This is a genomic window from Shewanella aquimarina (assembly GCF_023349185.1).
Classification (GTDB): Bacteria; Pseudomonadota; Gammaproteobacteria; order Enterobacterales; family Shewanellaceae; genus Shewanella; species Shewanella aquimarina.
In genome coordinates, this window is the sequence record NZ_JAKIKY010000002.1 from 173015 (window position 1) to 230541 (window position 57527).

52 protein-coding genes and 1 riboswitch (2 of these 53 running past the window's edge) are annotated in these 57527 nt (G+C 56.0%); of the genes, 29 read left to right on the plus strand and 23 right to left on the minus strand.

What is annotated here, in order from left to right; translation table 11 throughout:
* The 3 genes in view from L2731_RS02890 to L2731_RS02900 are tightly spaced (at most 6 nt apart) and all read right to left on the minus strand, a layout consistent with a single transcriptional unit that may run on beyond the window.
* A protein-coding gene (locus tag L2731_RS02890) for an NAD(P)(+) transhydrogenase (Re/Si-specific) subunit beta (RefSeq protein WP_041508451.1) crosses the window boundary here: on the minus strand, positions 1-280 show its beginning. Its footprint begins 1103 nt before the window's first position; the window shows 280 of its 1383 coding nt (coding positions 1-280); the start codon lies at positions 278-280; the stop codon falls past the left edge of the window.
* A 6-nt stretch (positions 281-286) separates the two neighbouring features.
* On the minus strand, positions 287-562 hold the full coding sequence (locus tag L2731_RS02895) for an NAD(P) transhydrogenase subunit alpha part 2 (protein ID WP_011864469.1): 276 nt from the start codon (positions 560-562) through the stop codon (positions 287-289).
* On the minus strand, positions 562-1731 hold the full coding sequence (locus L2731_RS02900) for a Re/Si-specific NAD(P)(+) transhydrogenase subunit alpha (RefSeq protein ID WP_249251752.1): 1170 nt from the start codon (positions 1729-1731) through the stop codon (positions 562-564). Before L2731_RS02900 ends, L2731_RS02895 begins: the two co-directional genes overlap by 1 nt.
* 332 nt (positions 1732-2063) lie before the next feature.
* Between L2731_RS02900 and L2731_RS02905 the strand changes: the two genes are divergently transcribed.
* The 4 genes from L2731_RS02905 to L2731_RS02920 all read left to right on the plus strand — a co-directional run bounded on the left by L2731_RS02905 (position 2064) and on the right by L2731_RS02920 (position 8558).
* Positions 2064-3848 (plus strand): assimilatory sulfite reductase (NADPH) flavoprotein subunit, encoded by a 1785-nt coding sequence (locus tag L2731_RS02905; RefSeq protein WP_249251753.1) that lies wholly within the window; start codon positions 2064-2066, stop codon positions 3846-3848.
* Between the two features lie 78 nt (positions 3849-3926).
* On the plus strand, positions 3927-5624 hold the full coding sequence (gene cysI / locus L2731_RS02910) for an assimilatory sulfite reductase (NADPH) hemoprotein subunit (RefSeq protein ID WP_239852492.1): 1698 nt from the start codon (positions 3927-3929) through the stop codon (positions 5622-5624).
* Positions 5617-6369 carry a phosphoadenylyl-sulfate reductase gene (locus tag L2731_RS02915; protein WP_249251755.1) on the plus strand — a complete coding sequence of 251 codons (753 nt, stop codon included), beginning with the start codon at positions 5617-5619 and terminating at the stop codon, positions 6367-6369. The genes cysI and L2731_RS02915 overlap by 8 nt, the downstream gene beginning before the upstream one ends.
* Before the next feature lie 473 nt (positions 6370-6842).
* Entirely contained in the window at positions 6843-8558 is a 1716-nt protein-coding gene (locus L2731_RS02920) for a hypothetical protein (RefSeq protein WP_249251757.1), read from the plus strand.
* 73 nt (positions 8559-8631) lie between these two features.
* On the opposite strand, the gene L2731_RS02925 is transcribed toward L2731_RS02920, so the two are convergent.
* Genes L2731_RS02925 through L2731_RS02935 form a run of 3 tightly spaced genes read right to left on the minus strand, consistent with a single transcriptional unit; the run spans position 8632 to position 11616 of the window.
* A complete protein-coding gene (locus L2731_RS02925; protein WP_249251760.1) occupies positions 8632-9162 on the minus strand; it encodes a peroxiredoxin family protein in 531 nt (176 codons plus the stop codon).
* The gene (locus tag L2731_RS02930) at positions 9155-10645 is read right to left on the minus strand and encodes a S41 family peptidase (protein WP_249251761.1); all 1491 of its coding nucleotides are present in this window, start codon (positions 10643-10645) and stop codon (positions 9155-9157) included. Before L2731_RS02930 ends, L2731_RS02925 begins: the two co-directional genes overlap by 8 nt.
* Positions 10646-10689: 44 nt before the next feature.
* Complete coding sequence (locus L2731_RS02935) at positions 10690-11616, minus strand: phospholipase A (protein ID WP_249251762.1); 927 nt, start codon at positions 11614-11616, stop codon at positions 10690-10692.
* A gap of 233 nt (positions 11617-11849) precedes the next feature.
* On the opposite strand from L2731_RS02935, the gene cobA reads away from it, so the two are divergent.
* Positions 11850-12671, plus strand: a complete 822-nt coding sequence (gene cobA, locus L2731_RS02940) for a uroporphyrinogen-III C-methyltransferase (RefSeq protein WP_249251763.1) — start codon at positions 11850-11852, stop codon at positions 12669-12671.
* Positions 12672-12694: 23 nt separating this feature from the next.
* Here the strand turns inward: cobA and L2731_RS02945 are convergent, their stop codons facing one another.
* On the minus strand, positions 12695-13531 hold the full coding sequence (locus L2731_RS02945; protein WP_249251764.1) for a TIGR03899 family protein: 837 nt from the start codon (positions 13529-13531) through the stop codon (positions 12695-12697).
* A 91-nt stretch (positions 13532-13622) separates the two neighbouring features.
* Positions 13623-14789 carry an MFS transporter gene (locus tag L2731_RS02950; protein ID WP_239852473.1) on the minus strand — a complete coding sequence of 389 codons (1167 nt, stop codon included), beginning with the start codon at positions 14787-14789 and terminating at the stop codon, positions 13623-13625.
* A gap of 202 nt (positions 14790-14991) precedes the next feature.
* Between L2731_RS02950 and L2731_RS02955 the strand changes: the two genes are divergently transcribed.
* The 5 genes from L2731_RS02955 (at position 14992) to L2731_RS02975 (ending at position 20633) form a co-directional block, all read left to right on the plus strand.
* Complete coding sequence (locus L2731_RS02955; protein WP_249251765.1) at positions 14992-16401, plus strand: hypothetical protein; 1410 nt, start codon at positions 14992-14994, stop codon at positions 16399-16401.
* Between the two features lie 33 nt (positions 16402-16434).
* Positions 16435-17583, plus strand: a complete 1149-nt coding sequence (locus tag L2731_RS02960) for an imelysin family protein (protein WP_249251767.1) — start codon at positions 16435-16437, stop codon at positions 17581-17583.
* A 112-nt stretch (positions 17584-17695) separates the two neighbouring features.
* The gene (locus tag L2731_RS02965) at positions 17696-19327 is read left to right on the plus strand and encodes a di-heme oxidoredictase family protein (protein ID WP_249251768.1); all 1632 of its coding nucleotides are present in this window, start codon (positions 17696-17698) and stop codon (positions 19325-19327) included.
* 195 nt (positions 19328-19522) lie between these two features.
* Positions 19523-20044, plus strand: a complete 522-nt coding sequence (gene hemG / locus L2731_RS02970; protein WP_249251769.1) for a menaquinone-dependent protoporphyrinogen IX dehydrogenase — start codon at positions 19523-19525, stop codon at positions 20042-20044.
* Positions 20045-20108: 64 nt separating this feature from the next.
* Entirely contained in the window at positions 20109-20633 is a 525-nt protein-coding gene (locus L2731_RS02975; RefSeq protein ID WP_249251770.1) for a cytochrome b/b6 domain-containing protein, read from the plus strand.
* A 106-nt stretch (positions 20634-20739) separates the two neighbouring features.
* Here the strand turns inward: L2731_RS02975 and L2731_RS02980 are convergent, their stop codons facing one another.
* Positions 20740-21783: a DUF2955 domain-containing protein gene (locus tag L2731_RS02980; protein ID WP_249251771.1), complete on the minus strand. Its 1044-nt coding sequence runs from the start codon at positions 21781-21783 to the stop codon at positions 20740-20742.
* Positions 21773-22807 (minus strand): HlyD family secretion protein, encoded by a 1035-nt coding sequence (locus L2731_RS02985; RefSeq protein WP_239852463.1) that lies wholly within the window; start codon positions 22805-22807, stop codon positions 21773-21775. Before L2731_RS02985 ends, L2731_RS02980 begins: the two co-directional genes overlap by 11 nt.
* Positions 22808-23474: 667 nt before the next feature.
* On the opposite strand from L2731_RS02985, the gene L2731_RS02990 reads away from it, so the two are divergent.
* Positions 23475-23882: a hypothetical protein gene (locus tag L2731_RS02990; protein ID WP_249251772.1), complete on the plus strand. Its 408-nt coding sequence runs from the start codon at positions 23475-23477 to the stop codon at positions 23880-23882.
* Between the two features lie 66 nt (positions 23883-23948).
* Complete coding sequence (locus L2731_RS02995) at positions 23949-24656, plus strand: DUF4328 domain-containing protein (RefSeq protein ID WP_239852459.1); 708 nt, start codon at positions 23949-23951, stop codon at positions 24654-24656.
* A gap of 72 nt (positions 24657-24728) precedes the next feature.
* Here the strand turns inward: L2731_RS02995 and L2731_RS03000 are convergent, their stop codons facing one another.
* The 3 genes from L2731_RS03000 to nfsB form a co-directional block, all read right to left on the minus strand.
* A complete protein-coding gene (locus L2731_RS03000) occupies positions 24729-25391 on the minus strand; it encodes a thiol:disulfide interchange protein DsbA/DsbL (RefSeq protein ID WP_249251773.1) in 663 nt (220 codons plus the stop codon).
* A gap of 189 nt (positions 25392-25580) precedes the next feature.
* Positions 25581-26240: a DNA-J related domain-containing protein gene (locus L2731_RS03005; protein ID WP_249251774.1), complete on the minus strand. Its 660-nt coding sequence runs from the start codon at positions 26238-26240 to the stop codon at positions 25581-25583.
* 168 nt (positions 26241-26408) lie between these two features.
* Positions 26409-27062, minus strand: a complete 654-nt coding sequence (gene nfsB / locus L2731_RS03010) for an oxygen-insensitive NAD(P)H nitroreductase (RefSeq protein ID WP_239883501.1) — start codon at positions 27060-27062, stop codon at positions 26409-26411.
* Positions 27063-27402: 340 nt separating this feature from the next.
* Between nfsB and L2731_RS03015 the strand changes: the two genes are divergently transcribed.
* The 5 genes from L2731_RS03015 to L2731_RS03035 all read left to right on the plus strand — a co-directional run bounded on the left by L2731_RS03015 (position 27403) and on the right by L2731_RS03035 (position 32112).
* On the plus strand, positions 27403-28233 hold the full coding sequence (locus tag L2731_RS03015) for a hypothetical protein (protein ID WP_249251775.1): 831 nt from the start codon (positions 27403-27405) through the stop codon (positions 28231-28233).
* Positions 28234-28388: 155 nt separating this feature from the next.
* Positions 28389-29471 (plus strand): endonuclease/exonuclease/phosphatase family protein, encoded by a 1083-nt coding sequence (locus tag L2731_RS03020; RefSeq protein ID WP_249251777.1) that lies wholly within the window; start codon positions 28389-28391, stop codon positions 29469-29471.
* A gap of 178 nt (positions 29472-29649) precedes the next feature.
* Positions 29650-30783, plus strand: a complete 1134-nt coding sequence (locus tag L2731_RS03025) for an AI-2E family transporter (protein ID WP_249251779.1) — start codon at positions 29650-29652, stop codon at positions 30781-30783.
* 4 nt (positions 30784-30787) lie between these two features.
* On the plus strand, positions 30788-31720 hold the full coding sequence (locus tag L2731_RS03030) for a hypothetical protein (RefSeq protein WP_249251780.1): 933 nt from the start codon (positions 30788-30790) through the stop codon (positions 31718-31720).
* 182 nt (positions 31721-31902) lie between these two features.
* Positions 31903-32112 carry a hypothetical protein gene (locus L2731_RS03035; protein WP_249251781.1) on the plus strand — a complete coding sequence of 70 codons (210 nt, stop codon included), beginning with the start codon at positions 31903-31905 and terminating at the stop codon, positions 32110-32112.
* A gap of 52 nt (positions 32113-32164) precedes the next feature.
* Here L2731_RS03035 and L2731_RS03040 read toward each other — a convergent pair whose 3' ends face one another.
* The 4 genes from L2731_RS03040 to rihA form a co-directional block, all read right to left on the minus strand.
* Positions 32165-33106 carry a DMT family transporter gene (locus L2731_RS03040; RefSeq protein ID WP_249251782.1) on the minus strand — a complete coding sequence of 314 codons (942 nt, stop codon included), beginning with the start codon at positions 33104-33106 and terminating at the stop codon, positions 32165-32167.
* A 148-nt stretch (positions 33107-33254) separates the two neighbouring features.
* Positions 33255-33476 (minus strand): ribosome alternative rescue factor ArfA, encoded by a 222-nt coding sequence (locus L2731_RS03045; protein ID WP_239852439.1) that lies wholly within the window; start codon positions 33474-33476, stop codon positions 33255-33257.
* Between the two features lie 263 nt (positions 33477-33739).
* Complete coding sequence (gene rbsK / locus L2731_RS03050; protein WP_249251783.1) at positions 33740-34657, minus strand: ribokinase; 918 nt, start codon at positions 34655-34657, stop codon at positions 33740-33742.
* A gap of 45 nt (positions 34658-34702) precedes the next feature.
* On the minus strand, positions 34703-35713 hold the full coding sequence (rihA, locus tag L2731_RS03055; protein WP_239852436.1) for a pyrimidine-specific ribonucleoside hydrolase RihA: 1011 nt from the start codon (positions 35711-35713) through the stop codon (positions 34703-34705).
* Positions 35714-36266: 553 nt separating this feature from the next.
* Between rihA and L2731_RS03060 the strand changes: the two genes are divergently transcribed.
* Complete coding sequence (locus L2731_RS03060) at positions 36267-37649, plus strand: Na+/H+ antiporter NhaC family protein (protein ID WP_249251784.1); 1383 nt, start codon at positions 36267-36269, stop codon at positions 37647-37649.
* Positions 37650-37805: 156 nt separating this feature from the next.
* On the opposite strand, the gene nhaD is transcribed toward L2731_RS03060, so the two are convergent.
* Entirely contained in the window at positions 37806-39281 is a 1476-nt protein-coding gene (gene nhaD / locus L2731_RS03065) for a sodium:proton antiporter NhaD (protein WP_249251785.1), read from the minus strand.
* 305 nt (positions 39282-39586) lie between these two features.
* Positions 39587-40447, minus strand: a complete 861-nt coding sequence (locus L2731_RS03070) for a pirin family protein (RefSeq protein WP_249251786.1) — start codon at positions 40445-40447, stop codon at positions 39587-39589.
* Between the two features lie 335 nt (positions 40448-40782).
* On the opposite strand from L2731_RS03070, the gene L2731_RS03075 reads away from it, so the two are divergent.
* The 5 genes from L2731_RS03075 (at position 40783) to L2731_RS03095 (ending at position 44996) form a co-directional block, all read left to right on the plus strand.
* Positions 40783-41391 (plus strand): hypothetical protein, encoded by a 609-nt coding sequence (locus L2731_RS03075; protein ID WP_249251787.1) that lies wholly within the window; start codon positions 40783-40785, stop codon positions 41389-41391.
* Positions 41392-41405: 14 nt separating this feature from the next.
* Positions 41406-42488, plus strand: coding sequence for a rhomboid family intramembrane serine protease (locus tag L2731_RS03080; protein WP_249251789.1), 1083 nt, complete (start codon positions 41406-41408; stop codon positions 42486-42488).
* Positions 42489-42676: 188 nt separating this feature from the next.
* Positions 42677-43039: a response regulator gene (locus L2731_RS03085; protein WP_041508485.1), complete on the plus strand. Its 363-nt coding sequence runs from the start codon at positions 42677-42679 to the stop codon at positions 43037-43039.
* A gap of 295 nt (positions 43040-43334) precedes the next feature.
* Positions 43335-43928, plus strand: a complete 594-nt coding sequence (locus tag L2731_RS03090) for a hypothetical protein (RefSeq protein WP_249251791.1) — start codon at positions 43335-43337, stop codon at positions 43926-43928.
* Positions 43929-44099: 171 nt separating this feature from the next.
* Complete coding sequence (locus tag L2731_RS03095; protein WP_249251792.1) at positions 44100-44996, plus strand: hypothetical protein; 897 nt, start codon at positions 44100-44102, stop codon at positions 44994-44996.
* A gap of 113 nt (positions 44997-45109) precedes the next feature.
* On the opposite strand, the gene L2731_RS03100 is transcribed toward L2731_RS03095, so the two are convergent.
* From L2731_RS03100 to metH, 4 genes are all read right to left on the minus strand, one after another.
* The gene (locus tag L2731_RS03100) at positions 45110-45787 is read right to left on the minus strand and encodes an SDR family NAD(P)-dependent oxidoreductase (protein ID WP_249251793.1); all 678 of its coding nucleotides are present in this window, start codon (positions 45785-45787) and stop codon (positions 45110-45112) included.
* A 140-nt stretch (positions 45788-45927) separates the two neighbouring features.
* Complete coding sequence (locus L2731_RS03105) at positions 45928-46407, minus strand: YbaK/EbsC family protein (RefSeq protein ID WP_041508488.1); 480 nt, start codon at positions 46405-46407, stop codon at positions 45928-45930.
* Positions 46408-46570: 163 nt separating this feature from the next.
* Positions 46571-47398 (minus strand): SseB family protein, encoded by an 828-nt coding sequence (locus tag L2731_RS03110; RefSeq protein ID WP_249251794.1) that lies wholly within the window; start codon positions 47396-47398, stop codon positions 46571-46573.
* A 909-nt stretch (positions 47399-48307) separates the two neighbouring features.
* Positions 48308-52030: a methionine synthase gene (gene metH / locus L2731_RS03115; protein ID WP_249251795.1), complete on the minus strand. Its 3723-nt coding sequence runs from the start codon at positions 52028-52030 to the stop codon at positions 48308-48310.
* Between the two features lie 342 nt (positions 52031-52372).
* On the opposite strand from metH, the gene L2731_RS03120 reads away from it, so the two are divergent.
* From L2731_RS03120 to cobU, 6 genes are all read left to right on the plus strand, one after another.
* On the plus strand, positions 52373-52984 hold the full coding sequence (locus L2731_RS03120) for a histidine phosphatase family protein (RefSeq protein ID WP_249251796.1): 612 nt from the start codon (positions 52373-52375) through the stop codon (positions 52982-52984).
* A 51-nt stretch (positions 52985-53035) separates the two neighbouring features.
* A riboswitch (cobalamin riboswitch) is annotated at positions 53036-53216 on the plus strand.
* A 207-nt stretch (positions 53217-53423) separates the two neighbouring features.
* Positions 53424-54263 (plus strand): ABC transporter ATP-binding protein, encoded by an 840-nt coding sequence (locus tag L2731_RS03125; protein ID WP_249251985.1) that lies wholly within the window; start codon positions 53424-53426, stop codon positions 54261-54263.
* The gene (locus L2731_RS03130) at positions 54250-55293 is read left to right on the plus strand and encodes a FecCD family ABC transporter permease (RefSeq protein WP_249251797.1); all 1044 of its coding nucleotides are present in this window, start codon (positions 54250-54252) and stop codon (positions 55291-55293) included. Before L2731_RS03125 ends, L2731_RS03130 begins: the two co-directional genes overlap by 14 nt.
* Before the next feature lie 64 nt (positions 55294-55357).
* Positions 55358-56386: a nicotinate-nucleotide--dimethylbenzimidazole phosphoribosyltransferase gene (gene cobT, locus L2731_RS03135; RefSeq protein ID WP_249251798.1), complete on the plus strand. Its 1029-nt coding sequence runs from the start codon at positions 55358-55360 to the stop codon at positions 56384-56386.
* A gap of 41 nt (positions 56387-56427) precedes the next feature.
* On the plus strand, positions 56428-57195 hold the full coding sequence (locus L2731_RS03140) for an adenosylcobinamide-GDP ribazoletransferase (RefSeq protein ID WP_249251799.1): 768 nt from the start codon (positions 56428-56430) through the stop codon (positions 57193-57195).
* Positions 57192-57527, plus strand: partial view of a bifunctional adenosylcobinamide kinase/adenosylcobinamide-phosphate guanylyltransferase gene (gene cobU / locus L2731_RS03145; protein WP_249251800.1) — the 5' portion only. Its footprint extends 213 nt past the window's final position; 336 of the gene's 549 nt are visible here — the first part of the coding sequence; the start codon lies at positions 57192-57194; its stop codon lies off the right edge, out of view. Before L2731_RS03140 ends, cobU begins: the two co-directional genes overlap by 4 nt.

A 57527-nucleotide genomic window follows, 5' to 3' on the forward strand; every position in this document is an offset into this window, starting at 1 on the left:
CGAAACCGTTGAGCAGGGCCACCATCTGCGGCATGGCGGTCACCTGGATCTTGGTGGCCATCACGGCGCCTATGGCACCACCCAGCAAGATACCGGCAATGATCCACTCATAGCTTAAGATGCTCTTGTCCAGCAGGGTTACCACCACGGCGATGAACATGCCCAGGGCCGATAACTGGTTACCGCGCACCGCGGTGCGGGGCTTGGTCAGCCCCTTGATCCCTAAAATAAACAGACTCGCAGCCACAAGGTAGGCGAGATAGATAATCGTCATACTCATGTTGGCTTATTTCCTCTTAAACATGGCAAGCATACGGTTGGTGACCATGTAGCCACCCACAACGTTAATGGTGGCCAGTACCACGGCGATGAAGCCCAGTACATTGACCCAGAGTCCCGCACCTGAACCGGCCGCAAGTAGGGCGCCGACCAGAGAGATCCCCGAGATGGCGTTTGAGCCCGACATCAGGGGAGTATGCAGGGTAGGCGGCACCTTAGTGATCAGCTCAACCCCAAGGAATACTGCCACCACAAACAGGGTCAGTAGTAATAAGATCTCCATTATTGAGCCTCCTCTGTTGCCGCAAGTAACGGCAGTGATAACAGGTCGCGTAATCTGGCGTTAACCACCTCACCCTGATGGGTGACGACTGTGTCGCGCACAATCTCGTCGTCGAAGTCCAGCTGTAACTGGCCCTCATCGTCGACGATTAGCTTGAGCAGGTTTTCTATGTTGGTGCCATACATCTGGCTGGCGTGGGTCGCCGCGCTGCCAGGCACATTTGATGGCCCGAGTATGGTGACGCCGTTATGGACAACGGTCTGGTCCAGCTCTGTCAGCTCGCAGTTACCGCCGGTTTCGGCGGCGAGATCTACGATAACCGTGCCCGGCTTCATGGCATCCACCATCTCCTTGGTGATCAGTACGGGCGCCTTGCGGCCCGGGATGGCTGCTGTGGTGATGACGATATCCTGCTGCGCCAGCACATTGGCCATCGCCTGCTGCTGACGCTTGATAAAGTCGTCGCTCTGCTCGGCGGCGTAGCCCCCCTTGGTCTCGGTATTTTCGGTTTCAAGATCCAGCTCGACCGGCTTGGCGCCCACGGAGAGGATCTGCTCCCTAGCGGCGGGGCGAATATCATAGGCTTCCACCACGGCGCCCAGACGCTTGGCCGTAGCACAGGCCTGCAGACCGGCGACGCCGACACCCATGATGAAGGCGCGGGCCGGCTTGAGGGTGCCTGCGGCCGTCATCATCATAGGGAACATGCGCGGCGCCTCGTGGGCCGCCAGCAGCACGGCCTTATAGCCTGCGATGGTGGCCATTGAGGAGAGGATATCCATGCTCTGGGCACGGGTGATCCTGGGGACCAATTCCAGTGCCAGGGCGCTGGTGCCGGTTTCGGCCAGGCTAGCGGCATTTTCCGGTTGCGCCAGGGGATCCATCATGCCGATAAACAGCTGATGGGGTTTGGCCTTGGCCTTTATCTCCTCAAACTGCTCACCCTTAAGGTTGACCAGGGTGATGATATCGGCGCCGAGCACCTCGTCTCTGTCGGCAATGACGGCTCCCGCCTCTTGATAGGCTTGATCGCTAAAGCCTGCAGCGACACCCGCTCCGCTCTCCACGATAATTTGGAGGTTTTTTTTGATTAACCGAGTCACATTGGCCGGGATCAACGCGACGCGTTTTTCTTCGGCATGGCTCTCTTTAGGTAGACCTAGTTTCACTGAGAAACCTCTTAGTTGGGGACAGACGTCGTTATGAATTATTGGGTGGCTATTGTGGCGAGTCTGGACTTAGACACAAGCGCGAATTTTTCATAATCAGCACTCGTGCACTGGTCGGAGCAAAAAGTTTGCGCCAGTCCACAAAATTTCATTTCAAATTCTGTGGTTAAGGGCACAGCTTAAGCAAATATCGCTCACCACTCTCACTTTTGTAGCTCAAATTATGACCTTTGCATATTCCAAAAATGAATTAAAAATTAGATTTTATTCTTTTTTGCTTTTCTATTAAGCCACTAAGCTAGGCTAATTACACTGTTATAGGGCCGTCTTCCATGCTGTTAAAAGAGCTTTCATCACTGGCTTCTCCTCTGTCTGCGACACAGGTGGATAAGCTTAAGCAACTCACCTCTGAACTCAATGCCGTGCAACTCGCCTGGGTAGGCGGCTACCTGGCGGCTACGGCCGAACTGAGCGGCGTGGCCGGCGAGGTGCAGCAAGCGCCCCAGCAGACCATCACCATTCTCTACGGCAGCCAGACCGGCAACGGCCGTGGCATCGCCAATGAGCTGGCCGAGAAGGCGCAGGCTCAGGGCTACAGCGTCAATCTGGTCTCTATGGCCGACTACAAGACGCGTCAGCTGAAGCAGGAGACACTGCTGTTGGCCGTGGTGAGCACTCATGGTGAAGGTGAGGCGCCGGACGATGCCATCGAGCTACACAAGTTCCTGGCCTCTAAGCGCGCACCTAAGCTAGATACCCTTAACTATGCCGTACTGGCGCTGGGAGATTCCAGCTATGAGTTCTTCTGCCAGACGGGTAAAGATTTCGATCAACGCCTGAGTGCACTGGGTGCCAAGGCTATCGTGCCACTCACCGAGTGTGACGTGGATTACGAGTCGGCGGCGACTCAGTGGCAAGAGGCTGTGCTGGGCGCGGTCAAGCCATTGGTGGACACTGGCGCGAGCGTGGTCTCTATCGGCAGCGCAAGCACCACGACGACGGGTTCGAGCTTTACTAAACAGAAGCCCTACAGCGCCGAGCTCTTGGCGAGTCAGAAGCTGACCGGACGCGACTCGGATCGCGACGTGCGCCATGTGGAGATAGATCTCGGCGAGTCTGGCCTGAACTATCAGGTCGGTGATGCCCTGGGCGTCTGGTTCAGTAATAGCGATGCCTTAGTCACTGAGATCCTTGAGGGCCTCAAGTTAGACGGCGAGGCAGAGGTCACTCTAGGGGATGCGAGCCTGACCCTAAGCCAGGCGCTTAAAGAGAAGCGTGAGCTGACCCAGCTCTATCCTGGTCTGGTACAAAACTGGGCGCAGCTAAGCGGCAATAGTGAGCTGCAGGCGATCAGCGAAGACAGGGAGCAGACCCGTCAATTTATTCTCAAGCATCAGCTGGCCGACTTGGTGGCCAAGTATCCTGTGGACATCAGCGCCTTCCAGCTGGTGGAGCTGCTGCGTCCAATCACCCCAAGACTCTACTCGATCGCCTCGAGCCAGTCTGAGGTGGCGAGCGAGGTACACCTGACCGTGGCGCTGGTGGAAGACGAGCGCGAGTCGGGTACCCGCTTTGGCGGCGCGTCACACTTCCTGGCAAACGCTCAGGAAGGTGCCGAGGTCAAGGTTTATGTGGAGCCGAACAATCACTTCCGCCTGCCGGAAAATCCGGATACGCCTGTGGTCATGATTGGCCCAGGTACAGGTGTGGCACCGTTCCGCGCCTTCATGCAAGAGCGCGCGGCCCAGGGCGCTCAGGGCGACAGCTGGCTCTTCTTCGGCAATCCGCACTTCGAGCAGGATTTCCTCTATCAGACCGAGTGGCAGCAGTACCTTAAAGACGGCACCCTGACGCGCCTGGATTCGGCCTTCTCGAGAGATCAGGCTCATAAGATCTATGTGCAGCACCGTATCCTGGAGCGCGGCGAGGCGCTATGGCTGTGGATCGAGCGCGGTGCGCATCTCTATATCTGCGGCGATGCCGAGCGCATGGCCAAAGATGTGCATCAGGCATTGATCGAGGTGATCAAGCAGCATGGTGGCAAGAGCGAGGAGCAGGCTGAGGCCCTGCTGGAAAGCCTGCGCAGCGACAAGCGTTACCAGAAAGACGTTTATTAATTGAGACAGGGCGCCAGTCGCCGACAGATTAACTTGCATGGGCAGAGCCGGTGCAAAAGAGACAATAGGGCAGCAGCCATGAGCGACCAGAAATTATCAGTAAACGAGTACCTAAAGACCGACAGTAACTATCTGCGCGGCACTATCGAAGAGGGGTTAGACACCTCGCTGACCGGTGCCTTCAACGACGCGGATCAGCAGTTGATCAAGTTCCATGGTTTCTACCAGCAGGACGACCGCGATCTGCGCAACGAGCGTAAGGAACAGAAGCTAGAGCCCCTATACAGCTTCATGTTGCGTGCCCGTGTCGCCGGTGGCGTCTGTACCCCCAAGCAGTGGCTGGGGGTAGATAAGATTGCCTCGACCCTGACCAGCTCTAACAGCATTCGTCTGACGACCCGCCAGACCTTTCAGTATCACGGCATCCCTAAGCGTAACCTCAAGACGCTGATCCAGGATCTGGACAGAGAGGCGCTGGACTCCATCGCCGCCTGTGGCGACGTGAACCGTAATGTAATGTGTAACCCTAACCCGGTAGAATCCAAGCTGCATCAGCAGGCCTACTACTGGGCCAAGAAGCTGTCGGATAACTACCTGCCACGTACCAAGGCCTACGCCGAGATCTGGCTGGGCGATGACAAGGTGGCGGTGAGCGAGAGCGAAGAGGTGGAGCCAGTCTATGGCAAGACCTATCTGCCACGTAAATTTAAGATGGCCGTGGCCGTACCGCCCGATAACGACGTGGATGTCTACACCAACGACCTTGGCTTCATCGCCGTGGCCGAAGATGGTGAGCTGGTGGGCTTTAACATGGTGGCCGGTGGTGGCATGGGCTCGACCCATGGCGAGGTCGCGACCTTCCCGCGTTTGGGCGACGACTTTGGCTTCATCAAGGCCGAAGACTGCCTCAAGTTTGCCGAGGCCGTGCTCAAGGTGCAGCGCGATTGGGGTAACCGCTCAGATCGTAAGCAGTCGCGCCTTAAGTACACCATAGTCAAGCATGGTTTTGAGGCCTTCAAGGCAGAAGTGGAACAGCGCGCCGGAGTAAAATTTGAACCTAAGCGTGAGGTGGTGATCGGCGATCGCGGCGATCGTTACGGCTGGATCAAGGGGGTGGATAATAACTGGCATCTGACCCTGTTTATCGAGGGGGGCCGTATCAAGGATCTGCCGGGACAACCGCTGCAGACCGGCCTGCGTGAAATAGCCCTGGTACACAAGGGTGATTTTCGCATGACCGCCAACCAGAACATCATCATCGCCGGTGTGGCCGAAGAGGATAAGGCGCAGATCGAGGCTATCGCCCGCAGTCATGGCCTGATGGGCAAGTTGATAAGCCCGACTCGTGGCCACTCCATTGCCTGTGTGGCGCTGCCGACCTGCGCCCTGGCGATGGCCGAGGCCGAGCGTTACTTCCCGGACTTCATGACCAAGGTGGAGGCGCTGCAGGAGAAGCACGGCTTCCTAGAGCAGCCGATAGTGATCCGCATGACGGGCTGTCCTAACGGCTGTGCGCGCCCCTTCGCCGCCGAAATTGGCCTGGTGGGTAAGGCGCCTGGTCGCTACAACCTCTACCTGGGAGCGAGTTTCGAGGGGACACGCCTGAACAAACTTTATCGCGAGAACATTCAGGAAGCCGAGATTCTGGCGGCGCTGGATGAACTGTTTGCCCGCTACGTCAAAGAGCGTGAAGCTGGCGAAACCTTTGGTAACTTCACCGTGCGTGTCGGCGTGGTGAAGGCGGTTATCGATGCCGCTAAGGATTTCCATGGATAATTCAGTGATCTCTGCCCAGGCGCTAAAGGCTCTATTGAGCGCGCCAAAGGTTGAGCAAGATGCAGAGCTGGCCCGAGTCAACGCCTTCCTGGCGGGACTCACGCCCGCCGAGCGGGTGATCTGGGGCCTGGCTTACCTGCCGGGCACCCATGCGCTGTCATCGAGCTTCGGTATTCAGGGCGCCGTGATGCTGCATCTGGTCACCCAGGTACAGCAGGATATTCCGGTGATCCTCACGGACACTGGCTATCTGTTTCCCGAGACCTATCAGTTTATCGATGAGCTGACCGAGCGACTCAAGCTCAATCTTAAGGTGTACCGCGCGCCCATGACCAGCGCCTGGCAGGAGGCCCGTTTCGGTCGCCTGTGGGAGCAGGGGCTGGATGGTCTGGAGCAATACAATCGTCTCAACAAGGTGGTCCCGATGCAGACGGCGCTCAAGGAGCTAGAGGTAGGGACCTGGTTCGCGGGCCTGCGCCGCGCCCAGTCCAGTACTCGCGAGGAGCTGCCGATTCTGGCGATCCATGGCGATCGCTACAAGCTGCTGCCTATTCTGGAGTGGAGCAACAAGGATGTGCACGAGTATCTCACTAAGCACGACCTGCCTTATCATCCGCTATGGGAGCAGGGCTATGTGTCGGTGGGGGATACCCATTCCAGCCGCCCATTGGAGCTGGGGATGACCGAAGAGGAGACCCGCTTCAACGGCCTCAAGCGTGAGTGTGGCCTGCACTACGAGATCTAAGGATTGGTGAAACAGGAGGCTTTATGAGATATAAAGCCTCTAGCGCGCTGATTCATTAGTACTTTCTTCTGATTTGTGTGCTTTTTTACACTTCTTTTGCACACAGTTATGCACAGGTCAGAAATTTGAACTATAGTGGTAAGTTCCCGTAGATGGTTTTGGATTGTTGTCTGTATCGGAGCCGATTTGGATCCAGTCGCTTTTCTTCCTCTTTTAAGTGACGGGCAGAGCCGCCGACAAGGTCGAAACCCAACTCGCTTGGCGAGAGCTAGATGTTTGATTGGTCTGCTGGCGCATGCTAATTAATAGCCATAGGCCCTGGATAGTCCGCTGCGGCTATCCAGGGATCCCCCCGATAATCTTATTTCCCTTTTTATTCATCCATATAGTAATATCGACGCCATTCTTTTCTTACGTGCTGCCAGCTTGGGATAGGCCCGACTGCCCGCGCGATTTAACAGGGAGTTTATTGAATGAAGAAGGCATTAGTGGCGGTGGCAATCCTTGCCATAGGCGCAGGGGGCTACTGGGCGATGCAGCAGGCGCCTAAGTCCGTAGATAATCAGGTATTGGCCTATGTGCCAGCCGATACACCGCTGTTTTCCGCACAGATTGAGCCTTTTCCCATAAAGGATTATATCGACGCGCTTCCCGAGGCGCAGAAGCAATACCCTGCAGAGATGAAGACACTGCTGTCTGAGGACGAGGATCCCAGGGCCCAGTTTATCTTCCGTGTATTGGAGCGCTACTTCGATGCGTCCCAGGATGGGCAGCAGCTAGTCGATACCTTTGGCCTGCCCGACAAGATAACCAGTTATTTCTATACCCTGGGTGTGTTGCCGGTGATCAAGCTGGATATCGCCAATCCTCAACACTTCTGGGCGGTACTGGATAAAGCCGAGGCCGATAGCGGCCTGACGCACACGGCCAAGCAGCTGGGTGAGGTGAAGTATCGTGCCTATCGTCTTACCGACGAAGGGGAAAGCGAGCGTGTCGATCTGATCGTTGCCATCGACAAGGGCATGCTGACTCTGACCCTGGAAACCAGTTTCTTCGAGCCTGAGCTGCTTGAAACCGCGCTAGGCATCAAACCCGTTCAGGACTCACTCGCCAAGGCGGGCACGGTCGATGAGATCATCAAGAAGCACGGTTTTAGCCAGGCGGGTGTTAGCTATCTCAACCATCAAGAGTTAGTTAAGGCGATCACTACCCTGGACGGTAACCAGATGGCGCGCCAGCTGACCCAGATCTTTAAGCTTATCCATGACGATCCCTTTGTCGAGCTGCGCACCCAGAGCTGTCAGAGTGAGCTTGCCGGCATCGCTGCCAACTGGCCCCGCACAGTGATCGGTTATACGGCTCTCGAGGTGCACAACAAGCAGGCCAAGATAGGCTTTAGCACTGTTATCGAGAGCAATAATCAGGTGATTCTCGGGGCCCTGAGCCAGATGCGCGGCTTTATTCCGGCCCATACCAAGACGATCGATACGGGTGTGTTTTCTATGGCGCTGGGTATAGATGTGAATCAGTTTGTGCCTAGCATCTCTAAGATCTGGGATGATCTGCTCACCCCAAGCTATCAGTGCGAGCCGCTGGCGCAGCTACAGGGGGAGATGGAAGGTCAAAGCCCGGCCATGCTGGGTATGTTTACCGGTATAGCTAACGGTGTGAAAGGGGTTTCCTTCTCGCTGCTCGATTATGCCCTGGAGCAAGGTACCCAGCAGGTTTCTCTTAAGGAGCTCGATGCCATAGCGACCCTGTCGGCTGACGATCCGGCCACCCTGTTTAACATGGTGAAGCCTTTCGCACCTGAGCTGGCCAATGTCAGCCTGCCTAGCGACGGCAGCGCTGTCGATCTCGGCGCCGCGCTGCACCTGCCGCCATCCCTCGGGGTGAGGGCGGAGATGGCACTGAAGGGACAGCACCTCACCATATACACAGGCGAGAAGAGCAAGGCGATCGCCGATGCACTCGCGGGCGAAGCGCCGAGCGCTAACGGTCTTGTCTCCATGACGGCGGATTATGCCAAGCTATTTACCCCAGCCATGAACCTGATGGCCATGAGCGGCGAGCCTATTCCTGAGGAGTTAGAGGCGCTAAAAGATTATCGCACTCAGCTTAAGGTGGAGATGGATATCAATGCCAAGGGTATCGTCTTCGACAGCCTGGTACAGACCCAAAACGACTAGGAATCTGTTGTAAATTCATAAAAAAAGCCCCGAGGCCTGAGCGCACGGGGCTTTTTTATCGCTTACTTTTAACTTACTCGGCCTTGGCGATACCTAAGGCAGCTAGGTTGGCGGCAATATCTTCGGCGGCCGTCTTAGGATGAATGTCCTCATCGATTTTCAATATGGTGCCATCCTCGCCTATGTAGAAGGTCACCCGGCTGGCGACCCGCACCAGGTTGAGTACGTCATAGGCCTTGGCGGTCTCCTTGCTGGGATCGCTGAGCATAGGGAAATCGGCTTTCTGCTCCTTGGCAAATTTCTGGTTGTCTTCCAGATCATCGACGCTGGCCATCATGTAGACGGCCTTGAATTGGCGGATGAGATCCCCTTTCTCTACCAGTGACTTGCACTCCAAGGTGCAGCCTCGGGTGTTGGCCATGGGATACCAGGCTAAGACCAGCGTCTGTTTGCCCAGATAATCACTGAGCTGATAATAGTGGCCATCGGTAGCCTGAAGCCTGAAATCTGGGGCCTTGTCGCCCACCTTGAGATCGGTGGCATTGGCCTGCGCGGCAATGATCAGGCTCAGGCCGAGCAGGAGTCTGGTAACTAACTTATTCATGAGTGTTCCTTTCTGCGTTGCTAGGGTTATTTATAGGTTGTGTTTGCCCGCTCGCGCCGGGCGCAAACAGGCTGATAAGGTTTTCCCAGTAGACGACCTCATCCAGCGGCTGCTCGATATCGGGCTGGGTCGGCACGCCCGACAGGGCTTTTCCCGTGGCGTCATATATCTGGGTGGCGTTGAAACTTATCTTAAAGCCACTGTTTGGCAGGGTGAGCTGTTGCTGTCTGCCATATTCCCCCCGCGTCGCCTCACCCACCACTAAGGTGTCTGGCCAGGTCTTGGCGAAGTGGGCTACCCACTGGCACTGCTGACGACAATCTGGGCCAATCAGCAGCATCAACTTACCCCGTTTAGGGCGGGGAAGATACGACCAGGGTAGGCTGGCCAGGTGCCAAAACTTGGCCTGCCAGGGGCTAAAACCGGGTTCCTCTTCGGGCAGGTGTGGCCGGAGCAACTCCAGCTGTAACTGCTCCGCCTGACTCAGGCTAGCGGGCGGCAGGAAGCCTAGGGGCTTGAGGTAGTCGCTGCGCAGGTTAGGCCCCTTCTTGTAGCGTGCCACCGCCTGCAGGGAGTCTGGCCAGCCCGCCAGTAGCGGCGGTCTGATGTCCGGGCTGAATGTCTGGGCCAGCAGCCTGAGCAGCTCATCGCCCGCGCCATGAGCCTGGCGCAGATCCAATATGGTGACAGGGCTGGTCAGCGAGCGTTTGAGGCGTCGACCCAGGGGGCTGTCAGCGGAGAAGCCTGACAGGTCGTAGAGGCCGAAAACTCCCTGGAGATCGACACTTGCCTGGCCGCTCGATTCACTGTTGCTCAGGGTCTGGGGAGGCTTGCTGGTCAGCGTCAGGCTGAGCTGGCGGCCGTTGCCCTGTTCATCGCTGAGGGTGAGGCGGCACTGCTTTCTAGCGACTAGGCCTATCTCGCGTCTGAGCATGGCGATCATCGAAAGGTATCTCGCCTGTTCACTGGCGGTATCGGCCAGGCTGGGGGGGAGAAAGTGTCTGGCGGCGTCTATCCATAGCGCGATGGGCAGGCCATCGATATGGGTGATAATGGGCGCCTCACTGTCCAGCGGGCGATTGTCCTGGGTCAGCGCCAGCCATTTATCGTCTAACTTGCGCAGCTTGATCGGCAGATAGGCCTGGGCGGTGACACCCTCGAGCCGGGCGCTGGGATCGTCTATGGCCGTCAGTACCTTAAGCAGTTGCTGGGCAAATAGCTGACGCTCACCGCCCAGGGGCAGCTGGCCCCGGGCCTTGTTGATCTGGGTATCCAGGTTCACTAAGTGCTGGGGGGAGGTGGCCGCGCTGGCGGAGTATTGGCTGAGATGTTGTTGCAGGTAGTTAAGATCAGACTGCATCTCCCGCGCCGAGAGCTGCGGCTTGGGCGGCTCCTCGCGCAGGGCGATCACCGTCAGCTGGATGCAGCTCAGCAACATGATGAGGCCGAAGCCATTGATGATGCTCTGGTGTCCGAATTTCATTCTACTTCCTAATGCGAGCGGCGAGCATAGCGCGCCGCCTATGGTTAGAGAATGTCGTTGATCGCGAAACCTATGCCGATCCGTTGGGTATGGGCGTTGTAGTCGATGAGACTCTCGCCATAGCCGTTAAAATACTGCGTGTAGAGACGCAGATTGCCAATGATGGGATAGCTCCAGGTAAATTCCACCGCGCCGCGATTCGGACTCTCCAGGTTGTTGCGCAGCATCAGCGAGAATCTATGTTTATCAACCCCATAGACCCCCATGAGCTCGAAGTTGCCCATGTAATCCAAGATGTCCGGATTATCATCCCCTCTGGGTGAGTCGGGCGTCTCTTTTTCATCTTCCGGTATGCGCCACCACACCTTGCCCGCGAGGGCAAAGGGGCCGCTATCGAACACCATGGTGCCATAGATACGGTTCCAGCTACGGGAGAGATCACCTGACTTGCCGTTGGATTGGTGCACGGCGCCCACCCCCCAGAAGGAGTTGGTCAGCGGACCTATCTGCCAGTCGTTGTTGAACAGCATGAAGATCTCAGGTTCATGGTTGGTTTCGCGAAACGGCGAAGAGATATCCTTGTTGTACACCTGCCAGTAAGACTGGTTGGTGTAGGCGAAAAACAGGTGGCCGTTGTCGCCGAAGACGTTATACATCAGGGGAAACTTAAAGCTTATCTGGAACTTGGCTTCCAGATTATCGATTTCCGAATTGTGCTCGTCTAGCTTGTCGGCAAAGGGCGCCATATTTGGAGAGCTGTTGTAGGTCACGGGCAGAATATAGTTGACCTTGTGAGGCGTGATCACGAAGGGCCTCTCAGAGGTGGCCAGCTCATCCTCGACGCGCTGGTCGAGCAGCGAACCATCCGCTTTGGTTTTCTCCTCTGCCGTGGGCTCGGCGCCGAGGCAGGTCACAGGCAGTGAGCATAGGCCGAATAGGGTAAGCCATTTAAGGTATTGGGTGGTTTGCATCCTTGTTTCCTCTCGTGTCGCAAGCTTAGCGCGTCGTCTCCAAATCTAGCCTATGTTTTAACATTTGAGTCCGCCGCGTGCACCTATTTTAATTCTGTCTATTTGATTTGCTTAATTAAAAAACGGGTCAACCTTGTTAATAACCAAAAGGAATAAAACCTAATTAATTTCTATTTTTTAAGGAATAAGAATGACGCTATATTAGCCTCATCACTATTGTATGAGATGCGGATATGGAACTAATTACTCTACCCGGGCAGCAGGCACAGGGCAAAGTCTGGCTTGTGGGCGCAGGCCCAGGCGACATTGAGCTGTTAACGCTCAAGGCCTACCGCATCTTAAAGAAGGCCGACGTGGTCTTGTTCGATGCCTTGGTGAGTGAGGAGATCTTGGCGCTTGCGCCCAAGGACGCCGAGCTGATCGCCGTGGGTAAGCGCGCCGGTAAACACAGCGCCGCCCAGGAGGAGATCAACCAGCTGTTGGTGACCAAGGCCTATACCCGCAAGAATGTGGTGCGCCTCAAGGGGGGCGACCCCTTCATCTTCGGCCGTGGCGGCGAAGAGCTGGAGACGCTCGTTGAGGCGGGGGTTGAGTTCGAGGTGGTGCCAGGCATCACGGCGGCCAGCGGCACCTCTGCCTACGCAGGTATTCCCCTGACCCACAGGGATCATGCCCAGGGGGTCACCTTCATCACGGGGCACTGCAAGCTTGAGAGCTGCCCCATGGACTGGCAGGCCTATGCCAACAGCGCCAATACCCTGGTGGTGTATATGGGGATCCTCAACGCCGCCAGCATCCAAGATGGGCTGATCTCGGCCGGGCGCTCGCCCAACACGCCGGTGGCAATCGTCTCTAAGGCGACCACGGCGGCGCAGCAGCGTTTCATCGGTACCTTAGGAGAGCTGGCCGAACTGGCGGCGGACCCGGCGCTGGAGATGCCCGCCCTGATGATTATTGGTGAAGTGGTTGGCCTGGCCGATAGCCTGCACTGGTTCAATCCGGAAACCAGCCCTAAGACCCTGGATGCGACAGTAAAGCAGTCGCTGGGTCAGTAATCTACTTTTCAGTAATCAGCTTTTCAGTATTCTACTTTAAAGTCTTTCTTGAATAGTGCCTGCAGCGCGCGGGCGTACTCTTCATCAGCCTTGGGGCGCACCAGCTGCGCCAACTCGTCGCCGGTCGGCGTCAGTCGATAATAGCTAAACACCAGATGGCCGTGCTTAGGCGTCAGCGTCATCCGCTTGCCCGATAGGGTAAAGCTGATGGGATTCTTGGCGTTGAGCTGGCCCGTCTCAAACTCGCTCCTGTGTAATAGGCCCGCATCCACCAGGGTGAGTACAGAGGAGTAGGGCAGACCAAATTGCGACAGGGCGATCTGGGTGGTATCCGTCTTGCGAAACAGCTGACCTATGCCGCCGGCGTGGCGAAAGCCGATCACCAGCTTGAGCTTAGATTCGTTGTTGAAGGTCACCGCCATGCCCAGCGCCTTCTCGAACATCTGCGCCTCTTTGTGGGTCAACTGCTTAAGTGTGGCCAGACTCCTGAGGCTAAAGCTGCCGGGACTGGTGATCTCATTGGCCAGAATGCGTCCCCACAGCGCCTGCATGTTGCGGTTGTGGATCTGTTCTGCCAGCTGAAAGAACTGGTGGATCCAATCGGGGTCGAGATCCGCCCCGGTGACGTCCGACGGCGTGTGGGAGAGGGCGATGGCGTAGACGTTTTCCAGGTTGGCCTGATACTGGCTGGCGAGCTTGCGCAGGCGATGGTCGGAGCGCTCGGCCACAGAGGCCTGGGAGGGGCGATAATCCTCGTCGCTGCCCAGGCCGATCAGGTGGCCGAGTTGCAGGGCCTTGCGGCGGGCAGATACGTCGGGTTGGTTCGACCCTGAATTGGATAGCTTAACGATCTCGGCCATAATCTTTTCTTGTGAATAATCTTATCTTAGGTTGCCCTATTGTCAGATTCTATCTGAATTTCGCCCAAGGCCCTAGCCCCAACCCCTAGCTTCAGGCGTTGGCCGGCCAGTTAACGTGCTTATCCTGGGCCGGATGGCGCGGAATATTAAGGGCCAGCATCAGGGAGCAGAGGGCGAAGCCTGCCCCGATAAAGAACACCCACTTGTTGGAGTAGAGCCAGAGCATCCCCAGCAGCGCCGGGATCACCACGGCTGCGATATGATTGATGGTGAAGCTGACCGACATGGTGGCGGCGATATCCTTGGGCTCGGCGATCTTCTGGAAATAGGTCTTGATGGCGATGGCCATGGCAAACAGTAGATGATCCAGCACATAGAGCACGGCGGCCATCTCCGCCTGCTGCACGAAGGCGTAGCTGGTGAAGATTACTATCAGGCCCACATACTCTATCATCAGGGCGTTGCGCTCGCCGATGCGGCCGATAAAGCGGCCTATGGCGGGGGCGAACAACAGGTTGACCACATAGTTGATCAGAAACAGGGCGGTGATCTGACTGACGCTATAGCCAAACTTCTCCACCATCATGAAGCCGGCAAACACCATGAAGATCTGCCGCCGCGCGCCGGAGAAGAAGGTGAGCAGATAGTAGAGCCAGTAGCGTCGTCTGAGGATCACCTTCTTGTGTTGCACCTCGCCTTGGGGAAACTGGGGGAAGTAGAGGGTCAGGGCGAGCACCATCAACAGCCCGAGTCCGCCTATGATGGCGTACATCCATTGATAATCCAGCTGCAGATAGGTCATCACAATCCAGATGCTGCCGTAGCCGGTGAGGGCGGCGGCCGAGCGCCAGGCCAGCGCCTTGCCTAAGAATCCCGCGGTCTCACTCTTGTCGACCCATTGCAGGGTGAGAGACTGATTGATGGTCTCGTAGTAGTGAAAGCCCACCGACATGAGTATGGTGGTCAGGTAGAGGCCCAGCACCTGAGGGAAGAAGCCTGTGATGCCGACCCCTATGGTCAGCAGGGCGAGGGAGACTAGGGCGAAGGTCTGTTCCCTGAGCAGCAGCAAAATGAAGATGGCGGTAAAGGCCAGAAATCCAGGCACCTCCCGCAAGCTCTGTAATATGCCTATTTCGGCGCCGGTAAAGCTGGCTCGCTCGATCACGAAGTTGTTCAGCAGCACCTGCCACACAGAAAATACCAAGGACATCACGAAGGTCATGAGTAGTAAGAGGGTCTGCGGGTTCTTCTTTAACATTCCATTGAATTCCTGTCTCTGTGGGGAAACTAGTCTACCCCATCGCCTGGATGCTACAAACTGGTTTCAATTTTTGTTTCCCTAGCACGCTTTGTCATCGATTTGTTATTAACAAATGTAAATTGTAATGCAAATAATTCTCATTTGAAATATTGTGCCCGCAATTTAATGGGGGATGTTGATTAATCAACATGGAGAGAAGATGACACTGAAACTGACCACCTTAGGGATGGCTATCGCCAGCTTGCTGGCGGGCAATGCCTATGCCGACACTCAAACGAATAGCACGGCCAACACCACTAGCCTAGCCGAGTCTATCGCCAGGCAGGAGCAGGCGCTTAATCAGCTAAAACAGGAGCTGATTAAGCTCAAGGCGCAGCAGGCCGAGAAGCAGTACGACCAGCATACTTTGACCCAGGCGGTGCAGCAGCAGGTGAGCCAGGAGGCCGAAAACAGCCCTTGGCGCCGCTTCAAGTTTGAGTCCTATGGCAGCATGAACTACACCAGCGACGAGTATTTCGACAACGTACAGGACACCACGCCCGAGCGTCGCGGCCGTCTGGATCTGGAGCGGATCGTCACCGAATTTGGCTACCAGTTCAACGACGAGTGGGACATGGAGGTGGAGATCGAATATGAACATGGCGGCACTGGTAGCGCGCTGGAATATGACGGTTTCGACGAGTTCGGTGAGTTCGAGTCGGAGGTCGAAGCCGGCGGCGAGGTGATGATCGAGAAGGCCCAGCTCAGGTATCGCCCGAGTAAAGCCTTCGGCGTCAAGTTCGGTAACATACATCTGCCGGTAGGCCTCTCCAGCGTGCTGCATAAGCCTAACCAATATCTGACCGTGCTGCGTCACCGCAGCGAGGCGGCCATGTTGCCCGCCGTGTGGAACGAGACGGGCATCGGCATCTTCGGCGACCTGGGAGATTTCCACTATCAGGCTCAAGTAGTTAGCGGCCTCAACTCTGAGTATTTCCGCACCTACGACTGGATAGCATCGGGCCATCAGAAGCGTTTCGAGCACATCAACGCCGACGAGCTGGCCTATATGCTGCGTCTCGATTACGGCAGCTTCAAACTGCCAGGGCTGGTACTGGGCGCCGCCTATTACTATGGCAATACCAGCGGTAATCGCCACAAAAGCAACAAGCTGGCCGGTGATGGCAGCGTGAGCCTGCTGGCACTGTCCGGTGCCTATGTGGACGGTCCCTGGATACTGCGCGGACAGTATCTGCAGGGCACCCTGGATGATGCCGATGCGATCACTCAGGCCAACAAGACCACCCCAGGCCTCAAGCCGGGTAACTTTGCCCAGCTGGGCAGCAAGGCAGAATCCTTCTTCGTCGAGGCGGGGCTGGATCTCAACCACTTCTTCTCTGTGCCGCTGACTGTGTTTGCCAACCTGGATTACGCCAATCCGCTCAGTGAGGTGGAAACCGGTACGGCCACCAAGCGCTATGAGAACACCTGGACCAGCGTTGGCATCAACTATTCGCCGATCCCCGAGATAGTGATCAAGGCCGAGGGCGGCCTGCATCAGGTGGCGGTGGCCGCCATCCCGGATACCCATTTCTTTGCCCTGGGCGTGGGCTATCAATTCTCGCTCTAACGGCGGACAACTTTGATTCTTATGGAGAGACAGATGAAACAATTTAAATATGGCGCGATCGCATTGGCACTTATTTCGGCTCTGGCGGCCTGCGGTGGTTCGGGCAGCGACGAGGGCAAGGTAGTGGTGCCCGAGACAGGTTTTAGTTTCGATGCCGACGCACTGATCGTCAACCTGAGCGACGAGGTGATCGTCAAGGGTTACAGCACATTAGCGGATCGCGGTGAGGTTTTGTTACAGGCCACCCAGACCCTGGTTGCCACTCCTACCCAGGCAAATCTTGAGGCGGCGCAGTCGGCCTGGAAGGCGGCCCGTCAGCCCTGGGAGCAGGGCGAGTCGCACATCTTCGGCCCGGTGGATTCTCTGGGGATCGATCCGCACCTGGATAGCTGGCCGCTGAACACCACAGATCTTAAGACGGTCTTAATCAACAGCAGCGGCTTCGATGCCGAGACCATCAAGGGCTGGAACGATGACGTGCAGGGTTTCCACACCATGGAGTTTCTGCTCTTCGGTGACGGCATAGACGACAATGTCAAGCAGATCGACGAGTTGACCGCCAATGAGCGCGATTACCTCATGGGACTGGCTGAGGTGTTTCGCGACTACACCAAGCAGCTGGCCGATGCCTGGCTGGTCAGCCATGACGGCCAGGGTGGCAAGGCCTATGGCGAGTTGCTGAAATCGCCGGGCGTCGATGGCAACACCTTCTACAGCTCTCAGGTGGGCGTGTTAGAGGAGCTGATCAAGGGGATGATAGGTATCGTCGATGAGGTGGGTAACGGCAAGATCGCCGATCCCTTCGGTAGTTCTCTGGCCAATGCCGACACCTCTAAGGTGGAGTCGCAATATTCGTGGAACTCGCTGACCGACTTTAGCGACAACATCATAGGAGTGCGCAACGTCTATCAGGGTGAGTTCACCGGCGAGGCCGACAAGCAGGGGATCATCGATTTCGTGCGCGCCGCCGACGCCGAGCTGGCCAGCCGTGTCGCGGCAGAGATCGACAGTGCTATCTTGCAGATCCGCGCCATCGAGGGCACGGATAATATGCCTTTCCGTCAGGCGATAAAGGATGAGGCAGGCCGTGCGCGTGTCCAGAAGGCGGTCGACGCCCTGGCCACCCTACAGGCGAGCCTTGAAAACCAGGTGCTGCCGCTACTCAAAGAGTGGAAGGTATAGGGCCAGCATAAAAGAGAGCTAAGGCTCTCTTTTTATTGCCCGTATAACCCCATAAAAATCAAGGCTAATGGCAAGAGAGCGATTTAGCCCGACCCTAATAAAGTGTGAAAAGATGATGAATAGCTTAACGAAACCCTCCGCCCTGCTGGCGGCCTTTACCCTGGCTCAGACCCTGGCGCTAAGTGGCTGCGGTGGCTCGGGGGATGAGATAGAAGTGCCCACGCCCGAGAAAGTTTATCCCGACTATACCCAGGTGACGGCATTGGGCGGTGACACTACCACCTTCGATGCCTCGAGTTCGGGCCACGGTTACTCTACCCCGGCGGTAAACCTGAGTGAGGCCCAGCTCGCCCAGCATCTCAGTGGCGATCTGAACTTTGAGACCGCCTTTACCACTGCGCCCAACGAGGAGCATCCTGAGCTCGACGGCCTGGGACCAGTGTTCAACAACGCCGACTGTAACTCCTGCCATCAGCGCGACGGCCGTAACTCGACGCCGATAGTGCCTGCGGGGCAAGCGCGCATCAAACTGGGCTCCGAGGCGGGGATCTTCCTGCGTATCAGCAAGGCGCCGGATCAGTCCTGCCTGCAAGGTACACCTGAGAACAACTACTGCGCGCCCATCCCAGTGCCCAACTTCGGCACTCAGCTGTTTCACCGCGGGGTGCTTAAGGCCAGGGAAGACTGGCAGCAGAACCTGTTCGGCGGTCAGGCGGATGTCTACCTCTCCTATGAGCAGAAGAAGGTAACCTATCCTGACGGCACAGAGGTGACGCTGAAGAGACCGCTATTTACCGTGGAAAACCCCTTCGATGCACCGGGCGAGAGCCTCAACAGCAGCAATGTCACCTCTGAGCTTTTGCAGAGCGATGTGCTGATGGGCTGGCGCAATGGCATGCCTGTGTTTGGGCTTGGGCTGCTGGAGGCGATCCCCGAGGCGAGTATTATGGCGCTGGTGGATGAAAACGATGCCGATGGCGATGGCATCTCGGGGCGGGCAAACTATGTGTTCGACGCCGTCAAGGCCCGGCGCGGCGATAGTCATCCCGTCTCTCTGGGGCGTTTCGGCTGGAAGGCTAACACCCCCAGCGTACGGGTGCAGTCATTGGGCGCGCTGCGCGGTGACATAGGGATCACTAACCCTCTATTTCCCGAGGAGAGCATAGCGGGCACCAGCATGCATGACAGCTATCTTGCCCGCACCGGGTTTGTCGATACCGGCAGCGGCGTCGACGGTGAGCCGGAGGCGAGCGCCGAGTTCAGCGACGACGTGGTCTTCTACGCCGAGACCCTGGCGGTACCGGCCAGGCGGCAGGTGGATGATGTTAAGGTGAGGGAAGGGGCGCGCCTGTTCGAGCAGGTCAACTGCAGTGGCTGTCACCAGCCCAAGTTTGTCACCAAGAGCAGCGGCGAGATCGGCGGCCTGCCTATGATAGCGGCGCTGAAGGGGCAGACCATCTATCCCTTCAGCGACATGTTGCTCCATGACATGGGCGAAGGACTGAGCGACGGTCGCCCGGACTTTCTGGCCAGCGGCAGCGATTGGCGCACCCGGCCGTTATGGGGCATAGGCCTGACCCAGACGGTCAATCCCCAGGCGGGCTTCCTCCACGATGGCCGTGCGGCGAGTGTCGAGGAGGCGATCCTCTGGCACGGCGGCGAGGCCCAGGCGAGCACAGACAAGTTCATGGCCCTGACTCAGGCGGAGCGGGCACAACTGCTGGCGTTCGTCATGTCCCTATAAGGGAGTGTTTAGAGGATAAAAGCGCGGCCTAGGCTGCGCTTTTTTATGATGAAATGTATTCAGGGGGCAATTTGTGAAGTCGGTAAACTTAAGCCGGATTTTGCCCTTAGTCCTCGTGATCTGTTTCAATTAAATATTGCCCGATTTCCCCTATCATGATGCTATAGCAAGAGATAAGTCGACTTAGGGGCCTACGTGAGCAAAATATTAATCATCTATTCCAGTGTGCATGGGCAGACCCGTAAGCTGTGCGACTTCATGCAGCGCGAGCTCGAGGCGCTGGAACATAGCGTCACCTGTGCCAGCATAGATAACCCGCCCCCGCTCGAGGGCTTCGATAAGATAGTCCTCGGCGCTAGCATTCGCCACGGCAAGCATAACCCCAGGGTGTACGACTTCATTAGCCAGAACCTCGCACTGCTGCAGGAAAAGGCCAGCAGTTTCTTTTCGGTGAGCCTGGTGGCGCGCAAGCCAGCCAAGAACACCCCAGAGACAAACCCTTATATGCAGGCGTTTCTGGCCAAGTCGCCCTGGCAGCCTAAGCTGCTGGCGGTGTTTGGCGGCAATCTGGATTATCAGGGTTATAACGCCTTGGATCGCAATATCATACGCTTCATCATGTGGATCACTAAGGGGCCGACGGCGCCGGACACCAAGGTAGAGTATACCGATTGGGATAAGGTGAAAGACTATGCTCAGCAGGTCGCCGCGCTCTAGCGAGGCTTAGGAACAAGACAGATCATGGGGTTCATGGCGTGAGCCATCTCGAAGGGAGAGCAAGATGAAGACACTGACCAAGCTGCGCGAGGTGCTGGAGACCTATCAGCATCTGTTTGTCATCCTGTTGACCTTGTTTCTGGTGGGCACCAGCGGCTGGCTCATGATGGGGCGCACCCTGCGGGCCAACGCCTCGGTCTGGGATATCCTGCATGTCTACCTTGGGCTGCTTGCCGGGATCTTCTCGGTAACCATGTTGCTTATTAATATGATGCGTGGCCAGTGGCGGCAGTATTTTCCCTATCTGGTGGGCGACTTTACTCAGCTGAGTAACGATGTGTGTGGCCTGATGCGCGGTAAGTTACCCCAGGCCGGTGGCCGCGGTCTGTTTAGCGTGGTCGAAGGCATAGGTATGCTGCTGTTTGTGGCTGTGTCCTTGACCGGACTGATGTGGTTTCTCACTCAGGGCAGTAGTGAGGCGCTCAATTGGCGTAGTTATCATCACAGCCTGGCCCATGGTTTCATCGTCTTCATGGTGATCCACGCGCTGTTTGCTCTGTCGCACCTGCTGGACTTCATTCGCCGCTAGCATAGGCTAAGGTAAGGCTATTTCGCTAAGGCTTAACAGAGTAGCGTTAATGTGAATTTAAAATAAGAAAAGTGCGGCCATGGCCGCGCTTTTTCGTGGGCGTCATTTAGGCGTCTGGCTGGGGTGACTTGGCGTCTTCCGTCCGCGCTTTTGATGAGTCGAGGGGTACGGGCTCATGGTGCAGCAGGTTGAGTAGCAGACCACCTATGATGACGGCGATACTGATCGAGACCAGGCGCACCAACTGGGCATAGAGGGCATCAGACCCTATGTGAGTGATGATCTGATATACCAGCACCACGAAGTTGGTGAACAGCAGCTGATAGATAGAGAGGGGGCAAGATCGCCTGATGGCAAAGCAGGCCAGCTGTAGGCCGCAGAAGATCGCCATCCCCAGCACCACCCAGGTCGGCAGGCCGAAGGTGAAGGTCAGCATTACGGGGAAGGTGAAGAGAATACCTATGGCCGTGGTGATCAGTCGATTCTGCTTGAAGCTCTTGTGCTCCTTTGGATCTGCCAGTTTGATCATGCTGCCGATCGTGATGGCAATCAGCATGCTCTGAGAGCTGCCGATGCCGATCAAGGCCGCCAGCACTAAGGTCATGGCGGTGGTCTTAAATAATATGCTGCCCATATGGGTACTGCTGTCGTCTGCCTGGGTCTCATCGGGCAGTATGTCTTGCTCATCACCGGGAAACAGCAGGAAACTCAGATAGGTGAGGAGCAGTGCCAGCACCGCCGATTTCATCAACAACCAGGGCAGTACCTCGATCGGTGCTTGTAACTGCTTACTCATAATGGTCATGATGATCACCACGATCAACATCAGGGTCGAGAGCAGATCTTTGGCATCTTTGTGGCTGCGATAGAAACTCCAGAACAGCAAGGACCAGCAAAACAGCAGGTAGCCAGTGGGGGAGTCCAGCAAGAGCCCGCCGATAAACACCAGTCCCAGGCTGACAAACAAGACGATCAGCAGCAACTTAAGCATCATGCTCAGGGGCGGACGCGAGGGCATTAGGGTGAGAAAGATCACCATAAAGATGGGCGCCAGTATGGGCAGGGGCGTGGCTTGATGCCAGAGGTAAAACAGCAGCGCCAGCGGGCCAAATACCAGACGTATGATAGGGTTGGCTGGACTAAGAAACATAGGTCCAGATACTCACTATCTGCATCCAGATGCCAGCAAGAAACTCGCCTATGCTGCTCTGCTCTGTGTAGAAGGCCACAGTCGCCTGTGAGCCGTAGCGAATATTGCCGGGTGGCTTAGTGCCGGTGAAGACGATATTGACCGGATAGCGCTGAGCCTTGATGCCATTGCTGTCTGCTGTGAGAAAACCTGTATTCTGATCTATGTTGTTGCTGCCGCCTGTGCCCCAGCCTATGCTGTCTACCTTGCCTTCCAGTACCCTGCCCGGTAGGGCGTCGAGGACGATCTCGACCTTGTTGCCCACCTTAATGTGTTCCAGCGAGTTTTCTCTGACCAGGGCCGAGATCCACACGCCGCGAGGATCGATAAAGGTCAACATGGGAGAGCCGACATTGGCGCGCTGCCCCAAGGTGAGTTGCAGGTTGGTCACTACGCCCTTAGAGGGGGCCTTGACCTGAGTCCTTTGCAGATCCAGCTGGGCCTGCTCAAGGCTTGCCATGGCCGATAAGATCTGTGGGTTGTCTTGTCCCTTGGGGCCCAGCGCCTGCCTGGCCTGTACCAGAGAGGCCTCGGCCGCCTCCAGGTTAGCCTGAGTTCTGTCTTTGGCCTCGATGGCATTGTCCAGCTCCGCCTGGCTTAATACGCCCTGTCCGGCCAGCTCGCTCACGCGGGCAGCCTGCTCCTTGGCGTTGTTGCGAGCCGCGATGGCATCGACCACCTTGGCCTGAGCCACCTCGACTGCCGCCGTGCTGGCGCCGATATTCTGCCCGGCGAGTGACAGGTTCGCCTGAGCCGACTGCACGGCGAGGCGGTAGTTGCGCGGATCGATCTGAAACAGGGGCTCGCCCGCTTCGACGATCTGGTTATCTCTGACGTTTACCTCTGTGATATTACCTGCGACCTCGGAAGCCACTCTCACCAGGTAGGCATGCACCCTGGCCTCGCTGGTCATGGGCGTCACCCTGTCGGCCCACAAGCTATAGAGCCAGACGACTAAGATTAAGCCTATGATGTAAAAACTCATTTTCCGTGATGATTGTTCCGCAGCAGACATGCCTTCGCCTCGATGACTAGAGATTGTTTTATGGTAATCCTCGATTGTGTTACCAGCAAGTAACACCTCTTGTTTAAGTGGTTTTTATATGACCTAGGTAGCTAAAAAGATGAGGAAAGCGAGTTAGCCTGCTCAAGGTTAGGCCTTAGTTGCGCAGGCTTAGCAGAGGCGTCTTTGCAGCTAACTATGAGTGTGATAGCTTGGAGGGATCGCTTTGGTTTCGGGATCATTGTCTTGGCCGGCGCGAGCAGGGAATGAGGTTATTCATGGAAGGCTGCTGGGATCTCTCCTAGGGCCTGTTGACCTTTTGAGAACAATTTTTGTTCTAATTGAGCACGTTCAAATCGCGGCATGAGGCTTGAAGTATAGTTATTCTATATAAAAGCCGAGTAACAAAGAGTTGAACGTGCTCAAGACGAACCCTGCGGGCAGCGTCTGTATCATTTTTCTACTGCGTTATCGCTCATTGATGTAGCACACTACATTACAATCGCTCTGCCTTGTATAAAAGCGATACAGAATGCTGCAAAAATGAACGCGAAAGATAAACAGGCCCTAGCAATTACAAACCTTCAGCAGTCTAGAGTTACCGACATTACCTAATGTTTTTCTCTAAAAATTAAAGGATTAATTAAATATGCCTAGATTGAGCAAGGTGCATTTGCTGTTTCTCCTGGGTCTTGGCGGCTGCCAGATCTCCCTTAACGGTATCCCGCCTATGCCCGAGGTGATCGAGCTAGCCGATGGTACCTATAAGGTGTTTGTCGCACACCCCAGTAAGACACAGGTGGTGAAAACCTCTAAAGGATTTATGAATAAGATATGTAGTGACAAGGGAATGAGTTACGACATCATCTCTGAAAATATCGAGATGACGGGTGAGGCGATCGACCAAACCAAGAAATCTTCCTCTGTATCTGTCTTTGGAGTGAGCCGCACCGAATCAGAGTATGAAACTAAACATATGCAGGAAGGGGAGGTGCATTTCAAGTGCGTCCCTGAAGATGAAGCGGCCTCGAGTCTGGCACATCACACGACGCCTTGAGCACGCACCTTAAAATTAGTGCTTCAGTAAGCGGATAGTGCCAACAATAACAATAGGAAAATCAAAATGTCAGGGAATATTTTTAAATTTAAAGACGCAAGACGGTTAACGCAATGGGTGCGCTATCTGCTTTATGCCCAGATCTTAGTTGCATTGATTGCCATAAGCTCCAATTATTTGGAGTATCAGCTGTTGATGGATTATGAGTCTGGGGCTTATCTCTCAGAGGAGCAGGCGGTTGCCGATGGCGACGCTAACGATCAACGTCAGCTGGGGGTGGCAGGTCTCTACTTTGTCGTCTTTATCGTTTCGGGCATCATGATCCTCAAGTGGATCTATCGGGCCAACTTCAATGCGCGCCAACTGGGCGCCAAGGAGATGACCTTCACCCCGGGTTGGTCTGTCGGCTACTTCTTTATTCCCGTGCTCTCCTTGTGGAAACCTTATCAGGCGATGAACGAGATCTGGCAGGCGAGTCATGATCCCGAGAATTGGAGTTTGAACGGCTTCAACTCCAGCGTGAGCCTGTGGTGGCTGTTGTGGATCGTCAGCAATATACTTGGGCAGGCCGTGTATCGTTTTGCGGATAGAGCCGAGGAGCTGCAAGACTTTATCAACGCTAACTTGGTGTCTCAGATCTCTGAGGTGGTCAGTATTCTTTTGGCCTTCGCCACCCTGAAGTTAATTAATCATATCTATCGGGCGCAGACCAAGTCCTTTGCCAGGGTCGAACAGGAAACCTATCAGGACGCGCAGCAAGTGGTTATTGGCTAGGGGAAATATGAAAAGAAAAAGGCACCCAAGGGCGCCTTTTTTATGGCCTGCTTTTTATCGTCAGGCGGGGGACTATTTGTGTTCTACCGCAAGGTAGTTGATCAGGTCGATCAGCTCGCCCAGGGTGCGAATTTGGCTCAGGTTAACCGCATACTTATCGTTGACGATAAAGGTGGGCACACTCTGGATGCGGAACTCACGCTGCTGGGCACGCCACAGGTCTAGCTTATCGCTGACCGCCTTGCTGTCGGCTAACTCGTCATACTTGCTGATGTCGATCCCCTGATCGGCAAACACCTTCTTGATGTCGTCGCGGGTATTAATGCTTGGCTTCTCATGGGCACTATGGTCGTGATCATGGCTGTGTCCATGGCCGCCTTGATCGCCCTGAATGGCGCTAAACATGGCGTGGATCATCTTGTCCTGTACGCCCAGCTCCTGGATCACGCCCAGTGAACGCATCACCTCGGTGCCGATATCAGAGTTCATGAAGTCTACGTGCTTGCTGTCGAAGCTGACTCGCTTGTCCAGGTTGGCCTTGATATCGCCTAGATACTGAGTCTCCATGTTGAAGCAGTTGTGGCAGTAGAAGGAGTAAAATTCGGTCAGCTTAGGGCTGGTGCTGGGGGCCTTGTCAGACACTGTCATGAAGTGTTGCCCCTCGACAAACTGGGTGGCAAAACTGGTGAGTGGTGCCACGGCGAGCGTCAGGGCGAGTGCGATATGTTTAATCATGATGATCCTTAAATTGATAGCGTCGTTGTGCAATCAATGGCTAACGTCAATCGACAATAGGGTTAGCCTAAATGCCAAAGCTTAATTATGACTGAAGCGGCAAGGAGAAAAAGGGGGCAGAGTGTGACCTGAGCGGAAGTTCTGGGATCTGCTTACCCGAGAAGAGGCTGGGCAGGTGATGAGGTTTAGCTAGCGAGATTCCCGCAGGGTCTGCCAGGCCTCGCAGACACGCTTAAACTGAGCCGCGTCGCCGCCGTCGCGGTCGGGATGCCACTGCAGCGCCAGCTTTCGCCACTGCTTGCGTATCTCTCTGTCGGTGGCGTCTTGGTCTAGCTCAAACACCTCCAGGGCCTGGCGTTTGGGCAGGGCGTTGTGGCGGGTGCCGATATAGTCCTCATAGCGTTGCCAGAAAGATTCCAGCATCTCCTGAATGATATCCGGGCAGGTGTCATAGTGCTGCCAGTCTAGATAATAGCTTCTTAGGGCGTCGTCCTGGCTCAGCTGAGTCTCTATGTTACTGGGAGGGATGCGAAATATCTGTATCTCCATCGCCTTGACCTGCAGGTAGCTGCCGGGCAGCAGCATGGCCTGCAACTCAAACAGGGCGTTCATCAGCAGGAAGTTTTGTTTAAACAGGGCCTTCTGCGGGTCGCTGTCCAATTCGCGCATCAGGCCTTTCTCCTGCAGGGCGGCGGCCAGGTGGTGTACCTTCCAGCTACGATTGCTTCGCTTCAACAGGGTGAGTAGTGGCCAGATCAGGGGATTATCACCTTTGATAGCAAAGCATTGGGTGGACGATGAGGCGTCCTCTAGTCTGGCTGCTGTCGGGCTCGATTTGGCAAGGAGCATACTGAGAGTCTCATCCGTGACTGGCGATAATTTCTACTATGACAAGGGGGCAAATAGAAGGCAAGTCTTATCGGCTTGTCGGGCCAGGAGTCGCAGGGGAAAGAGGAAAGAGGGCAAGGCGATGCATGGGGCATGCATCGCCATCGGCCGGATAAATCGCGTAACCGGTTAGATCTCGGTGAAGAGTGTCTCGATAGGCAGGCGCGACTTAGGCAGCTTGGCGTTAAAGTCTTCCTCGCTGTGATAGCCCAGGGCCACTACCACAGAGGCGGCGTAGCCTTTAGCCGGCAGATCCAGCAGCTGATTGAGCTTAGTGGCGTTGAAGCCCTCGATAGGGGTGGCGTCGATATCCAGCAGGCTAGCGCCCAGCAGCAAGTTGCCCAGTGCCAGATAGACCTGTTTCTCCATCCAGTGCTGACTGTCTTTTAGCTCGATTCTGTGCATGTTGGCGAAGAAGGAGCGACCGTTGTGCTGACCCTGTTTGGCCTCCTCATCGGCGAAACGACCGTCGGCATCTTCCTGTTCAAGCACCTTTAGCAGGTGGGCCTCATCCATGCTGGTCTTAGTGCAGAGCACCAACACATGGGAGGCGTTGAGGATCTTATCTGTATTGAAGGCGAAGTCGCTGGTGGCCTCGGCAATCTGCGCCTTGCCTTCGTCGGTCGAGGCGAGCACGAAATGCCAAGGCTGAGAGTTGGTCGAAGAGGGGCTCATGCGGAGCAGTTGCTTGATCTCCTCGACCTTCTCCTGAGCGATCTTACGGCTAGGGTCGAATGCCTTAGTGGTGTAGCGCTTATTGGTGTAGAAACTGAGTTGTTGCATGGTAAGCATCCTGTGATTGAGTCGATTCTTTATGTCGATTCTTTATGTCGAGAGTGAGGCTGATTCTACGTCACTCTTTCACCGATAAAAACAGAGGAAAGTCACATATACTTTCAAAAAAATATTGATAATAAGCCGTCGTCAACCTGGGGATTGGCGGCTATGTTTCGGGGAATCCCAAGGGGATTCGTACAGGCGACAGCCCAGGGGATTGCTTAGATAACAGTTGTCGCAGAAGTGGCGGTAATTGACTGACAAAAAAGGTAATTTATGCTTAACTTTCAAAACTGTCATCTTGAGTCGAGGGATTAACTCGGCTTCCCTGCGCGGAGAAGAAAACATGGCTTTTAAGATAGATCCATCCATCATCGCCTGGTCCCTGGCGGGGGCCTTGCTGAGTGCACCAGCCATGGCCCTGGACTGGCGTCTTGGCATCGGCGGTCATGACTACTATGTGGATGAAGCCGACTCGCACACCTTAGGCGCAGGGGTGAGCATTGGCCTGAGTCATCTCACCCAGGGTGACATCAAACTCACGGGTGAGCTGAATATCTTCGTGGACAACGATGTCGATGAGCTCGACCCGGACCATATTCCCGTGTGGTTTAGCTCCTATTACAGCGCCGGTGGCGTTCTTGTCTCGCTATCCCATCACTCTCGTCTCTTTTGGGACATAAGCCTGGGCGGCAAGCGTAATACCGTCAGCTCGGTGGAGAAACAGGTGCGGCTGTTTCCGGCGCTGGGCTATGGCTACCAGCGAGAGGGCTTCGAGGCCGATGTTAAGCTAGGGGGCGGTTATTACTTCCTCGAAATCGACGACGATGTCCCCCGCACGCGAGGCTATGACAGGGAAGATTTCCAGAATAAGACCGGCGCCTATACGCTGGCCGCGGCGACCCAGTTTGCCCTGGGCAAAGCGTTTGAACTCAGCCTGGCGGCGCAGCAGTGGCACGACGGTAGCGACTGGTTGGAGAATCAGCTGGAAGCAAGCCTTAGCTATGATGCCGACAGCTGGTCGTCTGAGAGTCGGCTCGTCTTCAGCGTGAAATATAACGAGTATAATCTAGACCCCTATGCCAGGGGCCCAGTGGACTCACCCGACTATCTGCCGATCCTGCCCTGGAGCAAAGATCTCTTCGTCAGAGTCTATTTCGACATGCCCTGGGGTTAAGCCTGGCAGCGAGTGAGACAGGAGAGATGCGTAACGGTGCTAGCGGCAGGGCTTTTCTACTCATGATGGCTTTGCTGCGAGTAAGGGCTTTGCCGTTAGTATAGGTTTGGCCTTAGTATAGATTTGGCAGTTAGTAGAGGCGTAGAGGAGGGGATGTGACCCAAACGTCAGCAGCGGCGAGCCAGATACGGATCGCCAGTTTTAATCTGTACAACTTCATCGCGCCGCCCGACGCCTATTACGATTTTAATAACATCTACACTCAGGCCCAGTGGCAGCAGAAATGTGACTGGATAAGGCGCTACCTGGCGAGCCATGACCCCTGCGTCATCGGCTTTCAGGAGGTGTTTTCGGTAGAGGCATTGCAGGCTCTGCAGGCCGAGGCGGGCTATCCCCATTTTGTCACCGTCGATACGCCTGAGGTCAGCGACGACTTCATCTATCGCCACCCAGTGCTGGCCCTCGCCAGCAAGTATCCCATATTGAGCTGTGAGGCCTGCACTATCGATCAGACGGTCGCCAGCCTGATGGGTATCGCCCCTGGGTTTCAATATAGTCGCTTGCCCCTGAGGGCGAGCATAGCCCTGCCTCACCTCGGCCCCTGCGATTGCTACGTGGTGCATTTTAAGTCTAAGCGTGCTCAGTTTGAGCCCGAGTTGGCACAGACATCGGTGCAGAGCTCAGGGAGTGAACCAACAGCAGCGCTTGCTGAGCCTGATAGCCAGGGCGGTGAAAAGGCGGCCCTGTTTGCCATCGAGGCGGCGGCCAAGTGGGCGTCTTCTCTGGTGCGCGGCACAGAGGCGAGTCTGCTGCGGCTCGCTATCGCCAGGCGCCGGGTCGAAACCGGCAACCCTGTGATCCTGATGGGCGACTTTAACGATAGTTTAGCCGGCGGTGTGCTGTCGGCCCTAGTGAGTCAGGATAGCCGTTTGCTTGGGGAGCTGGGAGAGGGCGCGTTTCAGGCCTATCGCCTGCAGGACGGCTACCAGCTTCACGAGCGCTCGCAGTACAGTCCCGTCTCCGTGGCGCGTCCAGCGACACATTATCATCTCAACCAAGGAGAGGTGATCGACTATATCCTGCTCTCCAACGAGTTCGATCCCCATAACGATCAGTGTCTGGCGGAGGTGAGCCAGTATCACACCTATGATAGCCACCTGATCAATCCTCAATATGAGCGCGACAGCCACAGCACAGATCACGCACCTGTGATGATTAGCCTTAAGATTAGGGAATAAGGTTAGGGAATAAGCTAAGGGGAACAAGGGCAGGCCCCTCAACCTGAATGTGGGCTATAGTCTTGTTTTACTTGTGGGATTCATCGAGACTATCGGCTATATTTTGCTCAGCGCTAACGCCCGACGAATTGGATTAGCGCTTTAGTTGGACACTTACACATGCTGGGAAGGGAAAGTTATGGACAATGAAGCCAATGTGCAGCAGCGCAAGGCCTTTATCGGTAATATGACAGAGGCGGCGATACGCATAGGCCTGCTCGCTATCTTAGTGATCTGGACTTACGACATAGTCAGGCCCTTCATAGTGCCAGCCCTGTGGGGAGCCATCATCGCCGTCGCGCTGATGCCATTAACCCATAGACTGGAGCGTCTGTTAAAGGGGCGTCGTGGTCTGGCCGCAACCCTAATCGCCCTGGTGGGGATCGCCTTGCTGGTGACGCCTTTCGTGGTGATTTCTGGCTCCATCTTCGAGGGAGTGTCCAATACCCTTAAGGTGCTGCAGAGCGGCGAGATCAACCTACCCGAGCCGACCCAGAGGGTGGCCGAGATCCCCATCATAGGCGAGCGCCTGTTTGAGGCGTGGCACAGTATTGCCAGCAATCTGGAGAAGGCTATTCTGCATTTTCTACCCGAGATCAAGGCGGGCTTCGCGGCGCTGGCAGGGGTGATCGGCAGCAGCCTGGCCACCCTGGTGATGTTCATCATCTCGCTACTGATCGCCGCCGGCTTTATGGCTAACTCAGAACAGTGTGCCGCCGCCATGAGTAAGCTGGCGGTGAGGGCCGTAGGCCCCAATGCTCACGCCTGGGCCAGCCTGACCGCTGCCACCATCCGCAGCGTGCTGCTCGGGGTGGTCGGGGTGGCCTTTATCCAGGCCATGCTGATCGGCTCGGCCCTGTTTGTGTTCGGCTTGCCCGCCGCGGGTCTGCTGACGCTGGTGGCCCTGTTTCTGGGGATCGCCCAGCTGCCGGCACTGATCATAGTGTTGCCCCTGATAGGCTATGCCTACTCCTCCATGGAAGGCACCTCGGCAACTATCTTCAGTGTCTGGGTCTTCCTTGGTGGCATCTCGGACAACATTCTTAAGCCCATCTTGATGGGCCGAGGTGTAGATGTGCCCATGCCCGTGATACTGATAGGCGCCATCGGCGGCATGTTGTTTACCGGCATCATAGGCCTCTTCCTGGGCGCCGTGGTGCTGGCCATCTGGTATGAACTCTTTATCGCCTGGCTAAACGGCGGTGAGCCCGAGGCGGTATTGGCCCAGCAGTCAGAGAAAACGAGTTCATCGACTGACCTTAAGGCGGAGTAAGCCTATGTTAGATGCCGTCTGCCGGGTAGAGGGGCAAGCCGAGAAAACCTATTCAGTGTTTAACTTTCAGCGCCTCAGCGAGCAAGAGATAGAGGCGCTGCGTCAGCAACTCTATTGCCCCGTATGTGACGGTAAGGCCTATTTTCGCAAGGCCTCGCGCGACGGTAAGGCGGCCTGTTTCGGCTCGCGCTATCATCAACCAGATTGCCCTGAGTTTAACCCCTCCGCCAGCCGTAAGCAGGAGGAGCAGGATGCCCTGGAGGTGAAGCTGCAGTTGCTGGAGAGCGACGCCCTGAAGATAGACTTCAGCATGCCGACGAGACGTAAGACGTCGCCGACTAAAGCCAAGGCACAGACAGAGGCTGAGACAAAGCTAAAGCCAGAGATAAAGCCAACTGACGCCGAGAAAGATAGCAGCGTGGAGAGCCCCAAGGGGAGTTATCTCGCTCAGGCAGAGGCAAAAGGCGAGCCCAAGGATGACTCAAGCGCCGAGTCACCTGATGAGCCTAAGATAGCGACCCAGGGGCTACAGAAACTCCTCCATAGCCTGCTGCGGGGCAGCGATCTGGCCGACTCAGATCTCTGGATCTATACCGATGACAAGTATCGCTGGCGAGCCAAGAACCTGTTCGTCAACTTTGCCGATGCCGAGCCCAACGAGCGCCACGCGCCGCGCATGTATTGGGGCACTATCTCCCATGCCGACAAGGCGATGCTCTGGCTCAATCCCGCCGACTGTAAGGATGTGGGCATTCCTATCGAGGAGGTAAAGGAGGCGCTGTGTAAAAGATTCGATATCCAAGATCGTGAGGATCTCGAGGGCGCAGGTATCATCCTCTTCGGTAAATGTTTCTGGAACAGAGACAAGACCCGCAAGATCATCAAGTTGTGGAACAAAGATCTTAGCCGTCTGCATCTGGTGAAGGCCGACGACTAAGACAGCCTGGCAAGGTGCAATTTCTTGACGCTATTCTGGCCTTTCTCGCCCTTGCCTCAATATCCTTTCTCTAAATCCCTTCTGATTTAATCGCTTGCATGCCCATTGGCTGGATTGGTATGGCTTATGCTCCATTAAGGAATAGCACCAGATGCCTCAGTAGTGAGGTTAAGGAGTCGGCAATGAGGTTAAATAGTCAATCTCCCCTGCTGGGATTCGTGGGCAACCGGACCCTGTATGCCAGCTGCGAGGCCTACCGCCAGCGTATCGATTATATCTGCAAGTTAATCAGCCTCGCGGGCGGCGCTCTGCATCAGACTCATCCGGGGCCGGATAAGGCTGAGGTTAGTTACACCCGGCGAGAGCGCCAGGCCAGCCTGCTTGGCCGCTAAATCACTAAGCTGCTAAGTCGTTAAGCCGCTAGGCTGACGCAGGTTATGTGGGCTAGCGCGGCGTAGAGAGCCCGGCTCGCCTGCGGGCCAGCAGGGTATCTCCCCACTGAAACAGGCCGAGCCCCGCCAGTACCAGGCCTGCCCCTATCATCAAAGTTTGGGAGAGCTGCTCGTTATTCACCAGGGCGCCCAGCGCCATGGCAAAGACAGGGGTGATGAGGGTGACTAGGGCCACAGTGCTGGCATTGAGGTGCTGCAGGATATAGAAGTAGCCGATGAAACCTATCAAGGATCCGAAGATCCCCAGGTAGAAGATCGCGGCGACGGAGCGCATCGACCAGGTCTCTACCGGCAGACTGGCATCGAAGATTAACCAGGCCAGTGCAAACAGGGGGGTCGAAAACAGCAGGGCACCGACAGTGCAGGCGATGGGATGAATCGCCAGGTCCACCGTCTTGATCAGCACGCCGCTGAGGCTGAAGAGGAACACGGCGCAGAGGATCAACACCAGGCCTATCCAGGTATCGCTGCCCAGGGCGAGCTTGGCCGAGCAGACCACCCCCAGGCCGCAGAACGCCAGAATAAGCGCGAGGATCCGCATGGGGCTGAATTTAGGTTCGTTCAGCAGCTTTTGGGCCAGCAGGCCAGACACCAGGGGAGACAGGCCGAACAGCAGCGACATGGTGCCAGAGGCCAGGTAGCGCGACGCGAAATAGCTCAGCAACATGCCACCGACTATACCTATGGCCGAATAGGCGTAGAGCCTGAAGGCGGTGCGGTGCCAGGGGAGGCGTATGCTGCTAAACAGTATGATTAGGCTGCCAATGAACAGGGCGATCACCATGCGCGAGAGTACCGCCATGGTGGGATGCACAGTTTCGCTGCTCCAGACGATCCCCAGCGGAGTCGTCGACCAGATGAGTACCACGGCCAGAAACGAAACGGGAACCAGCCGAGGCAGTTGTGCTGGATCGGTTTGAGAATGGGAAGACATGCTAGCGAGGCCCTGGTACGAAAATAAGCAAAGAGTGATAGAGGCGATTTTGACCCAGTTTGCGTGGGAAAGCTATGGCCAAATGTGCTGTTGAGAAAAATTACTGATGGGGGATAAAAGGGGATGGAATGAGGAGTCAGTAGACGGCTTAACTTGCAATGGCGGGGCTTAATAAGTCAAAAGGGGCATTGCCCTTTAGCATATGCCCCTTTTGTTGTTGGCGTCTGTATGACCCTTTGCCCTTCTTGGGTTTCTCGACACGCATCTTAAACAGTTCGCTGGTGACGATTGCCTTTAAGGCGTTATCCTTGATGACGCCTCGGCCGCTCTCGTGGTGAGCGTGCGCGTTGCGGCGCGATTTCTTGCTCATGGTTTTCCTCTCATTTCAGTATTTAATCTGGTACTCACTTGCAGGCGCTGACTACTAGTTGGCTTTGAGCACTTGTTGGTAATGATCATCTATTGCCCCAGATAGTCAGGCGGCGCAAGATTACGCCCAGGCTGCCTAAAAAGCAAACAGTATTTTATCATAAATAAGTAAAACTTGTTTTACATTGTTATTCAGCAGCTTGAGTGATTTTATGTGTGAGTAGTGGGGGCAGCCTATCGTAAAATATGGGCTGCCTCAGTTATTTACTCGTGCTCTGCCAGCTCGTGGCGATAGGGGATAGAACGCTGGGCGCCGGCGCGGGTCACCGAGATGGCGGCGGCGCGATGGGCAAAGGCTACCGCCTGCTCTATCGATTTGCCTTCACCCAGGGCCACCATCAGGGCACCGTTAAAGGTGTCGCCGGCGGCCACAGTATCTAAGGCCTTCACCTCAACGCCTGGTATTAGGGCGCATTGGTCTTTAGTGCTGAGCAGGGCGCCTCGCTTGCCCAGGGTGATGATCACTATTTTTGGCCCGAATTGATGCAGCATCTGCGCCGCCAACTTGGCACTCTGTTCATCGGTAACCTCTATACCGGTAATGGCCTCGGCCTCGGTCTCGTTGGGGGTGATCACATCCACCAGACGGAACAGGTCTTTGCCTATTACCATGGCTGGCGCTGGGTTGAGTATGGTGGTTACCCCGTTGGCCTTGGCATGTTCCAGGGCATTGAGCACAGTTACCGCAGGCGTCTCCAGCTGCAGCAGCAGGTAATCGGCCTTGGCGATCAGCTCAAGGTGGGGCTCGAGCGCCTCGGGCGTCAGGGTGGCGTTGGCGCCGGCCGAGACGCCTATGATGTTCTCGCCAGTATCGGCGACGAAGATCATCGCCGTGCCCGTTGGCTGCAGGTCCGTGTAGGTGATGCCATCCGGCGTGATGCCGTCTTGCTGCCACGCCTGGGCCATCGCCTGACCTATGGCATCTTGGCCCAGATGACAGATGAAGTCGACTCGGGTGTCCTCCCGGCTCAGGCGCGCCGCGGCCACCGCCTGATTGGCGCCCTTACCGCCGTGCTCCAGCCGGTAGCCTTGGCCCATCAGGGTCTGTCCAGGGTTGGGCAGGTGCTCCAGGTTCATCACGTGATCGGCATTGGCACTGCCGAGAATTAACAGTCTGGTCATAGTTTCCTCTCGCCTAGGGGGGAGGGCGAACCCTCCCTGGGCTGTCTACTGATTATAGGCGCTGAGACAGTCGACAATCAGGTCGACGAAGCCTTGACGATCTAAACCAAACAGTACGGTGGCGTTAGGGGCCTTGTCTGTGAGCTGATAGCGATCCACTAGCGTCATCCCCTGGGTATATTCCCCCTTGGTTTCGACGCCGACCCAGCAATCCTGGGCGGTGAATAGCTCAGGTTTTAGCAGCCAGGCGATGGTACAGGGATCGTGCAGCGGCGCCCCGGTAAAGCCCCACTTAGGATCTCTGTGGTAGATCATGAAGAAGTCTAGCAACTCGGCGACGCATTGGGCCACAGGGTTGGGGATGGCGCGGATCCGCTCGATATCTTCATCCATTATCTGTGCCTCGTGGGTCACGTCTAGGCCGCACATAGTAATTGGGATGCCCGACTTGAACACCATGTCGGCCGCCTCTGGGTCGACGAAGATGTTGAACTCGGCGGCTGGGGTCCAGTTACCCACTCCGGCGGCGCCGCCCATTAGCACGATGCGCTCGACCTTGCTGTGCAGCTCGGGATAGTTGGCGATAAACAGGGCGATATTGGTCAGCGGTCCCGACGGCACTAAGGTCACAGGTACTGCGCTCTGGCGCACCTTCTCGGCTATCAGCTCGACGGCGTTTTGTGCTAACGGGGCGAAGGCCGGGTCTGGCAATTCTGGGCCGTCTAGGCCACTCTCGCCATGAACGTTATCGGCGATAATCAGCTCCCTGGCCAGGGGCTTAACTGCCCCGCCTGCCACCGGCATGTCTGGGCGATTGAGCAGGGTCAGGATCCGCAGGGCGTTATTGAGGGTCTTGTCGGGTGTCTGGTTACCCGCGCTAGTGGTGACCGCCAGTGGATTGAGACGCTCGCTACTGAGCGCCAGTATGAGGGAGATCGCATCGTCGTGGCCCGGGTCACAGTCGAGAATGATAGGGGTCGCCGAGTCGAGCGGACGGATGGCTTTGGGAGAAGCGTGTGCTGCGTGAGAATGTGGGGCAGCGTTTGATTGAGTCATGGTACAGCTCCTTTGATTGACACCTGTGGCAGAGTAACACGCTTTAGGTGCGTGTCATCTCTGAGATGAAAATTTGTGATTGAGCAGACAAAGCACTAATTAGGCAAGTAAGCGGGCAAGTGGGCAAGTAAGTCAGGCAAGCGAGTGGGCAGATGAGTGGCCAGGGCCTAGCAGCCTTCATCATAGAGAGGAAATAAGCATATGCACTCTTATTAATTACGCGCTTTGGCTGCATAAGCTATTTTGAGAAGGTAGGCGAGATTAGCGCATTATATTTTGCTTATATTGTTATTTATCAATATCTTGTATGTTTTGTGTTTGGGGCTTAAAAATTTTTTGTCGCCGGATAACTATTTCTGATTGACTCAGTCTTCAATGCAGATTATTTTGCGCCCGATGTTTTAGCTGGGGTACAAAAATAAAGGCATGGTTCGCCAAGGGCGAACGTCGTTATGTCCATAATAAAGCAGCAATTAAGCGTATAAACTTTGGGGTTTTACGCCGAGTAAAATGAGTTTGCCGTATCGGCTCAATTTTAGAAGGACCTTAAGCCATGTCTGACGCGACAGCCTTAAGTCTTATCCCACCTGTGGTGGTCTTGGTGTTAGCGGTTTGGCTACGCCGTCCAATCCTTTCGTTAATCATAGGTGCCTTAGTGGGTCTGGTGTTATACCAACCCGATCAGGTACTGAATAACTTCTCCGATATCTCGCTCTCTGTCATGGCCGATGAAACCATAGGTTGGTTGATCTTGGTCTGTGGCGGTTTTGGCGCCCTGATCGCCCTCCTGGTGAAGACGGGTGGCTCTATGGCCTTCGGCCGCCACGCGCTCAAATATGCCAAGGGGCCTAAGTCATCCCTGCTGATGACCTTCATCCTGGGCGTGGTGATCTTTATCGATGACTATCTCAACGCCCTGACCGTGGGCTCGACCATGAAGTCGGTGACCGATAAGTTTAAGGTGTCGCGGGAGATGCTGGCCTATGTGGTGGACTCTACCGCCGCGCCCATCTGTGTGCTGGTGCCGCTATCGACCTGGGCCGTCTTCTTCGGTGGCCTGCTGGTGGACAACGGCGTGGCGGGCGAGGGCCAAGGGATCAGCGTCTATATGTCGGCGATCCCTTACATGCTCTACGCCTGGTTGGCGGTGGCCATGGTGCTGCTGGTGATCTTGGGCATAGTGCCTGCCTTTGGGCCGATGAAGAAGGCGCAGCTGGCGGCTTTGGCGGGTAAACCGGCCAAGGCGGTCGATGCCATCGACGAGGTGCAGACCTCGGATGATTACAGCGTCAAGGCGATCGAAGAGGAGTTTAAGCATGCCGATAACCTGGGCAAGCTGCATAACTTCATGGTGCCAATAATCTTGCTGGTGGGCTTTACCGTCTATTTCGATATCGACGTGCTCAAGGGGCTGATCGCGACCCTGGCGGTGACCCTGCCCTATTATGGCGTGCAGCGCCTGATGCCACTGTCTGAGATGATGGAGCAGATGCTCGATGGTTTTAAATCCATGTTGCCAGCTATCGGCACGGTTATCGCCGCATTCGTGTTTAAGGATGTGTGCGACAAGCTGATGCTGCCGCAATATGTGATTGGCAACCTGAGCCCCTTCATGACCTCTCAGTGGCTGCCAGCCGTGGTCTTCCTGACCATGTCGATACTGGCCTTTGCCACAGGTTCAAGCTGGGGGATCTTCGCGGTATCTATCCCCATAGTGATGCCACTGGCCCAGGCGGTTAACGCCGATATTCCGCTGGTGATCGGCGCCCTGTTGTCGGCCTCATCCTTCGGTAGTCAGGCCTGTTTCTACTCTGATTCTACCGTGCTGGCGGCCCAGGGCTCAGACTGTAACCTGGTGAGCCATGCGGTGACCCAGCTGCCCTACGCTTTACTGGCGGCTGGACTGACCTTTATCGGTTTCCTTGTCTTGGCCTAAGGGGTTTCCTCGTCTTGGCCTAAGCTAAGTCGGAAGCAGACATAAAGGAGAAAGGGGCGTTGACTAGTCTAGTCAACGCCCCTTTTGATTAACCCATAGGGTGACTATAGGTAATCTAACCTTTTCATTCCTTCACGCTACACACGACACACGGGCTTAGAACAGCGAGCTGTTCAACCAGAGGTGCACCAGGATGCTGGCGGCATAACCGAGCGCAATCACGGGAGTCCACTTAAGGTGGCTGGCGAAGGTGTAGATGCCGCGGGCCTGACCCATCAGGGCGACCCCGGCGGCGCTGCCGATAGAGAGCAGGCTACCACCCACACCCGCGGTCAGGGTGACCAGCAGCCATTGGCCCAGCCCCATGTCAGGATTCATGGTCAGCACGGCAAACATCACTGGGATGTTATCCACGATAGAGGAGAGTACACCCACGGCGATGTTGGCATAGGTCACGTCCCAGTGGGTATACATGGCCTCGGAGACCAGGCTCAGGTAGCCCATGAAGCCCAGACCACCGACGCAGAGCACCACGCCGTAGAAGAAGAGCAGGGTATCCCACTCGGCGCGGGCGATGCGGCTAAACACATCGAAGGGCACCACGTTACCCAGCTGCTCCAGGCGCTTGATATTGTTATCGCGCTCCGCCTGCTCCTTCGCCTTGATCACCGCCTTGGGGAAACTCTTACGCAGGTAGAAGCCGAAGAACTGCAGGAAGCCAAGGCCTGTCATCATGCCCAGTACAGGCGGTAGCCCCAGCAGGCTGTGGGTGCAGACGGCGGTGGCAATGGTGAGCAGGAACAGGGCGACGATACGCTTGGCGCCGCGCTTCATCAGCACCTTCTCCTCATCCGCCTCCTGGACCTGGTTGACGATGAAGGCGCTCATGATGGCCGCCGGTACCAGGAAGTTGACCAGAGAAGGGATGAAGAGGTCGATGAACTGCTCGAAATGTACCACGCCCTTCTGCCAGACCATCAGGGTGGTGATATCGCCGAAGGGGCTGAAGGCGCCACCGGCGTTGGCCGCCACCACTATGTTGATACAGGCCAGGGCGACAAACTTCTTGTTGTCGCCGCCTACCTTCATCACCACGGCGCACATCAACAGGGCCGTCGTCAGGTTATCGGCGATGGGGGAGATGAAGAAGGCCATGAAGCCGGTGAGCCAGAAGACGGTACGCTGACTAAAGCCCTTACCCACCATCCAGGCCCGTAGGGCGTCAAACAGGTTACGCTCCTCCATGGCGTTGATGTAGGTCATGGCAACCAACAGGAAGAGTAGCAGCTCGGCATACTCTAACAGGTTGTGCTTGAAGGCGGTCTCGGAGAGTTCCGACATGCCGTGCTGTACATAGATGTAACCTATGATGCCCCAGATCAGTCCGGCGGCGACCAGCACCGGCTTGGATTTCCTCAGGTGCAGCACCTCTTCGCCCATCACCAGCAGGTAGGCCAGGACGAAGATGACCACGGCGAGATAACCAGCCCCTGTGGCGGTGAGATCTAACAGCTGCCCAACTGCCTCGCCACTACTGGCAAAAACAGCGGGACTAAACAGTGCGGCCAAACATACAACTAAGCTTGCTAAGGTACTGGCAAGGTTGCCAAAGGGGGGCTTAAGGTTTCTCATTAAGTATTCTCTGTGTTAGGAATAGCTTAAAAATTACCACAGCTTTCCTGCTGTAAATTTTGATGCGCCTCAAGTTTATGTGTATTAGTTACGGCTAAGTCACATAAATTTGATGAAATTATGTTTGAAAAATAAACATTTACCTACAAAGTGGTAATAAACTTATCATGGGTTTTGTGACGATTTCGAGATTTTCATTGTTAGAAAGTTAGCACAGGATCACGATTTTGGCGCCGTTGGATACTGCTGAATTTACATAAAAAAAGAGGGCCCGTTGGCCCTCTTCATCTGTTGGGTTTAAGCCATTAGGCCTTGATGCTGCCGAATCGTCCCGCCTGATAGTCGGCGATCGCCTGTTGGATCTCCTGCTCGGTGTTCATCACGAAGGGGCCCATGTGCACTATCTTCTCGCGAATGGGCTGACCGGCAAACACTAGCGCCCCTGCGCCCTGCTCGCCCGCCTCGAGTTCGATGAGCTGTTGGCTATCGACGACAAGGTATTGCCCCGCGCCGTAGCGCTTTTCCGGCGCCGCCTGGCTAACCAGCTCGCCCTGATAGAGATAGAGACCCACATATTCGCGCGACTTTAGATCCAGCTGGGCCGAACCATTGGGCGCCAGCATCAGATCGGCTATCTTGCCATCGCCCGCCAGTTCCTGAATGGGCGCCTGCAGCGGCTCGCCACCTTTTAGTTGCCAGCTGCCGGCCAGGGCACGCAGACGGGCACCGCTGTCGTTTTGTGTCTCGGGCAGCGGCTCGTCTGTGCTATCGCGGTAGATGGCCGGGCGCATCTTCTCCTTGGCGGGCATGTTGAGCCAGATCTGAAAGCCGTGTAGGCCATCCTGGGCGTCGGCCAGGGGCATCTCTGAGTGCACCACGCCGCTGCCTGTGCTCATCCACTGCACGTCACCGGCCTTGATTGCCTTGACATTCCCCAGCTGGTCTCTGTGCTCGAAGCCCCCCTTGCGGATATAGGTAAAGGTTTCTATGCCGCGGTGGGGATGGGGCGGGAAGCCGCCGATATAGTCGCTGGCATCGTCCGACTTGATCTCATCCAGCATCAGGAAGGGATCGAAGCGGGTGTTCATAAAGTCGGCCACACGGCGGATGTTGACGCCGTCACCATCCATTGCGGGACGGGCGGTAAATTGGCTGATCACTTTCATCTTAAGTACCTCATGATTGGGAACCGCCTAGCGCTGCTTCAGTACTGCTTTAGTGCTGCTTAAGTGTAGCTGGCGGGAATGGGATCAGCCTATCACTGGTTTAATCGAACGAATATTGCTAAATACCGCTTAATAGCTTCTAAAAAATAGGATGTTTAACGCTAAGGTGAGTCGCCTCTTGCATTGGATTACGGGCGGCTTGTATCACAAAAATGTTCGGTAGCTATTGTTTTTGTTATTAAAATAAAACCTCGTGGTACAAATTTGTCATCGGCTTGTGTTAGTATCCGCCCCTGCTTTATGCACAGTGCATTTTTAGTCACAGGAATCAGAATATGGATGTTAATGACCAAGCCTCTTTCCCAGCCCCAGCCCCAGCAACAGCGATAGAGGATGGCAAGCGTTTTCCCCGTTTAGACAATCGGGAGCTGGTGAAGACCAGTTTCTGGATCAGCCAGATCTTCATGATCATCGCCACGGTCGCCGGCGTCTATCTGGCGGCGCAGGAGGGATTGTCTCAGGCGATCACCTTCGATAACCTGACCAACAAGCAGAACAACTATTACCTGCGTCATGCCCTGTATGATGAGGTGCAGGACAATATCACCATCATCAATGAGTACGCCGACTTTATCGCCGGTAAGGCGCCCTTCGACATCAAGAATCACAAGCCAGCCCTAGCTAGCTTTGTGTGGGAGAATATGCGTTACTCGCCCTATACCCTGGAGACGCCGCCTCAGCTATTGTCACAGACCCGGCGCTTCTATCTGCAGGTGACCGATATCATTGGCAAGATTGAGGGGCGAGTCTATGGCGCCAAGTATGGTGGCGATCTGCTTAAGGGGCTGACCAAAGAGATGAGCGACAACACTCTGCCGGCACTGAAGGCCAATTATACTGCGCTGGCCGATGAGCTGAGACGCAACGACATCATAGTAGATTAGCAAAGGAGCTCCCCATGACCCATATTTGTCCAGGTTGCCACGAGGGGCGACTAAGAGCCTACAATTTTCACGGCGAACATGTGGATTGCTGCCGTCAGTGCGGTGGCCTCTGGTTTAAAAACGGCGAGCTAAATGCCGCCCTGTCGAAGGCCGACAATGGCGATGATGATGTCAGGGTCGAAGAGACACTGGGCGAGCTGCTGGGGAGCTCCAGCCGCAGCTGTCATCAGTGCGACCTGAGCCTGCATCGCTACCATCTGATGACAGGATATGAGATCGAGGTTGATGTCTGCCATAGCTGTAGCGGTGTCTGGGTCGATGAGCATGAGCGTACCAAGGTGGTGCAGTCGCCCAAGGTGAGACAACTGCTGGAGGAGTTAAACGCTAGCATCAGCGTCAAGACCTGGCTGTTTCAGTTCCTCTGCAAGATGCCGGTGGAATTTAACCTCAAACCGAAATCGACGCCCTTAGTGACCTACATGCTGCTGGCGCTCAATATACTGATCTTCGTCGCCTACGGCTTTAACCTGAGCAGCACAGAGACAGTGTTCGAAAACTTTGCCATGCGCTCCAACGAGCTGCTGGCGGGCCACCACCCCTGGACATTGCTGAGCCATATGTTCCTCCATGGCGATATCATGCATCTGGCGGGTAACATGTATTTCCTCTACGTGGTGGGGGATAACCTGGAAGATGTGTTGGGCCGCGCCAAGTTTCTCGGGCTCTATCTCCTGTGTGGCCTGGCCGCGGCTGCCGCGCAGATCGCCGCCGACCCCGGCTCTGGCATCTACATGGTGGGCGCCAGCGGCGCCATCGCCGGGCTGTTCGGCATGTACCTCATGTGGTTCCGCCATGCCAGTCTGACCTTTATGTTCGTGGTGTATCAGAAGAAGCTCAGCCCCATGGCCTTCTTCGCCATCTGGCTGGGATTCAACATCTTTGGCCTGGTGATGGCGGGCCAGGGCGTGGCCTACTGGGCGCACATAGGCGGGTTTGTGATGGGCCTTATCTTGGGGGTTAGCCTGAAGGCCAAGGTGATGCATGATAATCCTATGCTGGCGCTGCTCAACGAGCCCGAGGTGAAAATCGCCCGCTAACCTTTGGGTTGCCGCCGTGCTTCAAGGCCCCGGCTCCGGACGGGGCTTTTTTATGGGCGCGCTTTTGTTGCTGAAACTTAAGCGAAAAAAAGGGGTCTAAACCCTAAGGTTAACCACCTGCCACAGGCTGGTATTCCCGCCAGACTTGGATACAATGTAATCAAATCAACAGCGAGAGCGAGAGATAAATGTCCAGAGCGAAAATTTTGATCATCGACGACGATCCCGTCTGTACCGGGGTGTTACTCGCCATGCTGGGAGACGATTATGAGGTTACCGCGGTGAACTCGGGCAGTGGTGGCATCGAGGTGATGAAATCCCTGGTACCGGATCTGATCCTGCTGGATATCACCATGCCCCACGTCAACGGTTATCAGGTGATCCAGCATCTCAAGGGCAGCGAAGAGACCGCCAAGATCCCCCTGGTGGTAATAAGCTCGCTGGCGGAGCAGTCGGACAAGGATTTTGCCCTCAAGCTCGGCGTCGATGACTACATCACCAAGCCCGTCATGCCAGATGCGATTCAGGAGATAATCGAGGCCTACCTCTAACGCCGCAGCTTGCGAGGTGGTTCACAGGGAATTGGCCTAGGATTTCAAGAATATTCAGCGTCGTATTCGCCAGCCCATTCCTGACAGCAGCATCATAATAAATCATCATTTTCAGCGGCTTGTCCTATAAAGGATAAGCCGCTTTTTCGTGAGCGTGCTTCTCTCTAGACAGGCCCCATGGGCTGGGCTATCTTATGGCGGCAACAAGGAGGTCACCGCCTGGCTGACTAAGCTGTTACACCAGATTAAGTTGCTACACCAGACTAAGCTATTACACCAGATTAAGGGATTAATCATGAAAGCAAGATTCTTACTAGCGCTGTTTTTTATCCTCACCAGCGCCCAGGGCGCCGACCTTCCACCACCTGATGCTTACGGCTTGGCTGGCATGGAAGTGGATGTCGATAAGCTTATCGAATTTAATGTTTCGCATATGAAAGCCGACGGCGACTTTATCGCTATGGAGCAGGTGTCTGGCATCGACAGCGGCAAGCTGGAGCGCGGTTATCGCCACGCCATGAAGAGCTGCTTCGATAAGTATGAGCGCATGACAGAAGAGAACGCCGAGGCCTTGTCTGACTGTTTCATCGACCAGACCGCCGAGGGGGTGGGTGCCTCACGTGAGCAGTTTAATGCCTGGCTGGATGAGCTGGATAGTCAAGACGGCGAGAATCCCGATGCTATCGAGGCCCTGGATATGGAGATGGATAAGATCCATGACGCCATCTTTGCCCTGCAGGATAAGCCAGAGCTCACCCAGGCCGAGCAGGAGCAATTGGCGGATTTAGAACAACAACTTATCGAACTAGGCGAGAAACAACATAAGTTGCAGCTGGAAGAGGCAGAGGCCATGGCCGCCGAGATGGAAGCCATCTACAAGCGTAAATGATCTGCTAGCAAGCTTTTACAGAAAGGCTCGGCACTGTTTATTCAGGCCGAGCCTTTGTTTTGAGTCCGCTATTTTCCAATAATCTTCTCTTCAAAATCGGGAAGTATTGAGTATCTGATTATTTGACATTGGGTTGGTTAAGGAAAACGAATTTATATTAAGGAGAACCCGATGAAAAAGTGGATTGCACTCTTGTTTATTTGCATTACATTTTACAGCGTTAATGCTCATGCGACTAAGTTATATTCCTGCTTTAACTGCAGCGCCGCAAAATTAAATGCCATCATAGATACCCACGTCCAAACGACTAAAACCTTTGAAACCATTGTCCTACTCGACAGAGAGAAGACGACCAGTATTGAGGTTAGGCTGCGACCAGCTGGGAATCATGCCCCAGGCTCTCCCATTCCTTACATAAGCGAGATCTATACCGATTTAGCCTATTTGCAAGCGGCCAATGGTGCATTGGCCGAGCTTAAGGCCATCAATGAAGAGCTGACACGTCAAGCAGACTTGGGTTTTGAATTGCCCGCAGAGACAGGCTTTAAAACGGTTGCTGATGCCTTAAGAGAGATCCCCGATCTTCAAAGCGTGTTAAATGATCGATTTAACCGTGGTGAATCTTCAACGCACCAAAAAATCGCCAAACGAGCCGACAAGCAAGTTCAATTGCTCGGTAACGCTCTTGGTTTTAGTCCCAGCATTATTTCGGTAAGCCTGTGGCCAGTGGTAAAAAACAGTTCTTGGATTGTCTCCTTTGCAGACGGCTCACAGATACTGGTCGATATCACTTTCAAGTCAGTCAATGACCAATTGCTCCTTGCTACCAAAGCGCTTGCCGAATCTGCGCAAGATAATGAAGACAAACGAGTTCCGCTTTCTGACATAACAGCGGAAGGTTACCGTTTTAGTGGGAGTTATGTGCAAGTATCAAGTTATGCCGAGCTGATGAGAAGCTTTGGGATTAACGGTTCTGTTCCCGACACGGGCGCAGATATCAGTTGTAGTGTCACCAAATCGATAGAAGCCTCTTCACATAGAATTACCTATGGCTTTTCATGTGGTTAACTGCCGCTTGGATTACACGCTGGGTAAAGGCTTAAGCGAGGCTCGGCATTGTCACGGACATGCTGAGCCTTTGTTTTGGTTTCCCTAAATCTCGAACTGCTAACTGCTAACTGCTAACCTCTGGCGATGGTGATATCGGCGATATGGCCATGTTCGGTGGCCCTTAGGGCTCCCTGTAACATCTCGGCGGCCTCCTCGGCGCTCATGAAGCTCGAGGTGTCGAGAGACTTACCGCTGCTGGGCCAGAAGCCGGTATCCATGCCGCCGGGATAGACGGCGATGATCTTCATTGGCTTACCCTTGAGTTCCAGACGTACCGACTCGATAAAGCCGCGTACCGCCCATTTCGCCGCGCAGTAGGTCGACTCACCCGCCTTGGGCTGCTGGGCCGCCGTTGACATCACCACCACCAGATGCAGCGGCGTGTCCTGATAGCGTTTCACCAGCTCGCGTACCAGTAAGATACTTGAGGTGACGTTGTTCTGCATTAGCTTGTGGATCTCATCGACCTGCTGCTCGGCGATGGGGCCGAAGTAGCCGCTGCCTGCGCAGTGAATCACGGTGCCGAGTGGTGAGGCGCCGCTCATGGCATCGACCCCATCTAGCAGCGTCGCTACGCTCTGTTCGTTGCAGAGGTCGGCACTCAGAGGATGAAGGCCGCAACTGCTCTGCGCCACGCTGGCAAGCCTGGCTTGATCGCGCCCCGAGATCACCACCTGCTCGCCCAGATCCGCATATCGTTTGGCCAGGGCGGCCCCCAGGCCGCTGCTGGCTCCGGTAATTAATATCATGATTCATTCACTTAGAAGCTGTGTTAGGTCGACCTATTATGCCGTAACTTAGCCCAGATGCCAGAAGCTGTGGGTTGTGAGAAGGATTAATGGAAGCCTGGACAAAAAAGGGAAGCCGCCGCTTCCCTGATGAGTCAGTGCTAGTGGATGCTCTGATAGCTAAACCTCAGGTGTTTAGCGTCTTTGATCAGCTTGATGAAGTCTTCCCGGCTCAGCCTGACAAGGCTGGTGTGGTCACCGGCCTCGAGGTAGAGTTCCTTGGCCTCGATCAGCAGGTCATCATAGATGGTCTCTATGTTGTAGGCCGCGCCGAGGGAGGGGATGGCGCCATGCTCGCAATCGTCAAACATCTGATAGACGGTTTGCTCCTTCACCAGATGCAGATCGCGGTTGAGCTTGTCACCCAGGGCCTTGAGGTTGATCTTATGATTGGTGGGCAGTACCGCCATGATCCTGCGTCCCTGATGATCTTCCAATATCACCCCTTTGGCGACTTGGGCGGGGGCCAGCTGGGCGGCAATCGCCGAGCTGATAGAGTTGTGGCTGTGGCGGTGCAGCACTATCTCATAGTTCACCTCATGCTCAGCCAGATAGTGATTTAACCGGTTTGAAATACTCATATACTTGCCTCGTTAACGTTGTTAAACGTTATCGATAAGTATAGTCCAGCCAGGCTCCAATGCTGGTGGAGTGCACTTTTCACTACTGACTTGATGTCGTTTTTTCTGCTGACTGAGAAGCGCTTTTCATCGATTAAGTCACCCGCCAAGCCTGGCCTGCCGATCAGCTAAACCAGGTCTTAATTTTGCTCAGCAGCGAAGGGCGATAGAAGGGCTCAAGCTTCTTCAGGCAGAAGTCGCTTATCTCATCATGTTTGTCTCTTCTTAACAGGTAAGGGCGTATCTCCCAGCCATGAAGCTCAATCTCCCTATGCAGGTTGCGGCAATCGCTGCGAATGCGGCTGAAATCATCGCTAATCCTGTCTCCCTCCAGAGTGAGCGCCAGGGTGAAGGCACTGTCTGTGCCGCCGCGGCGGATATCCAGCTCGCTCGTTTCGATGAAATAACCTGCCTTGACGCTGGGGTAGTTAGCCAATATTTGCCGCACCGCGCCGAACATGGGCAGATCGCTTGCCAATACCTTGCCTAGCAGCAGGAGGTGATTGCCCTGAGGGAGTAGCGCCATGTCGGGCAGCAACATATAGCGGATCTCATCGCTGCTGACGACTTTCGATAGATTACTATTGGGGTTGAGCGCCATATCCATCTGGTTGGTCAGCAGCAGCTGAAATGCCTGAGGCGCATCTATTTCTATCTGGCCGTGAAATTCGCTGCCCTCTGCTTCCATAATCGCCTTGGCCTGATCGACCGCCTCCTGGGAGGTAAACAGCGGGACGAAGTAGTGCACCTGATCATCGCTGACGGGGATGTGCCATTGCATGATGGAGAGCTCAGTGGTGCCATCGGCCTGAGGATCTTCTTGGCCATCGCTCAGCAGGTAGAGCCTGGCCTTAATCAGGTGTTCATAGAGGTTTTTGGCCTGGGTGTGATCGGCAAGCGCTGCCTGCAGGGCGGTTTCGAGCGCATTGCTCGGGGAGAGTGTGACTTCCATTTTCGCTAATCCTTGTTGCCAGCTGGTATAGACCAGACGTCCTGGTGAGTGGGCATAGTAGATCAAGGTGTTAGCTGGGTCTAGGGGGAAGGGGTGAGTGGGGCAAACTTAGTTTGGGGAAATAATGTTGTGGGTCTTTGAATCACATTTGTGAGAGGTGGTCTGGTTACCTCGTAACCTAGTGGGTCTTCAACCCATACCCATGGGAGAATATCGGTCTGCCGACCGAAGAAAGTCGTGGGATTCCATCCCACACCCGGGCAAGGAGGACTGCTCGTCCTCGCCCTCCTTGCATCCACCCTGACGCCCCGGCGAAGTTGTACTCCTTCGTGTCTTCTTGAAAATCCCTATCGCCTCATATTCGCCATCCATGACTCACCTGAGGCTATTTCGGCATCCCTGCCTCAATCACGTGATTTTCTGCAAGCCACTGCGGCAACTTCCAACGGGGTCTTTTTAACCACAACCGGCACCTGTTATAAGTCGCCTTAGCTATTCTTTAACTATCTATAATATATATAATTTAAAGATTTCCTAGCTGTATGCGAATGAGGTCAGATGCTACAACAAGTCCCCATCGAAGTTGCCGAAGGGTGTTGGAATAAATCGGGTGAGGCGGGCATGGATGCCCGACTAGCTTCCGCAGGTGCATGGATGCATCCTTCGGAAGCGCTAGCGATTTATCCATAAGCACGAGGAAAAACAACTTCGTCAGGGGCGGCAGGGGAGATGCAAGAGGGGGATTGCTGTTGATCCCCTTCTTGCTCGGGTGTGGGTTGAAGACCCACGACTTACCTCTGCCGTAAGGCCGTATAGGCAAATAAGGTGAAGCCTGGAAGGCTTCAAGTGCTAGCCAAGCAAAGCTTGGCTCATAAAAGCGTAAAAAGGTTTACGCAGGAACCCTTTCCACTAAACATCATAATCGAGTACCGGCGCCAACCACCGCTCGGTTTCCTCCACACTCATCCCCTTACGCTTGGCGTAGTCCTCCACCTGATCTTTACCTATATTGGTCACGCCGAAGTAGCGCGACTGCGGATGGGCGAAGTACCAGCCGGAGACGGCGGCGGTGGGGAACATGGCGTAGCTCTCGGTGATATTGAGATCTATGGTCTCGTCGGGCTTTAGCAGCTCCCACAGCAGGCCTTTTTCCGTGTGATCCGGGCAGGCGGGGTAACCGGGGGCCGGACGTATGCCTTTGTATTTCTCGCGGATCAGCGCCTCGTTATCCAGGTTCTCGTCGGCGGCGTAGCCCCAGAACTCCTTACGCACCCGTTCGTGCATCCGCTCGGCGAAGGCCTCTGCCAGGCGGTCGGCCAGACACTTGAGCATGATGGCGCTGTAGTCGTCGTGGTTGGCCTCGAAGCGGGCCACATGCTCGTCGATGCCGTGTCCTGCGGTGACGGCGAAGCCGCCCATGTAGTCGGCGACGCCCGAGTCTTTCGGCGCGACGAAATCGGCGAGACAGAAGTTGTCGTTGCCCACACGCTCTATCTGCATCCGCAGATGATGGGTGGTCATCTCGACCTGGCTGCGGCTCTCGTCTGTGTAGATCTCGATATCATCATAATTGACCGTGTTGGCTGGAAAGAGGCCGATGACCGCCTTGGCGGTGAGCCACTTCTCATTGATTATGGTGTTGAGCATCGCCTTGGCATCTTGATAGAGCTTGCGCGCCTCTTCGCCCACCACCTCGTCGTCGAGGATTTTGGGGAAGTGGCCGTGTAGCTCCCAGCTGCGGAAGAAGGGGGTCCAGTCGATGCGATCGACCAGGTCTTCCAGCGGATAGTCGTCAAACACCTGCCTGCCGAGCTGATTCGGCACGAAAGGCTTATGGCTCTGCCAATCCTGCTGGCAGCGGTTCTCCCGCGCCGCCTCAATAGAGACTAACTGCTTGCGCTTGGCCTGTGAGTTACGCTTGTCGCGCATCTCCTGGTATTCGCCATAGGCGGCGTCTATGGTCGCCTGACGGGTCTCCTTGTTGATCAGCTTGGCCACCATGGGCACGGCGCGTGAGGCGTCGGCGATATAGATGGCGCCCTCGGGTGCGTGGGGGGCGATTTTCACCGCCGTGTGGATCTTAGAGCAGGTGGCGCCGCCTATGATGGAGGGGATATTCAGTCCCGCCTTGTGGAAGGCTTTCACATTGTGCACCATCTCATCCAGACTCGGGGTGATCAGCCCCGACATGCCGATGATATCGACATTTTCCGCCTTGGCGACCTCTATGATCTTCTCGACCGGCACCATGACGCCGAGATCCACCACCTCATAGCCGTTACAGGCCAGCACCACGCCGACGATGTTCTTGCCTATGTCGTGCACATCACCCTTTACCGTGACCATGAGGATCTTGCCGTTAGACTGGCCCTCGACCTTCTCGGCCTCGATGAAGGGGTTAAGATAGGCCACGGCCTTCTTCATCACCCGCGCCGATTTTACCACCTGGGGCAGGAACATCTTGCCCGAGCCAAACAGATCGCCCACCACATTCATGCCGTCCATCAGCGGGCCCTCGATCACGTCCAGCGGACGACTGGCCTGCTGGCGTGCCTCTTCGGTATCCTGGTCGATAAACTCTGTGATCCCCTTGACCAGCGCGTGCTCCAGACGCTTGTTGACCGGCCAGCTGCGCCACTCGAGATCTTCCTTCTTGGCGCCCGCCGCACCATCGCCACGGTATTGCTCGGCGATCTCCAGTAGCTGTTCTGTGTTGTTTGACCCTTCAACCGGGCAGGGCAGGTTTTGCACCACGGCCTCCACCTTGGCCTTTAGCTCAGGGTCGATATCGTCATAGATCGCCAGCTGTCCGGCGTTGACTATGCCCATGTCCATCCCCGCCTGAATGGCGTGATAGAGGAACACGGCGTGGATCGCCTCGCGCACCGGGTTGTTACCGCGGAAGGAGAAGGAGACGTTAGACACGCCGCCTGAGATCATCGCATGGGGCAGGGTGCGCTTGATCTCGCGCGTGGCCTCGATGAAGTCCACCGCATAGTTGTCATGCTCGTCGATGCCGGTGGCGATGGCGAAGATGTTGGGGTCGAAGATAATGTCTTCCGGTGGGAAGCCTACCTTATCCACTAATACCCTGTAGGCGCGGGTACAGATCTCTATCTTGCGCGCCTTGGTATCGGCCTGGCCAACTTCGTCGAAGGCCATGATGATGGCCGCGGCGCCGTAGCGCTTCACCAGGGTGGCCTGCTCGATAAACTTCTTTTCACCCTCCTTGAGGGAGATGGAGTTGACCACGCCCTTGCCCTGGATGCACTTGAGCCCGGCCTCGATCACCTCCCACTTGGAGGAGTCGATCATGATGGGTACCCGGCTGATGTCCGGTTCGGAGGCGATAAGGTTGAGGAACTTCTGCATCACCTCGACACCGTCGAGCATCCCTTCATCCATGTTGATGTCGATGATCTGGGCGCCGTTCTCCACCTGATCCCGGGCGACCGACAGCGCCTCTTCATATTCGCCCGTCTTGATAAGCCTGAGAAACTTGGCCGAGCCGGTGACATTGGTGCGCTCGCCCACGTTCACAAACAGCGAGTCGGCGTCTATGGTCAGCGGCTCAAGGCCCGACAGGCGACAGGCCACCGGCAGATCCGGCAGCTGACGGGCGCTATGCTTGATGACGGCAGCGCGTATTGCCTTGATATGTTCCGGCGTGGTGCCGCAGCAGCCGCCTATGATGTTGAGCAGGCCTTCCTGGGCCCAGGGGCCGATCACCTCGGCCATCTGCTCCGGGGTCTCGTCATAGCCGCCAAACTCGTTGGGCAAACCGGCGTTGGGGTGGGCTGACACATAACACTCGGCGATCTTCGACAGCTCCTCCACATAGGGGCGCAGCTCCTGTGGCCCCAGGGCGCAGTTGAGGCCGATAGAGAGCGGCTTCACATGGCGCAGCGAGTTGTAGAAGGCCTCAGTGGTCTGCCCCGTCAGGGTACGGCCCGAAGCATCGGTAATGGTGCCCGAGATCATCACCGGCAGGCGTTGGTCTAGCTGGTCGAATAGGGTCTCGATGGCAAACAGCGCCGCCTTGGCGTTGAGGGTATCGAAGATGGTCTCCACCATGATGATGTCGGCGCCGCCCTCGATAAGGGCCTGGGTCGATTCCAGGTAGGCCGCTACCAAGTCGTCGAAATAGATGTTGCGATAGCCCGGGTCGTTGACATCAGGGCTGATGGAACAGGTGCGGTTGGTGGGGCCGAGTACCCCGGCGACATACACCTCGCGGCCGGTCTCGGCGGCGACCTCATCACAGGCGGCGCGGGCCAGTCGAGCGCCTTCTAAGTTGATCTCCTTCGACAGTTCCTGCATCTCATAGTCGGCCATGGCCACACGAGTAGCGTTGAAGGTGTTGGTCTCTATGATGTCGGCGCCGGCCAGCAAGTAATCTCTGTGGATCTGCTTGATCAGCTCGGGCTGGGTCAGTACCAGCAGGTCGTTGTTGCCCTTGAGATCGCAGGGCCACTCGGCAAAGCGCTCGCCGCGAAAGTCGGCCTCCTCCAGTTTGTGGTTCTGGATCATGGTGCCCATGGCGCCGTCGAGGATCAAAATTTCCTTATTGAGCCGCGCGCGGATCGCATCGTTAATCTGCCTTACGTTTCGAACGGGGGATTGGGTCGCCATAACTTTTACCTACTTCAACTGACCTGTGCCTAATCTGACTCTTTTTTAAGGGCTCTGCCTGAGTGTCGACGTTTTATTTTACTTTTGGATGTATAAACGTATAGACGTCTATACTAATCGACTTATAATACTCAGGGCAAGTCAAAAGAGTATAAGCTTAAATCTGGTTTTACTTCGAGGTAGATGGGGCGCTAGGTGTAAGGGTTAAGGCGCTGTGACCTTATCCGCACGCTTGATTATTTTGAAAGTTTTTCAATGCCTTATTCATCTTTCATTGCCAAGCGAGTCTCCCTGGGCGTATGCTGATAACGACTCAACTTGAAAAGGTTTAATGCTGAGGTTATGACGCAAACGACACTCTATTTGATGCGCCACGGTGAATGCGAAGGCGGCAACCTGCTGCGCGGCCATAGCGATCAACCTCTTACAGAGATAGGCTTCGCCCAGATGCAGCTGGCCTATGCCAAGCTGCCCGAGGCGGTGGACAGGGTGATCAGCTCGCCGCTGTCTCGCTGCCGCGTGTTTGCCGAGCATCTGACCAGCAAGAATCAGGTCAAGGTGGCGCTGGACGCCGGATTGAAGGAGGTTTACTTCGGCCGCTGGGACGGTCAGCCGATTCCTGAGCTGCATGCAGACCATGGCGCCGAGCTCACCGCCTACTGGCAGGACCCTTGGGCCAATCCATTGCCCGAGGGTGAGCCCATGGCGGCGTTTGAACAGCGTGTGGACGAGGTGGTCGAGCAACTTGTGCATCAGCACAGCGGCGAGGTGCTCTTGCTCATCACCCACGGCGGAGTGATTCGTCACCTGATGGCCAAGGCGCTTGGGGTCGAGCGCGCGGTGGGTTTCTATACCCGCTTGAGTCTGGATTACGCCAGCGTGGTCAAGGTAAGCCATTACCGCGATAAGACGGGAGAAAGTTTCTGGCGTCTGCACTGGCATGATGCCGAGTGAGTCCGGCCTTGTGTCGGCGGCAAAATTTAGCATAATAACCGGGCGCAGGGACCGCCTGCGCCGGGAGTATGGTGTCGAGATCGCTAAGGCGAGAACTCGGACTTAATAGGGAATTGGGGAAGGCCGAGCGCCGCTAGCCCAAACTGTGCCCGCAACTGTGAGTGTGCCCGCCAACTGGTTTTATCCTTTGGCCGCCACGAGTCAGGATACCTGCCTACTCTCTAACCACTATCTCAAGCGGGTGACTTGAGGGAAGCAAAAGATGAAGAATTCCTCGGGGCCGCAACAGGCCCAAGGGCGATGGCGCCTCGGCGTGAGTCGTTCGGAGGGCGTGTAGTTGAACGCCCGTACAGATCAAGCTCCACTCCCCGCGCATAACCTAGGCGATGGCAAAGGTGACCGCTTAAGCGACGGCTTATATAATGGCTTAGACGCGAAGGTGGCGCTGTCGGTGCGCGACCTCGGCTGGCGCTGCGGCGATCGCGCTATATTGTCTCAGGTTAACCTGGCACTGCCAGAAGGCAAGATGCTGGGGATCATTGGTCCCAACGGCGCCGGCAAGTCCAGCCTGCTGCGTTGTCTCTATCGTTTCCTCACCCCAAGCAGCGGCGAGATCCAACTGTTTGGTCAGCCCATCGCCAGCCTGAGCGCCAGGGCCTTTGCCCGCGAGGTGGCCGTGGTGCTGCAAGACACGCCCCAGCATTTCGACATGACCACGGCCCAGCTGGTGGCATTGGGGCTCACGCCACATAAGGCCGCCTTCTCCATGACCACTAAGGCTGATCGTCTGGCGGTGAGTCAGGCGCTGAAAACCGTGGGGCTTAAGGATCGCGCCAGTCAGACCTACGCCTCCCTCTCCGGCGGTGAGAAGCAGCGGGCGCTTATCGCTCGCGCCATAGTGCAGCAGCCCAAGCTGCTGATCCTCGACGAGCCCACCAACCACCTGGACATCCGTTATCAGATCCAGATCCTCGAGCTGCTTAAGGCCCTGGGGATCACTGTGGTGATCTCGATTCACGACCTGAACCTCGCCAGCGCCCTGTGCGATCAACTTTTGTTGCTGGATCAGGGGCACGCCGTGGCCCAGGGCTCGCCCAAACAGGTGCTGAGCGAGGCGCAGATCGCCAGGGTGTTCGGCGTCTGCTGTCAGGTAGCGCCCCATCCTCAGCATGGTAACCCGCAGATCAACTATTTCTATGGTTATCATAACAGTCAGCCGAGTACTCGCCGAGATGACGAAACTAGCGAGATAAGGGAGGAGACTCATGTTGAGCGCTAGTCTGAGTCAGGGCGGGCGATATGGCGCCTTGCAGCAACTGGCCTTCGTCTGCCTTGGGCTCTTGACCCTGGCGACCCCAGTGCTGGCGGTGAGTTTCGGCGCGGCGCAGATAGGCGTTGCCGAGGTGCTGGAGCTGCTGCTGGCCAAACTGAGCGGCGCCGATCCCGGCGGCGTGACCGCGAGGATCATCATAGAACTGCGTCTGCCGCGCATCTTGCTGGCCTTTATCGCCGGCTTCGGCCTGGCCCTGGCGGGCGCCGTGTTACAGACGGTGACCCGCAACCCCTTAGCCGACCCCTATCTGTTTGGTATCTCCTCGGGTGCATCTCTGGGGGCCGTGGTGGTGATCACCCTGCTGGGCGGTGTCGGCGGCGCTCTTGCCAGTGTCGGCCTGCCGCTTGGCGCCTTTATCGGTGCCAGCCTGGCGGTGCTCATGGTGCTGGCCCTGTGTGGGCGGGATCTGAACACTCAGATAGAGCGCATGCTGCTCTCCGGGGTGGCGATCTCCTTCCTGTTTGGGGCATTGGCCAGTTTGATGCTCTACTTTTCCGGGCCGCAATCGGCTGCCTCTGTGCTGTTTTGGAGCCTGGGCAGTTTCGCCAAGGCCAGTTGGTCTATGCTCTCGCTGCCCTGGCTGCTGGTGCTTAGCGCCAGCGTCGTGCTCATGCTGCTGAAGCGGCAGATCCTCGCCATACAGGCGGGAGACGAGACCGCCCATACCTTAGGGATCCGGGTGCAGCGCCTGCGGCTGATCAGCCTGCTGCTCTGCTCCCTGATCACCGCCGTACTGGTGGCCAACTGTGGCGGTATAGGTTTTGTCGGCTTGATGGTGCCCCATATGGTGCGGCTATTGCTGCCGGGGCGTTTCGCCCTGCTGCTGACGGCCCTGGTGGGCGGCCTGTTTATGATCTGGGTGGATGTGCTGGCCAGGTGTCTGCTGAGTTACCAGGAGCTGCCCGTGGGGATCATCACGGCTGTGATAGGTAGCCTATTCTTCCTGTTTATTCTTGGTGGCAAGCGTCGACGTTAGCCCCTGATGCGAATATTGAGTGATGCGAAAGAACTAGGGTGAGTTGTATGTATGAGGGAGCTGTATGTTTGAAGTAGTCGAGGTAAGTAGCGAGTTCGATGCCATGATACAGGCGCGGATCGACAGCAAGACTAAACCCCTGGGGGCCTTGGGAGAGCTGGAATCCCTGGCGATGACTATCGCCCGGGTGCTGGGGCCCGACAAGCCGCAGATCAGCGCGCCGACCCTGCTGGTGTTTGCCGGCGATCATGGCATCGCCGCCTCGGGGGTCTCTATCGCCCCCAGCGAGGTGACCACTCAGATGGTGATGAACTTCCTGCAAGGCGGCGCGGCAATTAATCTCTTCTGTGCTCAGGCTGGAGTCACCATGGAGGTGATCGACTGCGGCATCGCCCTTGAGATCACCGATCAACCGGCGCTCATCAATCAGCGGCTAGGGGCCGGCACAGGTGCGATTCATCGCGAACCCGCCATGACTCTGGGCGCGGTCAAGCAGGGCTTTGCCATGGCCAGGGAGCGGGTCGCGCTGCATTACGGCCGCGGCTGTAACCTGATCGCCTTCGGTGAGATGGGCATAGGCAACACCAGCTCGGCGGCAGCCATTATGGCGGCGCTGCTCGGCCGCGAGGCGGCCGAGTGTGTCGGCCGGGGCACAGGCATAGATGCTGCCACCCTGGCGCGCAAGCAGATGCTGGTGGAGCAGGCGCTGTTTCTGCACCGCGAGCAACTGGGCGACCCCTATGGCGTATTGGCCTGTCTGGGTGGGTTCGAGATAGTGCAGATGACAGGTGCCATCCTAGCCGCGGCAGAGCTGAAGATGCTGGTGCTGATCGACGGCTTTATCGCCACGGCGGCGGCCCTGGCGGCGGTGACCATAGCGCCCAACGCCCGGGACTATATGATCTTCGCCCATGAGTCCGGCGAGCGCGGCCACAAACTGATGCTGGAGCACCTCAATGCCCAGCCGCTCTTGTCTCTTGGATTGCGTCTCGGCGAGGGGACCGGGGCTGCCTTGGCTGTGCCCCTGGTGCAGGCGGCGGCCACATTTTACAACGAGATGGCCTCCCTCGAAGAGATGGGCATTTCGATTTAGCGGCAATAGCAATCTAAGGATCAAAAAGGGAAAGCGCGACGATGTTTGCCAGAGAGTTAAACCTGTTTTTTATCGCCATGGGCTTCTTTACCCGGATCCCCATGCCGGCCTGGGTGAAGGTCGACAATGAGCGGCTCAATCAGGCCAGCCGTTACTTTGCCCTGGTCGGCGTGCTTGTCGGTGGCCTCTGCGCCCTTGTCTATAGCCTGGCGACTCAGGTATTGCCTATCAGCGTCGCCATCCTACTCGCCATGGCGACCGGGCTGCTGCTCAGCGGTGGCTTCCACGAAGATGGCCTGGCGGATACCGCCGACGGATTCGGTGGCGGCTGGCAGGTGCAGGATAAGCTCACCATAATGAAAGACTCGCGGGTTGGCACCTATGGCGTACTGGCTCTGGTGATCAGCCTGCTGTTTAAGTTCGTGCTGCTCAGTGAAATTGCCCTGTTCGACGGCGATCTCGTGATGGCAGCCTTGGTGGTGGGCCACTGCCTGAGCCGTATGGTGGCGGCCTCACTCATCTTCACCGAGACCTATGTACGCGATGACGACAGCAGCAAGAGCAAGCCCCTGGCCCAGTCGCAGACCCCAAATGAGCTCGGAATTTTGTTGCTGACCGGCATCCTCACCCTCTGGCTCAGCGGTATCGCCTCGGCGCTCTCCCTCTGTCTGGTGTTGCTGGCGGCGCGCCACCTGCTGGTACGCAGTTATCGCCGTCAGATAGGCGGCTATACAGGCGATGTGCTGGGGGCGACCCAGCAGGTGATCGAGCTGCTATGTTACCTGTTTATCCTGGTGATCAGCCTATGATACACCTGGTTCTAGGCGGCGCCCGCAGCGGCAAGTCTCGCCACGGCCTGTCCCTGGTGGCCGATTATGTGGCCAAGGGGTATGAGTGCCTGTTCGTAGCCACCGCCCAGGGGCTGGATGAGGAGATGCGCGCGCGCATCGCCCGCCACCAGGATGAGCGCCGTGAGGATGGTTTGCCCTGGCAGACCCTGGAGTGTCCGCTACACTTGAGTGCCTGTATCGAAACTCACGCCAGGGAGAAACGGGTGATCTTAGTCGATTGCCTCACCCTCTGGCTCACCAATCAGCTACTCGAGGGCGATGACTGGCCAAGCACCAAGGCGGCGCTGCTG

Coding starts and splice junctions, on each gene's coding strand:
- L2731_RS02895 (WP_011864469.1), bottom strand. CDS start 562: ATGGAGATCTTATTACTACTGACCCTGTTTGTGGTGGCAGTATTCCTT.
- L2731_RS02905 (WP_249251753.1), top strand. CDS start 2,064: ATGCTGTTAAAAGAGCTTTCATCACTGGCTTCTCCTCTGTCTGCGACA.
- cysI (WP_239852492.1), top strand. CDS start 3,927: ATGAGCGACCAGAAATTATCAGTAAACGAGTACCTAAAGACCGACAGT.
- L2731_RS02915 (WP_249251755.1), top strand. CDS start 5,617: ATGGATAATTCAGTGATCTCTGCCCAGGCGCTAAAGGCTCTATTGAGC.
- L2731_RS02920 (WP_249251757.1), top strand. CDS start 6,843: ATGAAGAAGGCATTAGTGGCGGTGGCAATCCTTGCCATAGGCGCAGGG.
- L2731_RS02925 (WP_249251760.1), bottom strand. CDS start 9,162: ATGAATAAGTTAGTTACCAGACTCCTGCTCGGCCTGAGCCTGATCATT.
- L2731_RS02930 (WP_249251761.1), bottom strand. CDS start 10,645: ATGAAATTCGGACACCAGAGCATCATCAATGGCTTCGGCCTCATCATG.
- L2731_RS02935 (WP_249251762.1), bottom strand. CDS start 11,616: ATGCAAACCACCCAATACCTTAAATGGCTTACCCTATTCGGCCTATGC.
- cobA (WP_249251763.1), top strand. CDS start 11,850: ATGGAACTAATTACTCTACCCGGGCAGCAGGCACAGGGCAAAGTCTGG.
- L2731_RS02945 (WP_249251764.1), bottom strand. CDS start 13,531: ATGGCCGAGATCGTTAAGCTATCCAATTCAGGGTCGAACCAACCCGAC.
- L2731_RS02950 (WP_239852473.1), bottom strand. CDS start 14,789: ATGTTAAAGAAGAACCCGCAGACCCTCTTACTACTCATGACCTTCGTG.
- L2731_RS02955 (WP_249251765.1), top strand. CDS start 14,992: ATGACACTGAAACTGACCACCTTAGGGATGGCTATCGCCAGCTTGCTG.
- L2731_RS02960 (WP_249251767.1), top strand. CDS start 16,435: ATGAAACAATTTAAATATGGCGCGATCGCATTGGCACTTATTTCGGCT.
- L2731_RS02965 (WP_249251768.1), top strand. CDS start 17,696: ATGATGAATAGCTTAACGAAACCCTCCGCCCTGCTGGCGGCCTTTACC.
- L2731_RS02975 (WP_249251770.1), top strand. CDS start 20,109: ATGAAGACACTGACCAAGCTGCGCGAGGTGCTGGAGACCTATCAGCAT.
- L2731_RS02980 (WP_249251771.1), bottom strand. CDS start 21,783: ATGTTTCTTAGTCCAGCCAACCCTATCATACGTCTGGTATTTGGCCCG.
- L2731_RS02985 (WP_239852463.1), bottom strand. CDS start 22,807: ATGAGTTTTTACATCATAGGCTTAATCTTAGTCGTCTGGCTCTATAGC.
- L2731_RS02990 (WP_249251772.1), top strand. CDS start 23,475: ATGCCTAGATTGAGCAAGGTGCATTTGCTGTTTCTCCTGGGTCTTGGC.
- L2731_RS02995 (WP_239852459.1), top strand. CDS start 23,949: ATGTCAGGGAATATTTTTAAATTTAAAGACGCAAGACGGTTAACGCAA.
- L2731_RS03000 (WP_249251773.1), bottom strand. CDS start 25,391: ATGATTAAACATATCGCACTCGCCCTGACGCTCGCCGTGGCACCACTC.
- L2731_RS03005 (WP_249251774.1), bottom strand. CDS start 26,240: ATGCTCCTTGCCAAATCGAGCCCGACAGCAGCCAGACTAGAGGACGCC.
- nfsB (WP_239883501.1), bottom strand. CDS start 27,062: ATGCAACAACTCAGTTTCTACACCAATAAGCGCTACACCACTAAGGCA.
- L2731_RS03015 (WP_249251775.1), top strand. CDS start 27,403: ATGGCTTTTAAGATAGATCCATCCATCATCGCCTGGTCCCTGGCGGGG.
- L2731_RS03025 (WP_249251779.1), top strand. CDS start 29,650: ATGGACAATGAAGCCAATGTGCAGCAGCGCAAGGCCTTTATCGGTAAT.
- L2731_RS03030 (WP_249251780.1), top strand. CDS start 30,788: ATGTTAGATGCCGTCTGCCGGGTAGAGGGGCAAGCCGAGAAAACCTAT.
- L2731_RS03035 (WP_249251781.1), top strand. CDS start 31,903: ATGAGGTTAAATAGTCAATCTCCCCTGCTGGGATTCGTGGGCAACCGG.
- L2731_RS03040 (WP_249251782.1), bottom strand. CDS start 33,106: ATGTCTTCCCATTCTCAAACCGATCCAGCACAACTGCCTCGGCTGGTT.
- L2731_RS03045 (WP_239852439.1), bottom strand. CDS start 33,476: ATGAGCAAGAAATCGCGCCGCAACGCGCACGCTCACCACGAGAGCGGC.
- rbsK (WP_249251783.1), bottom strand. CDS start 34,657: ATGACCAGACTGTTAATTCTCGGCAGTGCCAATGCCGATCACGTGATG.
- rihA (WP_239852436.1), bottom strand. CDS start 35,713: ATGACTCAATCAAACGCTGCCCCACATTCTCACGCAGCACACGCTTCT.
- L2731_RS03060 (WP_249251784.1), top strand. CDS start 36,267: ATGTCTGACGCGACAGCCTTAAGTCTTATCCCACCTGTGGTGGTCTTG.
- nhaD (WP_249251785.1), bottom strand. CDS start 39,281: ATGAGAAACCTTAAGCCCCCCTTTGGCAACCTTGCCAGTACCTTAGCA.
- L2731_RS03070 (WP_249251786.1), bottom strand. CDS start 40,447: ATGAAAGTGATCAGCCAATTTACCGCCCGTCCCGCAATGGATGGTGAC.
- L2731_RS03075 (WP_249251787.1), top strand. CDS start 40,783: ATGGATGTTAATGACCAAGCCTCTTTCCCAGCCCCAGCCCCAGCAACA.
- L2731_RS03080 (WP_249251789.1), top strand. CDS start 41,406: ATGACCCATATTTGTCCAGGTTGCCACGAGGGGCGACTAAGAGCCTAC.
- L2731_RS03085 (WP_041508485.1), top strand. CDS start 42,677: ATGTCCAGAGCGAAAATTTTGATCATCGACGACGATCCCGTCTGTACC.
- L2731_RS03090 (WP_249251791.1), top strand. CDS start 43,335: ATGAAAGCAAGATTCTTACTAGCGCTGTTTTTTATCCTCACCAGCGCC.
- L2731_RS03095 (WP_249251792.1), top strand. CDS start 44,100: ATGAAAAAGTGGATTGCACTCTTGTTTATTTGCATTACATTTTACAGC.
- L2731_RS03100 (WP_249251793.1), bottom strand. CDS start 45,787: ATGATATTAATTACCGGAGCCAGCAGCGGCCTGGGGGCCGCCCTGGCC.
- L2731_RS03105 (WP_041508488.1), bottom strand. CDS start 46,407: ATGAGTATTTCAAACCGGTTAAATCACTATCTGGCTGAGCATGAGGTG.
- L2731_RS03110 (WP_249251794.1), bottom strand. CDS start 47,398: ATGGAAGTCACACTCTCCCCGAGCAATGCGCTCGAAACCGCCCTGCAG.
- metH (WP_249251795.1), bottom strand. CDS start 52,030: ATGGCGACCCAATCCCCCGTTCGAAACGTAAGGCAGATTAACGATGCG.
- L2731_RS03120 (WP_249251796.1), top strand. CDS start 52,373: ATGACGCAAACGACACTCTATTTGATGCGCCACGGTGAATGCGAAGGC.
- L2731_RS03130 (WP_249251797.1), top strand. CDS start 54,250: ATGTTGAGCGCTAGTCTGAGTCAGGGCGGGCGATATGGCGCCTTGCAG.
- cobT (WP_249251798.1), top strand. CDS start 55,358: ATGTTTGAAGTAGTCGAGGTAAGTAGCGAGTTCGATGCCATGATACAG.
- L2731_RS03140 (WP_249251799.1), top strand. CDS start 56,428: ATGTTTGCCAGAGAGTTAAACCTGTTTTTTATCGCCATGGGCTTCTTT.